Source organism: Delftia sp. NA_296.1 (genome assembly GCF_052692095.1).
In genome coordinates, this window is record NZ_JBQZGF010000015.1 from 1 (window position 1) to 56,199 (window position 56,199).

Consider the following 56,199-nt stretch of genomic DNA (forward strand, 5'->3'; position numbering starts at 1 on the left):
CTGCCGCGCGAGGTCAACGCGCTGTACACCTGCGGGCCGGCCGGCGGCGGCGGCGTGCGCACGGCGCTGCGCGCGCGGCTGGGCACGGTGTCCTGCCTGCTGGCGCAGCAGAGCGTCGCCACCGGGTGGAAGTGGGCCGAGGAAGAGATCGACAAAGGGGTCGAGAAAGAGGCCGGGAAAGAAGCCGGGGAGCACGCCGCATGAACACACTGCAGACCACGATGCCCGTCACCGTGCCGTTGTACCGCCTGGCGCACGGGCGCACGGGGGACAAGGGCAACCGCTCCAACATCAGCCTCATCGCCTGGAATGCCGCCTGCTGGCCCGTGCTGGTGGAGCAGATCACCGAAGAGCGCGTGGCCGCGCACTTCGCCGCCCGGCGCCCGGCGCGCGTGCAGCGCTTCGTGCTGCAGCGCCTGCAGGCCATGAACTGGGTGCTGGACGCGGTGCTGGACGGCGGCGTCAACGACGCGCTCAACCTCGACAGCCACGGCAAGGCGCTGTCGTACTGGCTGCTGCAGATGCAGGTCCACATACCGGCCTCGCTGCTGCCCCACCTGGCGCCGGAGTAGCCGGCAGCACCCGCCCGTCACACATTCATCACAACAAAGGAGACAGACATGAACTTTTCGCAGAACCTTCCCCGCCGCCATGTGCTCGCGCTGGCCGCCTGCGCGCTGGCAGCCGCCGCAGCACCGGCCCTGGCCCAGGACTATCCGTCCAAGCCCATCACCTTCGTCGTGCCGTTTGCGGCCGGCAGCGCCACCGACCAGCTGGCACGGGCGCTGGGCCAGGCCGTGACCACGGCGACCAAGCAGGCCGTGGTGGTCGAGAACAAGGGCGGCGCCAGCGGCATGATCGCGGCCCAGCAGGTGGCGCGCTCGGCGGCCGATGGCTACACGGTGCTGATCACCACCAACACCACGCATGCGGCCAACCAGCATCTGTACAAGAAGCTGCCCTATGACGCGGTCAAGGACTTCGCGCCCGTGGCCGGGCTGGGCAAGGGCGGCCAGGTGCTGGTGGTGCGCGCCGATGCGCCGTACAAGAACGTGGGCGACCTGCTGGCGGCGGCGAAGAAGCAGCCGGGCAAGCTGTCGTTCGGCAGCGGCAGCTCCTCCAGCCGCGTGGCCGGTGAAATGCTCAAGCAGCTGGCCGGCGTGGACCTGATGCACGTGCCCTACAAGAGCAATCCGTTGGCCATCACCGACCTGCTGGGCGGCCAGATCGACCTGATGATCACCGACACCTCCACTGGCGTGCCCCAGGTCAAGTCGGGCAAGCTGCGCGCCCTGGGCTACTCCACCACCAAACGCAGCCCGCAGCTGCCCGAGGTGCCCACGCTGGAGGAAGCCGGCGTCAAGGGCTATGACATGGGCTACTGGTTCGCGGCCTACGCGCCCGCTGGCACGCCCGAGGCCGTGGTGGCCCGTCTGAATCGCCTGCTGTCCGACGCCGTGCACAGCGCGGGCGCCAAGTCCTTCTTCGAGATGTCCGGCTCCGAGGGCTGGACCGCCACGCCCCAGGAGCTGGCCGCCTTCCAGGCGGGCGAGACCCAGAAGTGGGGCCAGGTGATCAAGGCCGCCGGCATCCAGCCCGAGTAGGCCGCTTCACGCTCTCCCGTTCCCTTTCTTTCCGAACCGTCCTAGGCCGCCGCAATGCACGGTGGCCAGGGCGGAGCCTTGCCTGTGCCATGACCCCAAGGAGACAACATGCACATCAGATCCACCCATCCACTGGCCCTTGCCCTGGCCGCATCCGGCCTGCTGACCGCCTGCGGCGGCAGTGACTCGCCCGCCCGTTCGCCGGCGCCGCGCATGCAGCTGAGCATCAGCGCCACCGAGGACTTTGCCGGCAGCTACGGCAGTGTCGGCGCCTACGAGAAAGTGACCGGCGTGCTGCGCGGCGAGCTGGACCCGGCCGATCCGAAGAACGCCGTGATCCAGGACCTGGCGCTGGCGCCCGTCAATGCGCGCGGTATGGTCGAGTACAGCACCGACTTCGTCATGCTCAAGCCCAAGGACATGTCCAAGGCCAGCGGCGTGCTGCGCTATGACGCGCCCAACCGCGGCAACATCCTGACCATGCCCAACCCCACGGCCACGCCCGGCGATGCGGTCTACCTGGAGCGCGGCTATGTGCTGCTGTACTCGGCCTGGCAGGGCGACGTGCCCAAGTCCACGCCCGCGCGCCTGACGGTCACCGTGCCCGTGGCCCGCAACAAGGACGGCAGCAGCATCACGGGCAGCTACCGCACCGAGCTGGTCCCGGCCGCCGCCGTGCCCTCCATGACCCTGCCCGGCGGCGTGTTCAACGGGACCATGATCCCCTACGAGCCCGCCAGCCTGGACAACACCCAGGCCGGCTACTCGCTCACGCGCCGCATCAACGAAACCGATGCGCGCCAGACCGTGCCTGCGGGCGACTGGAAGTTCGCCAGCTGCGATGCCGCCGCCAATCCCTTCCCCGGCACGCCTGCGGCCACCAGCGTCTGCCTGAAGGGCGGGTTCGACCCGCAGTACCTCTACGAGCTGGTCTACGTGGCCAAGGACCCTAAGGTCATGGGCGTGGGCCTGGCCGCGCTGCGCGACACGGTGAGCTTCTTCCGCGCCAAGGCGGCCGACGCCGACGGCAAGCCCAACCCGCTGGCCGGGCGCATCACGCACACCATCGGCCAGGGCACCTCGCAGTCGGGCAATGCCATGAAGACCTTCCTGCACCTGGGCTTCAACCAGGCGCTCGATGGCGGCAAGGTCTTCGACGGCATGTATGCCCATGTGGCCGCGCGCCAGACCAACATCAACACGCGCTTCGCCGTGCCCGGCGGCGGGGGCGGCCTGCGCACCGACCACACGGCCTTCGGACAGACTGCGCCGCGCGGCCTGGACAAGGACTACAGCGACGAGGTCAGCGGCCGCCAGGGCGGTGTGATGAAGCGCTGCGAAGCCAGCAATACCTGCCCCAAGTTCTTCCTGGGCCTGTCGGGCACGGAGTTCTGGCAGCTGCAGGGCTCGCCCGTGCTGACCGATGCCAACGGCCTGCGCGACATCGCCCAGCCCGCCAATGCGCGCATCTACTACTACGCCAGTACCCAGCACGGCGGCGCAGGCGGCACGGCCAGCATCGGCTATGCGCCCACGCGCAATGTCTATCCGGCCGGCACCGTGGTGCACTTCAACGACACGTTCCGCGCGCTGTTCATCGCGCTGGAGGACTGGGTGGTGCGCGGCACCGAGCCGCCAGCCAGCCAGGTGCCCAAGCTGGCCGACGGCACCCTGGTGCGGCCCGACAAGCTGGTCTTTCCCGCCATGAAGGGCCTGAGCTGGAGCGTGGGCGGCGTGCAGACCGCCATCCCCGAGTTCCGCTACCTGGCGCGCCACAACGGCTTTGCGCTGCTCGACTTCGGCCCGCAGTACGTGCCGCAGGACGAAAGCGGCATCGCCACGCTGCAGCCGCCGCGCGCCACGGGCAAGGACTACGCCATCCTCGTGCCCCAGGTCGATGCGGCCACCGGCCTCACGCGCGCAGGCATCCGCAGCGTGGAGGCGCGGGCACCGCTGGGCACCAGCATGGAGTTCAACTACGTGGCCACGCCGGGCATCGTGGACCTGTCCAACCTCACGGGCAGCTTCATCCCCTTCCACAAGACGCGCGCGGCGCGGCTGGCGGCCGGTGACGGGCGGCCTTCACTGGAGGAGCTGTATGTCGACCAGGCCGGCTACGTGAGCGCTGTCACGGCCGCGGCCCAGGACCTGGTGCGCCAGCGCCTGCTGCTGCAGCGCGACGCCGACGCGCAGATCACCGCCGCGCGTGCGGCGGCGGTGCTGCCTTGAGCCTGCGCTGAACGCAGGCCTCAGACTGCCTGGCCGCGAAAGCGCATGGCCGCCTGGCGCGAGACCTCGGCCAGCAGCTGCTCGCTGCGCTGGCGTTCGCGCAGCCAGCGGGCATCGTTGCTGCCGGCGGCCACGTCGCTGCGCAGCAGGTGCAGGGCGGGCGCGGCGCCATGGCGGGCCGCGTAGTCGGCCACGGCATCCATGGTCTTGAGGATGTGGTCGGCCAGCGGCATGTGCTCGCCCGTGGCCGGGTCCACGTACACGGCTTCCAGGCCGAAGCGGCAGGCCTGGAAGCGGTTGTAGGTGTAGACCAGGTAGTCGTCTTCCACGGGCGTGAAGGGCTGGGTGTCCATGAACCAGGCAGCCAGCGCCTGCACGTAGCCGGACAGGGCGGCTGCGCGCTCGATGGTCAGCGGCGTGTCGAACACGCGGATCTCGATGGTGCCGAACTCGGGCTTGGGCCGGATGTCCCAGTAGAAGTCCTTCATGCTCTTGACCACGCCCGTGCGCGTCATCTTGTCGAAGTACTGCTCGAACTCGCTCCAGTGCAGCACGCAGGGCGCGCGGCCCGACAGCGGAAAGGCGAACACCGAGTTCAGCCGCGCCGAGTCGAAGGCCGTGTCGTGGCCCTGCACATAGGGGCTGGAGGCAGACAGCGCAATGAAGTGCGGGATGTAGCGCGACATGCGGTGCAGCATCAGCAGGGCCGCGTCGGCGTCGGGGCAGCCGATGTGCACGTGCTGGCCGAAGATGGTGAACTGCTTGGACAGGTAGCCGTACAGCTGCGACAGCTCCTGGAAGCGCGGCTTGTCGTAGATGCGTCGCTCATGCCACTGCTGGAAGGGGTGGGTGCCGCCGCCCACCACGGCGATGTTGAGCTTGTCGGCGCTTTTGACCAGCGCATCGCGGATCTGGCTGAGCTGGCCCAGCACCTCCGAGGCCGAATGGCAGACGCTGGTGGAGATCTCGATCATGCTGTTCGTCATCTCGGGCACCACGCTGCCGGGCAGCGGGTTCTTGAGCATGAGGCGCAGCATGTCCTCGGCGTAGGGGGCCAGGTCGTAGTCGTGGGTGTTGACCAGCTGCAGTTCCAGCTCCACGCCCAGGGTCAGCGGTTCGGACGAGTTGAAGGCTTCAAGACTCACGTTCATCTCCTGCGGTATTCGTGCGGCTCAGCGGCTTCCAGGGACGGGAGCTTTCGCCGGAGCGGTAGATGGCCACGGTGGCCAGGGCGGCGCCCAGCACCTCCATCACCAAAATGGTGGGCAGGGCCACGCCTGCGATCTGCGCGCCCAGCTCGGGCGCGGCGGCCACGAACTGCGATGCAATCAGCAGCGCCACCGACGACATGGGCGCCATGGCGCAGCCCACCCAGAAGGCCTGGCGCCAGTTGGCGCCCGTGCCCACATTGCCCACGGCCACACCCATGGTCTTGGCGACCAGGCGTGCCAGGATCACGGCGCCCACCACGCCGGCCACCGGCGCGCTCCAGTCGGCCTGTGCGGCCACGGTGGAGACCAGCACGAACATCAGCATGGTCAGCAGCGAGGCCGCCGTGCCCAGCTGGCGGGGCCAGGCCCAGGGGCGCGGGTTGAACTGCTTGAGCAGGATGCCGCCCAGCAGCGCCGCCAGCGGCGCCGAGCCGCCCAGGTACGAGGCCACGGGCACGCTGGCCGAGATCAGGGTGAGAAAGAGGATGGAGGTGTTCTCGCTGGCCGGGCTCATGAAGCGCAGCGCCAGGCGCATCAGCACGGCCAGCACCAGGGCCACGGCCACCGAGACGCCCAGCACCACCAGCACCGGCATGATCGAGGCCACGAAGCCCGCCTTGGGCTGCGTCAGCATGCCCGCCTTGGCGCTGCCCAGGGCCAGCGCATACAGCGTGGACAGGGTGGCCAGCACCAGGCCGCGATCGGTCACGGCGCCTGCGGCACGCATGTCGGCCACCACGCGCGTCAGCACCAGGGGCGAGGCCGCCATGGCCACCAGGGCCAGCGGCCCGGCCACTTCGGGGGCCACGCCCAGCCAGCCCAGCACCAGGGAGACCAGCACATAGGTCAACGCGGATTCGGCCACGCTTTGCACCAGCACCATGGGGTTGTGGCGGAACCAGCGCAGCGTGATGCGCCCGCCGCATTCGAACAGCACGATGGCCACGCCCAGCTCCAGCAGGAACAATCCCGTGCCCTGCAGCGGCCAGGCGGTGTTGGCGCCAAAGCCGATCAGCCCGGCAATGCCGCCGACCAGCGAATATCCGACCACCTTGGGCAGGGCCGCATGGCGCTGGCAGGCGTAACCCACCATGGTGGCCACGGCCAGCAGCAGGGACCATTGCACCGTGGCCAACCCGGCCGATGGCCGCAGCCACGGTTCCCAGAAGCTCAGCATGTCATTCATAAGCGAGGTCCTTTGCGCGAGCCAGTGGCCCGCAAGCGAAGCTCCGCAGGGCCTTCCCTGCGGCGCGGGCAAGCCCGCGTCCCGTGCGCTTGGCACGGGGACACTTCGTTGGCGATCCACTGGCGTGACTGCCGGGCTGCAAGGCCGGGCGGGCACGCCAGCACGTGGGTTCCGCGTGGTTCCCGAGGTCCCGCAGGCTCAGGGGCGGAAGAAACTCAGCGGCGCTGTGCGCAGACGGCGGCGGATGGCCGAATAGATGCGCGAGCGGTCGACTCCGCTGACATTGTGTGCCCTCATCGCAACGCGGAATGCCAGATAAAAGCTGACAGTGACATTCAACGCGCCATTGACCGGCAGTAGGGCAACCGCCCACCAGAACATGTCGGAGTGCAGCACCTGCCAGCCCAGGGCCGCCATGGCGGCACCGATCTGGCCTGCCGACAGCGTGACGTGGCGCACCTCCAGCCCCAGGCCGAAGAAGGCCGCGAACGCGGGCACCAGGCCCAGCATCATGCCCAGCGAGACGTTGGCGGCAAAGCCCGAAATGTTCTTGCGCCAGAAATGCGCCCAGCGGTCGGCGCGCTTGGCGCCCAGCCAGCGCGTGATGCCGGGGTTGTAGCGGATCACCGAATCCAGCCGGCGCAGCACGAACCAGTTCTCCGCCCAGCCCGCGATCAGGCTGCTGGCGAACAGCAGCACGCCCGTGAAGGCCGCGAACAGCGGCGACATGCCCAGCAGGCTCAGCGAGTCGAGCACGGCAATCGCATGCGGCCCGTCGATGGGCGTGTGGCCGAACAGCTGGGCATAGCCCAGCGACAGCAGCAGCACCATGGGCAGCACCACCAGCACGTTGCCCAGCACGGCCGCCACCTGCGAGCGCACCAGGTGGGCGACCTCGTCCACGAACTCCTCGATGGCCTCGCTGGCGCGCAGGTCCTTGAGCTTGGCGGCCATGGCCGGTGCCGTCATGGCCGGCTGCTTGGTCGCCACCGTGAAGTGCAGCAGCTGAATCAGCACAAAGCTGATGGAGTAGTTGATGCCCGCCGCCAGCCCGCCCCAGAACGCCGACAGCCCCAGCGCGTAGAGCGCGAACTTCAGCAGCGTGGTGAAGGCCATCACGAAGCCGCCGCCGGCGGCCTTGGTTGCCATGGACAGGTATTCGCGGCCGGTGCGCGTGATGTAGTGCTCGCCCGTCTCGGCGCTGCGCTCGGCCACCTTGGCCGCCAGCAGCGAGGTGTTGGTGGACAGCAGCGCGCGCAGGCTGCGCCGCTCAATGCCCACGGACACCAGGTTGGCCAGCAGGTCGGCCGTCTCGGTGGCGCGGTTGTCGGCCACCAGGCAGTCCAGCAGCCGCCTGACACGCAGGATGCGCGCGCGCAGCTGGCGCAGGCGGAACACCAGGCCCACCGAAATCCCTTCGGACTCGAAATGGGTGTAGACCGATGTCACGGCCGCGCGGCAGGCATCCAGGCGCTCGCGCAGCCGGGCCTCGGCCGCATCGCGCCGGTCATTGGTGCGCAGCGCGTGCATCACCTCCACGCGCAGGCTCTCGGCGTCGTGGATCAGGGCGTGGAAGGGCTGGTCGTCGCGCGCCTGCTCGTCCATGCGCAGGCGCAGTTCGGGCGAAAAGCCCGTGGACAGGATCTGCCCCGTGCAATAGGTGATGGAGCCCAGCAGGCTGTTCTGCCAGAAGCTGCTGCCCTGGCCCTCGCTGCCGTCGGTCAGCAGCAGTGCGATGCGTTCGAGCAGCGGCGCCTCCAGCGCGTGCAGCCAGCGCGCGTCGAATTCGTCGGGCATGGCCAGCATGAACAGCTCGGAGGCATCCACCGTCTCCGGCGTGCTGGGCAGCAGCTTGTAGCGTGCGCGCTCGGACAGCTCGCTGAACATGTTGGTGCGCGGCGCAAAGCCGAAATCGGCCAGCAGCGCCGTGATGTCCACGGTGTCGATGAAGCGCAGCCACCAGGCATGCAGGCGCTGGCGCACGGCCGGATCGGCCTCCACGGCCTCCACCAGCAACTGCACGCGCTGCACCGCGCCGTCCACCGACGGCTTGGGCGCGCGCACCCACTCCAGCAGGTGGATCAGCCAGATATGGCGGTGCGCGAGGTCGGCCTCGGGGTCGAGTGCGGCCAGAAGGCCGGGCAGGTCTTGGGTGATTCGCTTCATGTAGGGGTCTTGCGGCAGGGCGGAAGACTAGCGCCTCCCCCGAGGAACGCGCTCAGTGCAGCACGCGGTTGTCAGGGTCTGGAAAGCTGTCGCCGCCAGCGCCCGACTGCAGATGAAAGCGCGGGATGGGGCACTCGAAGACTTCGCCCTCGTGGCTGATGCACAGATAGGTGCCCTGCATGCTGCCGTTGGGCGTGCGCAGCTGGCAGCCGCTGGTGTACTCGAAGGTCTCGCCGGGCTGCAGCAGCGGCTGGCGGCCGATCACCCCCAGGCCCTTGACCTCTTCGACATGGCCCAGCTCGTTGGTGATGATCCAGTGGCGCGCGATCAACTGGCCCGGCACCTGGCCGGTATTGGTCACGGTGATCGTGTAGGAGAAGGCGTACACGCCTGCCGCTGGAGCGGATTGCTCTGGCAAAAAGACGGGGCGGACCTGGACCTGGAACTCGTTCATGGGCATGGCGGCAATGGTAACTGCCCGCAATGTACCGGCTTGCGAACGTCCCCACGCGCCGCCGCCCATGGCTTTGTGCCGTCGCTGGTGCCGGCATGGGCTAGCTGCGACAATCGCAGGCCATGAGCCCCACCTACCGCATCGCCCCCTCCATCCTGTCTGCCGACTTCGCCCGTCTGGGTGACGAGGTCAAGAATGTGATCGCCTCCGGCGCCGACTGGATCCACTTCGACGTGATGGACAACCACTACGTGCCCAACCTCACGTTCGGTCCCATGATCTGCGAGGCCCTGAAGCCCCATGCGAAGACGCCCGACGGCCAGCCCGTGCCCGTCGACGTGCACCTGATGGTCACGCCCGTGGACGAACTGGCCACGGCCTTCGCCAAGGCCGGCGCCGACTACATCAGCTTCCACCCCGATGCCACGGCCCACGTGCACCGCAGCATCCAGAACATCCGTGCCCAGGGCGCCAAGCCGGGCCTGGTGTTCAACCCGGCCGCCTCGCTGGACGTGCTGGACTGGGTCATCGACGACATCGACCTCATCTTGCTGATGAGCGTGAACCCCGGCTTCGGCGGCCAGAGCTTCATCGACAGCACGCTGCGCAAGATCGAGGCCGCGCGCAAGCGCATCGAGGCCAGCGGCCGCGACATCCGCCTGGAGGTGGACGGCGGCATCAAGGAAACCAACATCCGCCGCGTGGCCGATGCCGGTGCCGACACCTTCGTGGCCGGCAGCGCCATCTTCGGCAAGCCTGACTACAAGGCCGTGATCGACGCCATGCGCGGCGCCCTGGCCGCCTGAGCTTCGGCCTGCCTCCAGCAAAAAAAGGGCCCGCGAATTGCGGGCCCTTTTCGTTGCCAACGGCGCTTTCAGCCGCCCAGCTCATGCTCTCCGGGCATGACGAAGATGCTCTTGCCCTGCGTGTCGAAACCGGGCGGCGCAAAGCGCGCCACCGGGACATGGTTGTGCTGGATGGAGCTGACCTTCCACGCGAATGTGCGGCCCTGGCTGGTGAAATTCACGGTTTCGCCGCAGGCGATATTGATGGGCGCTTTCTGCGATAGATCGACAGTACGGTAGACGCCCGCAGGCGCGGGCGATCCGTAATAGGATTTGCCGTTTGCAAAGCGTTCCGCATGGGCCGGCAATGCAGCCATGACGATTGCTGCGGTGCCCAATATGAATATGGATTTCATTGAATATGCCTCCGAAATAGGGCGGATACATGGGCGGATTCATGAAATCCGCCATGAACTGTATTCAGTCCATGGCGGAGACTGTAGAGTCATCGGCTTCTATATATACGGGCAGCCGGATGACATTTCAGCCATATTGCCGCAAATGCGTGGAAATCTTCAGAAACTGTGGCGCATGCCGAGTTCAGCGCCTGTGGAGCTGCCGCCCGCAGCCAATCCGGTGGTGCCGCCATTGAGGCTGAAATTGGCCCCGCCCTTGTTGGTCACGCGTGCAAGGGTTCCATACAGCGCCGTGCGCCGCGACAGGTTGTGCACATAGCCGATCGCATACCTGTTGGCATCGCTGCCACTGAAGGCCACCGGGCCACGGCGCGAATCGGTGCGCACATAGGAGGCGCGGATGTAGTTCGCCCCCACGGGCACGGTGAGGCCGACCTGCCAGCGGTCCTCGGAGCCCGCGATGCGGGTTCCATAGGTGCCATAGGGCAGGTCCTCGCGCTGGAAATACCCCATCAGCTTGGCAAAGCCGAAATCGTAGGAGGCGCCCGCGCCGTACTGCTTGAGCTTGGTGCCCGCAGCGTTCACATCGGTCGAGCCATAGGTGAGCGCCAGGTTCAGAGGGCCGTTGTCGTAGGTCAGGCGGCTGCCGAAATGGCGGCCGGCGCTGCTCACGGGGTCTTCGTCCAGGGCATACATCACTTCTGCCTGGAAACCGCTCCATTTGGGAGTGAAGTACTGGATGGCGTTGTCGCTGCGGTAGTAGTTCGAGAAGGTGCCGGGCAGGCGGCTGATGATGTTGGAGTTTGCCAGGCCGATCACGTTGAACGGGTCGAACTTGGTGGGATTTTGCGCGGCCGGCGTGAAATCGCGGCCCAGGCGCAGCTCGCCGAAGCCGCCCGCCAAGCTCACCGTGGAGCGGCGCTGGAAGAACTTGCCATTGGCGTTTGTCGTGCCGGTGTCGGCATAGAGGTCTGACTCCAGCCAGAACTCGGCCCTCAATCCGCCGCCCAGATCCTCGGTGCCGCGAAAGCCAAACCGGCCCGATGACAGCCCGCTGTTGTTCATGGTCATGTTGCTGGGCAGATCGCTGTTCTTCACGTAGCGCCCATTGACGTCAACGATGCCGAACAGGGTGATGGATGACTGCGCGCTGGCCGCCAGCGAAATGACGGGCAGTGCGGCCGCCAATATACGATTGAATTTCATGCCTGGTCCTTGTATTGAATGTGGATTCCATGCGCATCCATTTCCAAACGGATGCTGTTGTAAATACTAGAATTCACAGGCTGGCGCCAGGAGCCTTGAAAAGTAATCGACGGGGGGTGGCAAGCCAATCACAGGTTTTTTGGGATCAACATGTTCCGTCCGGCCAACACCAATGGATTGCAATTCCATTCATGGCAGTTATCTTTCTTCAATATGTCTTGAATGTCACTTTTCTGTTGGGTAGATGGATTCTGGAGATTGCTAGCATCCCGTGGGTTGAATCCGGTAAAGAAGAAAAAAATCAATTCGTATCGGGTTGTTGATACGGCTGTGAGCGGGTATCGCAAGATATGAGGGGGCAGAAAAATGCGGCGCGAGGATGTCAAGCTGAGGATGCTGGCCAGGCGAGGGGACACGGGCGCCAGGCTTCAGCTCGGGGAGGCGTATCTGACCGGGGGACCCGGCGTTTCCAGGAGCATCCCGGTGGGGTTGGAGTATCTGCAGGCCGCACTGCCTCAGGCCAGGCGCCAGGCCTCGGTCTGCATAGCCTTGCATCTGCCGCTAAGGGAGTTGCTGGAGCACGGGCTGCTGGAGACCCTGAGGATCGCGGCGGAGTATGAGGATGTCGGGCGCCAGAAGCTTGCCGCATGGCATCTCATCCGGGGGGAGCTTGATCTGGCTCTGGAGTGCCTTGGCAAGTGCAGCGCCGCCCTGCCAAGCCATCTGGCAAGCAGCGTGTCTGCGCACACATCCGGCGAGCTGCTGCAGGCGTTGCAGATCCTGCGCGCCATACAGCCGCTGGACGTTGCCGAAGTCATGGCCTGCGAGGCCCGCCAGGCCATGGCCAAGGGCCAGTCGCGCCGCGCCGTGCGGATGCTGGAGCTCCTGCGCGACCTGCCTCATGCCGCTCATGGCCCGGTCATGCAGCAGCTGATTGCCGACCTGGTCCACCAGGCGGAGGTGGCGGGCCATGGCCTGGGACGGTTGACCGTGGGCTGGATCGAAGCCAGCCTGGACCGGTGCGCCGCCAATGGCGACGTGCGCGCCTGCCACGTGCTTGGACGGGCGCTCTCGGGGCTGCCCTGTGCACACCTGGCTCCCGAAAACCTCGTGAATGCGCAGAACCTGCGCAAGGCCGCAGCCCTGCTGCTGCGCGCTGCCGATGGCGGCATCGTCACCGCCTGGCTGCACCTGTTCCGCATCTGCTCCGACTACCGCAGCTCGGTGGCCAATCCCACCCTGGCACGCTTTTGCCTGGAGAAGGCGGCACGTCACGGGCTGCCCGAGGCCGAGCGCCGTCTGGGCGCACTGGTGCTGCGTGATGCCACGCACATCGAACCCATGGAACAGGGTGTGGCCCTGCTCCATGCTGCAGCGGCCAAGGGGGACGTGCTGGCCGGGCTGCTGCTGCGTTCCTTGCTGCTGCCCGTGGGCGGTGACAACGAGGAGGAGGCCCTCGCGGCCATCGAGGCGGTACAGCCAGATGCCCCGCTGCTGGCCATGCGCCTGCGCCTGGCGCGCGTGTTCGGGCTCACCAAGCTGGAGGCGCTGTCGGTCAATCCCTCGACCGCCATGCGTCCCTGGGGGCTGGTGGTGGGCCACAACCCCCTGGTGGCCAAGGCCCGGCTGTGCGAGCCCCGTGCCGTGCCCGCGACCACGCCCGATGCCCAGCGCTGCCTGGAGCAGGCCGCGTCCATGTTCTCGGCACAGCAGGGGGAATCCCTGGCGCCGGAAGGCTCGCTGAGGGCCCGATCCCTGCAGATGCGGCGGCTGTTTCACCGCCTGCAGATCAGTGAAACGGTCTTTTTCGCCTCCGCCTCCTCCCGGCAGCGCGAGGCCATTCGCGTTGGCACGAAATGGGCCAGGCGGCAGCAGCAGATCCTCCGGCAGGTGCTGGCCTGAGCCTCGCCTGTGCCCGCGTGCGAAGGAAATGACATGAAGATCCTGATCGTGGATGCCCACCCGCCGTCGGCGCAGTACCTGTGCCAGGGCCTGTGCCAGGACGGATTCAACGTCGATGTCGTGCATGACGGTCTGCAGGGCCGCAACCTGGCACTGAGCCGCGCCTACAGCCTGCTCGTGCTGGATCTGGACCTGCCTGGCCAGAGCGGGCGTGCGGTCCTGCAGGACCTGCTCCAGGCGGGCGGCACGCCCACCATCGTGGTCACCGCAAACGACAGTCTGGAGGACCAGGTGTTCTGCCTGCAGAACGGCGCCGATGACTACCTGGTCAAACCCGTCAGGTTGCCGGTGTTCCTGGCCCGTGCACGGCTGCGGATGCGAGGCTCTGCCGGCCAGGAGGGCCTGCGCCTGACATTGGCGGACCTGGTGCTGGACCTGTCGAAAAAGCGGGTCGAGCGTGCCGGCCGGCGGCTGGACCTGACTCGCCAGGAATTCGCCGTGCTGTGGCTGCTGCTGCAGCGCCAGGGCGATGTGGTCACGCGCGCCGAACTGGTGCAGCAGGTCTGGAGCCTGCCCGTCGATGCCCTGAACAACGTGGTGGATGTGGCGGTGTGCAGGCTGCGCAGCAAGCTCGATGATCCCTATGCGGTCAAGCTGCTGCACACGGTGCGCGGCATGGGCTATTTGCTGGCGTTGCGCGACGGGGATCCGGCCAAGCAGCCCTGATCTGCACTGCCCTGCTCTGCCCTGGAGCGCCCGCCGCCACAACGCAGGGCGTTCAGCCCAGCCATTGGCGGATGCGCCCCGCCAGCGCGTGGGCGCTGATGCCGTAGCGCTCATGCAGCGTGGGAAGGGCACCCGCGTCGAGGAAGGCGTCCGGCAGGCCCGCCAGCCGAAAGCGCGCGGGCCGCACATCGCGCTCCAGCAGGGCGCCGGCCACGGCCTCGCCCAGGCCGCCCACCACCGAATGGTTCTCCGCCACCACCACCAGGCGCGGCCCGCTGGCCACGGCCTGCACGATGGCCTGCACATCCAGCGGCTTGATGGTGGCGCAGTGCAGCACGGCCGCGCCCACGTTGTCCGTGGCCAGCAGCTGGGCGGCCTCCAGCGCGCGCATGGTCATGAAGCCGCTGGAGATGATGAGCACCTCGCGGCCCTCGCGCAGCATCTTCGCCTTGCCCAGCTCGAAACGGTAGTCGTACTCGTCCAGCACCAGCGGCACGTTGCCGCGCAGCAGTCGCATGTAGACGGGGCCGCGGTGCGCCGCGATCTGGGGCACGGCCTGGGTGATGTCCAGCGCATCGCAGGGATCGACGATGGTCAGCCCCGGCACGGCCCGCATCATGGCCAGATCGTCCGTGGCCTGGTGGCTGGGGCCGTAGCCCGTGGTCAGGCCGGGCAGGGCGCAGCAGATCTTGACGTCCAGGTTCTCCTCGGCAATCACCTGGTGGATGAAGTCATAGGCCCGCCGCGTGCCGAAGACGGCATAGGTGGTGGCAAAGGGCGTCAGCCCCTCCTTGGCCATGCCGCCGGCGGCGGCCATGAGCAACTGCTCGGCCATGCCCATCTGGAAGAAGCGCTCGGGGTGGGCCTGGGCAAACAGGTGCAGGTCGGTGTACTTGGCCAGGTCGGCCGTCATGCCCACCACATCGGGCCGGCTGGCGGCCAGCTCCACCAGGGCCTTGCCGAAGGGCGCGGCCTGCACGCGCTGGCCCTCGGCGGCGATGGAGGCGATCATGGCCGAGGTGGTCGGCCGGGGCTTGGGGGCGGCAAGAGGCATGTTCATGGCAGGGCGGGCTCCAGGGGTTGCGATGCGTCCAGGATGGCGATGGCCTGCTGCCACTCGGGCGGATCGACGCGGATGAAATGGTTCTTCTCGCGCTGCTCCAGGAAGGGCACGCCCTTGCCCATCAGCGTGTCGCAGAGGATGACGCGGGGCCGGTCCTCGGCCAGCGCCCGTGCCGCGTCGAAGGCCTGGACGACCTGGGTCAGATCGTTGCCGTCCACGCGCTGCACATGCCAGCCGAAGGCGGCCCATTTGTCGGCCAGCGGCTCGAAGCCCAGCATGCGCGTGGAGGGGCCGTCGGCCTGCTGGTTGTTCACGTCCACCAGGCAGATCAGCCGGCCCAGCCCGTGGTGGGCGGCGGACAGCGCGGCCTCCCAGGTCGAGCCCTCGTCCAGCTCGCCGTCGGACATGGAGTTGTAGACAAAGGCATCGCTGCCCTTGTGGCGCAGCGCCAGCGCCATGCCCACGGCGATCGGCAGGCCCTGGCCCAGCGAGCCGCCCGAAATCTCCATGCCCGGCGTATAGCTGGCCATGCCCGACATGGGCAGGCGGCTGTCATCGCTGCCATAGGTCTGGAGTTCCTCGTCGGACAGGATGCCCGCCTCGGCCAGGGCCGCGTAGAAGGCGATGGCGTAGTGGCCGTGCGAGAGCAGGAAGCGGTCGCGGCCCTCCCACCCGGGCTCATCGGGCCGCAGCCGCAGCGCGTCGCCATAGGCCACGGCCAGCACATCGGCCCAGCCCAGGGCCTGGCCTATGTAGCCCTGGCCCTGCACCTCGCCCATTTGCAGGGCGCGGCGGCGTATGCGCCAGGCACAGGCCGCGAGCCGGTCCAGGCGCTGTTGCAGTGGTTCTTGGTTCATGCATCGTCTCCTCGGGATGGAAGGGCGCGCGGCTCAGCGCAGGATGCTGGCCGGCACATAGGACACCAGCGCCAGCACCGCCAGCGCCACCAGGTAGAAGGGAATCAGCTCGCGCACGGTCTGGCCCACCTTGACCCGGGCCAGCGAACTCGTGATGAACAGCGTCGTGCCCACGGGCGGCGTGTACAGCCCCAGGGCCAGGTTCACGACCATCATGATTCCCAGCTGGGTCATGTCCATGCCGATGCTCTGGGCCAGCGGCACGAACACCGGCGTGAGCAGCAGCACGGCGGCCGGCAGGTCGATGAACATGCCGATGAAGAGCATCAGCAGGTTCATCAGCACGATCACCAGCCAGGCCGAATGCACATGCGACTGCACCCACTGCACGATGCCGTCGGGCATGCGGTCGAAGGTCAGCAGCCAGCCGATGGCCGACGAGGCCATGATCACCAGCAGCACCACGCCCGTGGCCAGGCCCGCATGCACCACCGCATCGTTGAGGCGGCGCCAGCCCAGGTCGCGGTAGATGGCGGCCGACACCAGGCCCGCATACAGCGTGGACAGCACGGCCACCTCGGTGGGCGTGGCGATGCCGAAGCGCAGGAACACGATGATCAGCACCGGCAGCAGCAGGGCCGGGCTGGCGTACAGCAGGTGGCGCCGGAAGGCGGGCCAGGCAAAGGGCGTGGTGTCGCGCGGAAAGCCGCGCCTGCGGCCCACCCACCAGCACACGCCCATGAAGCCCACGCACATCAGCAGCCCCGGCACGATGCCCGCCACGAACAGCGCCGCAATCGAGGCATTGGCGCTGAGCGCGAACAGGATCATGGGAATCGACGGCGGGATCAGGATGTCGATGGTGGCCGCCGCCGCCAGCGTGGCCGCCGAGAACGCGGGCGGATAGCCCAGCCGCCTGTGCCACGGGATCATCAGCGAGCCGATGGCCGAGGCATCGGCCACGGCCGAGCCCGACACCCCGCCGAACAGCGTGGACGACATCACCCCCACCTGGGCCGGCCCGCCGTGAAAGCGCCCTATCAGCGCCGACAGCACGCCCACCAGGGCCTCGCCCAGGCGCCCGCCCATCATCAGCGAGCCGGTGAGCATGAAGAACGGGATGGCGATCAGCGGAAAGCTCTGCACCTGGGCCACCATCTGCTGCACCAGCAGGTCCAGCGGCACGCGGTCCGAGGTGGCCGCCGCCGCCATGGCGCCCATGAGCAGCGCGTGCGCAATGGGCATGGCGATCACGGCGCCCGCCATGAAGACGAAAAGCATGATGAAGGACATGGACCTGCCCCCTTCACCAGTGCACGGCGGCCACGGGCCGCGCGGGTTCGGCATCGGCACTTGGGGCATCGGCCGCATCTGCAGCCCCTGCGGATGCCCGGCCCCCGCCCGCCACGCAGGCGCGCCAGGCCGACTGCAGGGCCAGCAAGGCCAGCAGCGCCATGCCCACCATCACGCAGCCATAGGTCAGCGAGCCGGGAATGCCCAGGATCTGGCTGCGCTCGTCATGCACGATCTCCAGCATGTTCAGCGTGGACCAGGCCAGCGTGGCGTACAGGGCGGCCACGGCCAGCCAGCCCAGCACGGCCGTGGCGCGCTGCACGCGGGCCGGCAGGGCCTCGACCAGAAAGCTGGTGGTGATGTGGGCACCATGGGCGGCGGCCAGCACCACGCCCGACATCACCAGCCAGGGAAACAGCAGCTCGGGCACCTCGTTGGCCCATTGCAGGCTGGCGCCGCTGGCATAGCGCAGGGCGGTGTTGCACACCAGGATCACGAAGATCACCAGGGTGCTGGTCCACAGCACGGCGCGGCACAGGCCCGTGACCAGGCGTTCGACGATGTTCATGGATGGCTCCCTGCGCTTCACTGCGCGCCTGCGGCCTTGACGACCTTGGCGATATAGGGGCCCGCAGGGCTGGCCAGCCACTTGTCCTGCACCTTGGCCGTGGCCTGGGCGAAGGCCCGCGCGTCGATGGTGCTGACCTCCAAGCCCTTGGCGCGGATGTCGTCCAGCAGCTTGTCGTCGGCCTCGCGCGCCAGCTGGCGCTGGTAGGCCGTTGCCTCCTGCGCGGCCTCGGCCAGCAGCGTGCGGTCGGCGGCCGGCAGCCGGTCCCAGCTGCGCTTGCCCATGATCAGCGGCGTCATCTGGAACATGTGGCCCGTCAGCGTCAGGTGCTTTTGCACCTCGTACAGCTTGCTGGCGTGGAAGTTGGCCAGCGGGTTCTCCTGACCATCGACCACGCCCTGCTGCAGGGCCACGTACAGCTCGGCGAACTTGATCTGCTGGGCCTCGGCGCCCAGGGCCTGGACGATGTCCACCAGCACCGCGTCGGGCGGCGTGCGCATCTTCAGGCCCTTGAGATCGTCCACGCTGCGCAGGGGGCGCTTGCTGTTGGTCATGTGGCGTATGCCGTTGTCCCAGTAGCCCAGCACCACCATGCCCTTGGCGGCCGATTTGTCGGCCAGCTCCCGGCCCAGCGGCCCGTCCAGCACCTGAAAGGCACGGGCCGGCGTGGCGAAGAGAAACGGCATGCCATAGGCCGCGTACTCGGGCACGGCCGCTGCCACCGCGCCCTGGGAATTGGCCGACAGGTCCAGCGCGCCCGTGCGCAGGGCCGTCACCATGGCCGCGTCGTCGCCCAGCTGGGCCGAGGGCGCGACCTGCACCTCGATACGGCCCGCGCTGCGTGCCTTCACGAGTTCGGCGAATTTCAGCGAGGCCAGGTGGCGCGGATTGTCGGGGGCCGCGCCGTGGCCCAGCGTGAGCTTCACGGCCTGGGCGCCGGCCAGTGCCGGCAGCAGCAGGGCGCAGGCTGCCAAGGCCCTTGCGGCCAGGGCAGCGCGTTGGAAATGCTTGTTCTGCATGGTCTTGTCTCCTTTGCTTTTTGGGGGGCCATGCGCGCCATGGCCAGGCCGGTGGGTGCGGGTGATGCAGTCAGTGGATGAGCATCCCGCCGTTCACATCGAGCGTGATGCCCGTGCAATAGCCAGCCAGGTCGCTGGCCAGGAACACGCAGGCGCCGGCCACATCGTCGGCGCGGCCCAGGCGTGCCAGCGGAATCGTGGCGGAGATCTCGCGCTTGCGTTCGGGGCCGAGCTTGCCCTGGGTGATGTCCGTCTCGATCAGGCCAGGCGTGACGCAGTTGATGCGTATGCCATCGCCGCCGAACTCGCGCGCCATGGCGCGGGCCAGGCCCAGCACGCCGGCCTTGGCGGCCGAGTAGTGCGGACCGCCGAAGATGCCGCCGCCGCGCTGGGCCGAGACGGAAGAAATGCAGACGATGGCGCCCGCTTGCTGCCTGCGCATGGCCGGCAGCACGGCCTGGGACATGTACAGCGTGCCGCGCAGGCTCACGTCGAGCACGCGGTCGTAGTCGGCCCCGCCGATCTCCAGCGTGCCCACGGCCTGCGTGATGCCCGCGTTGTTGACCAGCGCGTCGATGCGCCCGAAGGCGCGCAGCACGGCGGCGGCCGCCGCCTCGCACGAGGGCTTGTCCGTCACGTCGGCCACCAGCCCCAGGTGCCCGTCGCCCAGGCGCGCGGCCGCGCCGGCCGGATCGGCCCGCTCCAGGTCGAGGATGGCCACGCGGGCCCCCTGGGCGGCCATCTGGCGCGCCGTGGCAAAACCGAGTCCGTTGATCCCTGCGCCGCCGGTGATGATGGCGACCCTGTCCTTGAGCAGCATGTGCCTGTCTCCGCTGTAGTGGTGGTGGATGCAGCCATCTTGGGCTGTCACGAGCATGAAGACAAACGATGTTTCATCAGCCTAAGATGACGGTTCTTCAGCTCACGTACGGGGTCTCCCGGGGTCTTCCGGTGTTCCCCGGTGACCGCTCGTGAGCTGCCCGCGTCCTCGAGGAACTTGCCATGGCGTCCATTCCCAGCAGTGCCCACCTGCAGGCCTTCGAGGCCGTGGCGCGCCGGCGCAGCTTCGCGCTGGCGGCCTCCGAGCTGCACCTGACGGCCTCGGCCGTCAGCCACCAGGTGGCCAAGCTGGAGGCGCAGCTGGGCGTGCGCCTGTTCGAGCGCAGCGCGCATGGCGTGCGCCTGAGCCGCCCGGGGCAGGCCTACCTGGAGCGCGTGGGCGGCGCGCTGGCGGCCATCGTCTCGGCCACCGAGGACCTGCGCCACAGCATGAGCAACAGCCTCTACGTGCACTGCGCGCCCAGCATCGCCAGCCTCTGGCTCATGCCCCGGCTGCGGGACTTTGCGCGGGCCTGCCCGCACATTGCGCTGAACCTGTCGGCTGCGCATTCGCACAGCGACTTCGCGCTGGGCCAGGCCGATATCGACATCCGCTACGGCATTGCGCAGTGGCCGGAGCTGGAGGTGGAGCCCCTGTTCGAGGAGCACATCCTGCCGCTGGCCAGCCCCGCCTTCGTGGCCGAGCATGGGCTGCAGCGCGTGCAGCAGTTGCTGCATGTGCCGCTGATCCAGAGCAACGTCAGCATCGTCCAGTGGTCGGACTGGTTCCAGTCGTTCTCGCAGCTGCGCGCGCCAGAGCGCTTTGCCGTGCGTTTCGACCGCGCCCAGATGTCGCTGGACGCGGCCACGCAGGGCCTGGGCGTGGCGCTGGAAAGCGCCATGAATGCGGGCGGCCACATTGCCGACGGCCGGCTGGTGGCCCCCTTCGGCGTGGACCGGGCCCTGCGCGTCAAGGCCCACTTTGCCGTCTACCCCGCGCGCAACGCCCGGCGGCCCGCCGTGGCGGCCTTCCTGGCCTGGCTGCATGCCGAGGCTGCCCGCACCGAGCAGCAGCCCTGCCGCCAGAGCCCGGACTGAGTTGGCCGCCAGCCCCGGAAAATGGCAGAACGGATATTCCTGCATCCATTGCGAAAAACCTGCGATGCAATTTCTCTATGAATGAGCCAGTGTGCGGCAAATGGTTTTATTGCCCCTGTTTTCGGTGAATGACGACGTGATTGCCAGCAGGGATTGGCAATAATTCGGGACAGCCATACACACAGGGAGTGCCACGCTGAAATGGCCAAATCAGCAAGACGCCGATTTATCGGACTGATCACGGTGAGCTACGGATTGTTCGCATTCGGCTGGATCCTTCTGTCCGACAAGCTGTTGTTCGCATTGGCAGGGAGTGCGGATATCGGCTGGCTTTCCGTCGTCAAAGGGCTGTTCTTTGTGCTGGCCACGGACTTCCTGCTGTTCTTCGCGCTGTGCTCGGTGCCGGCCGCGCACAGCGGCGGCGGCGCCGCCATCACCCAGGAAATGGGGCCGCGCCGTTTTCCGGTCTGGGCCTCCTATCTGTTTGCCCTGGCCATGAGCCTGGCCGTGCTGGCCGCCAGCAGCACGCTGGCCAGCCATTTCGGTGAACGCTCGCTGCTGCTGCTGTTCATGCTGCCCGTGCTGGTCAGTGCGCTGATCGGCGGCCTGGGGCCGGGCCTGCTGGCCACGGCCTTTGCCGCCTACAGCCTGGACCAGACCGACGGCGTCGCCGTGCGCGACTGGGCGCAGTGGGGGGTGGTGGCCGTCAACGGCCTGGCCGTGAGCGTGCTGGCCGAGACGCTGCAGCGCTCGCTGCGCAAGGCCAACATGCAGCGACAACTGCTCGACTCGGTGATCTCGGGCACCTCGGACGCCGTCTTCGTGAAGGACCTGCGCGGGCGCTACCTGCTGGTCAACCGGGCCGCCGCCAGCCTGGTGGGCCGCCAGGCCGAGGACATCGTGGGCAAGGACGACTTCGCGCTCTTTCCCTTCGGCATCGCCAGCGCCATCCGCAGGAAGGACCAGGCTGTGCTGCGCCAGGAGGTGGCCACGCATGAGGAGCAGCTGACGGTGGAGCCGGGCAGGACGCTGGACCTCCTGGTCACCAAGGGCCCGGTGCGCAACACCGCAGGCCACATCGCGGGCCTGTTCGGCATCTCCCGGGACATCACCGAGCGCAAGCGCTTCGAGCGCGAACTGGCCCAGGCCGCCGTGGTGTTCGACAGCAGCCACCAGGGCATCATGGTGGTCGATCCGGGGCGGCGCATCACGCGCGTCAACCCGGCCTTCACCCGCATCACCGGCTATGCGCCCGAGGACGTGATCGGCAAGACGCCGCGCGTGCTGTCCTCGGGCCTGCACGGCCCGGAGTTCTACCGGCAGATCTGGGCCTGCATCGCGCGCGACGGCTTCTGGCACGGCGAGATCTGGAACCGCCGCAAGACGGGCGAGATCTTCGCCGAGATGCTGTCCATCTCCGCCGCGCAGGGCGCCGGTGGCGAGATCGAGCACTACATCGGCGTCTTCACCGACATCAGCCACATCAAGGCGCACGAGGCCGAGCTCGAGCGCGTCACCCACTATGACCTGCTCACCGGCCTGCCCAACCGCCGCCTGCTGATCGACCGGCTCAACCAGGCCATGCTGCGCACGGCGCGCGAGGGTCGCTCCCTGGCCGTGTGCTTCCTGGACCTGGACGGCTTCAAGGAAATCAACGACCTGCACGGCGCGGCCGCAGGCGATGCGCTGCTGGTGGGCGTGGCCGCCCACCTCAAGAGCGTGCTGCGCTCCGAGGACACGCTGGCCCGGCTCGGCGGCGACGAGTTCGTGCTGCTGCTGTCGCACATCGGCTCGGCCGAGCACTGCTCCACCATCCTCGACCGGGTGCTGGAGGCGGCCAGCCGTCCCGTGCCCGTGCAGGACCGGGTGCTGTCCGTGACCGCCAGCGTGGGTGTCAGCCTCTACCCCGACGACCAGGCCGACCCTGACCTGCTGCTGCGCCATGCCGACCAGGCCATGTGCGTGGCCAAGCAGGCCGGGCGCAACCGCTACCAGCTGTTCGATCCGGAAAACGACCGCAAGGCCCATGCGCGCCGCCTGCAGCTGGGCTGGCTGCGCCAGGCGCTGGAGAAGGGTGAATTCCTGCTGCACTACCAGCCCAAGGTGGAGCTGGGTGGCGGCAGGCTGGTGGGTGCCGAGGCCCTGCTGCGCTGGCACGACCCGCGCCAGGGCCTGCGCGCGCCGGGCGAGTTCCTGCCCTTCATCGCGGGCAGCGACCTGGAGCGGCCGCTGGGCGACTGGGTCATCGGCGAGGCCGTGGCCCAGGCGGCGCGCTGGTTCGGCCAGGGCCTGGACCTGTGCGTGAGCATCAACGTCAGCGCCAACCAGCTGCTGGACGGCGGTTTCCACGCCAAGATGGCCCAGGTGCTGGCCCGCCACCCGGACCTGCCGCCGCACCTGATCGAGCTGGAAATCCTGGAAAGCGCCGCCATTGCCGACATGGAGCAGGCCATCCAGGTGATGGGCCAGTGCCGGCAGCTGGGCATACGCTTTGCGCTGGACGACTTCGGCACCGGCTACTCCTCGCTCACCTACCTGCGCAAGCTGCCCGTGCAGTCGCTCAAGATCGACCAGAGCTTTGTGCGCGACATGCTCGCCGACCCGGACGACCTGGGCATCGTCGAAGGCGTCATCCAGCTGGCCAGCACCTTCCAGCTCGAATCGGTGGCCGAAGGCGTGGAAACGCCCAAGCATGCGCGCCGCCTGCGCGACATGGGCTGCCACGTGGCCCAGGGCTACGGCATCGCCCGGCCCATGCCCGCCGACCAGCTGCCCGCCTGGGCCGCGCGCTGGCAGGCCGGTGACAACTGGCTGGCGCATGACACGCATGGCACGCATGACACGGACGGAGCGAAAGGCACGAATGGCCACCATGTGCCGTCCGACGCCTGAGCTTCACGACAATCTTCCCTAGGCTGGGCCTTTCCACAGTGCATCGAGATCGGTGAAGCCCCATTTCGCAGGGTCTTCCCGGCTGACGATCTTCTCCGTGCACCCAGGCCGGGCCAGGTCAACGGTCTCCGGTGCCATCCGCATGCCGCTGGCCGTGGAATAGAACACCTTGACCTGCGGACAGGTCAGGGACTGGCGGCCAGGGTCGATGACCACCCCCAGCCTGCCCGTGGTTAGCCGCACCAGGGAGCCCACCGGATAGATGCCTATGCTTTTGACGAAGGCCTGGAAAACGGTCTTGTCGAAGTGGCCGGCACTCCATTCGGCCATCTTGTGCACCGCCTCCGCAGGATCCCAGCCGCGCTTGTAGGGGCGGTCCGAGGTGATGGCGTCGTAGACATCGCAGACCGCGCCCATCTTCGCGAACAGGCTGATGTCCTCGCCGCGCAGCCTGTGGGGATAGCCCGTGCCATCCACCTTCTCGTGGTGGTGAAGGCAGACGTCCAGCACGACCGGGTCATCGACGCCACCGGCCTTGAGCAACTCCAGGCCTCGCGCCGGATGCTCACGCATCTCGATGAACTCCTGGTCCGTCAGGCGCCCCGGCTTGTTCAGGATGGAGGTGGCGACAGCCATCTTTCCGATATCGTGCAGCAGGCCCGCATAGCCCGCCTCGCGCACCTGCTGCGGTGGCAGGTCGAGTTGGCGTGCCAGCACGATCATCAGGGCGCAGACCGCCACCGAGTGCATGTAGGTGTAGTCGTCGCTGGTCTTGAGCCTGGCGATGCTGACCATGGCGCTCGGATTGCGGATGATCGAATCGGACACCTCGGCGACCACGTAGCGGGCCTCGTCCTGGTTGATCTCCCTGCCCATGCGCACCTCGCGGAACATGGCGGTGATAGCCTGCCTGGACTGGTGGCAGATGCGGGCGGCCCGCTTCACCTCCTCCTCGAAGGCAACGGGCCGCAGCTCGCACTCCAACTCGGCCAGCTGCGAGATCTCGGACAGTTGGGCGTCGATCACGGTGTCCACCTGCTCGCGGGTGAAAGACGGCCCGCCTTGCGCAACATCCAGGCCCTTGGCGGTATCGATCCACACTTCCTGGATGGGGGACTGCAGGATCCTCGCCAGGTCGGCAGGGTCTTGCAGCTTGAAGCGGCTGCGCCAGAACGGGTGTTCCATCCAGCTGCCGCAGAGGCTTTCCAGAAACATGCCCAGCCGCAACTGGCGCACGCTGATGCGCTTGATCATGAACTCGGACCCCACAACGGCTCACATGTATGCACCATCTTGCCGCCTTTTGCCTGCTTCGGTATGAAACCAGGTCAGAAGGCCGCCCATTCCTCATCCTTGATCTGCGGCTGCGCACGGGCGGGCGACAGGCGTGGCGGCCTGGAGGGCTGCGCTTGCCTGGGGGCCATGGCCTGGGCGGTCGCGGCGCGCAGCCCGCCAGGCTGGCTTGCGCCATGCTCGGGATGCATCTTGAAGGTGGAGACGATCTGCGCCAGGGCGGCGGCCTGCTGTTCCAGGCTGCCTGCAGCGGCCGAGCTTTGCTCGACAAGCGCCGCGTTTTGCTGCGTCATCTGGTCGAGCTGGCTCACCGCCTCGCCGACCTGACGGATGCCCACCGCCTGCTCGGCCGATGCGCTGGAGATCTCGCTGATCATGGTGTCCACGCTGCGTACCTGCTCCACGATGCGGCCCATCTGCTCGCCGGCCCGTGTGGCCACCTCGGTGCCCTGCTCGACCTTTTGCAGGTTGGCGCCGATCAGCTCCTTGATCTCTTTGGCCGCCGTGCCCGAGCGCTGGGCCAGCGCGCGCACCTCGCTGGCGACCACGGCGAAGCCCCGGCCCTGCTCGCCGGCCCGCGCGGCCTCCACGGCTGCGTTGAGCGCCAGGATATTGGTCTGGAAGGCAATGGAGTCGATGACGTTCGTGATCTCGGCAATCTTGCATGAGGCCTCCGAGATGTCCTGCATGGTATGCACCACCAGGGCCACGGACTTGCCCCCTTCGACAGCGGAGGCCGAGGCAGCCGAGGCCACCTTGTTGGCCTGCTGGGCCGTGTCTGCATTCGTGCGCACCGTGGCCGTGAGTTCCTCCATCGAGGCAGCCGTTTCCTCAAGGTTGCTGGCCTGCTGCTCGGTGCGCTGGCTCAGGTCCAGGCTGCCAGAGGCGATCTCGCTCGATCCCGTGGCAATGGAGTCGCTGCTCTGGCGTACACGGCCCATGATTTCACGCAGCTTGTCGTTCATGCTGCTCATGGCGGAGAGCAACTGGGCTGGCTCGTCCCTGCCCTGTACCACGATGGTGGCCGTGAGGTCGCCGTGCGCCACGGTGTCCACCACCGAGACCGCCATGCGCAGGGGCTCGGTGATCGAGCGCGTGATCGCCCAGGCCAGCACGGCGCCCAAGACCACTGCCAGGGCGGCCAGGCCGCCGAGCAGGTACAGCGCCAGGTGGTAGTCCTTCTCGGCCTGCTCGGTGGCCTTGCGCCCGCCTTCCTGGTTCAGCGCGATGTCCTGGCCGATGACGTCCATGAGCTGGGCGAATGCCTGAGCGGTCGCTCCCTTGGCCAGGGCGCGCGCCTGGGCTGCCTGCTCGGGACCCCCACTGGACAGCTCCACCATCTTGCGGTCAGCGGCGCGGGCCGCGTTCCACAGCACCAGCATCCTGTCATACAGCTGCCGCTCCTCTGATGAGGACACCAGCTTTTCATAGACGGCCAGCTCCGACTCCAGGGTTTTTTGGGCCTGCAGCAGCAGGTCCTCCTGGGCGCGCTTCCTTTGCGCGTCCTCCTCGATCACGTGGCGCAGCCCCGCGCGGCGTGCCGCGTTGGCCGTGGCCCGGATCGAGGCCAGCACATTGGTGGAAGGCAGCCAGTTGGTGCCCAGATCGTTGGCATTGAACTGGACCCGGGCGATCTGCAGGGAGCCGATGGCCGCCACCGTGCTCAGCAGCAGCAGGAGCAGGGTGAAGGCAACGATGAGCCGTGTGCGGATGGACAGAAGGCGGAAGAACATGGTGGGGGGCTCCCGGGATGCGGTTGGTAATTTTGATCAATATGATTTATTTGATAATTTACCAAGCTTGCCACCATCTTGAGTGATTGAATTTATCAATTCAGTTTCACTGGGCCATTGCTCCGGGATGCGCTGCGCCCGAGCCATCACGCGGTCCTCTACCTCTCTGGATGAGCCGTCGCCACAGTGCAGCAGCGCTTGGTGACGCGTTCCGCCTGGCCCGCGCGGCGAGGCATCAACCCCACCAAAAATGTAACAACCAGTTGTGCTGCTTTTTGCTCTCTGTTAAATTTTTATCAAATTCATCAAATAAATTTGATTGGAGTGATAAAGATGCCGCATGCACTGAAGACCGACACCACCAAGCAATGGCTCTCCTTCCGCGTGGACGATGAGGAGTTCGGCATTGACCTGCTGCAAGTGCAGGAGATCCGGTCCTACGAGTCGCCCATGCGCATTGCCAACGGCCCCGCCTACTTCAACGGCGTGCTGGAACTGCGCGGAGAGGTCATTCCCGTCATCGATCTGCGGCTCAGGCTGGGCCTTGCGCCCAAGCCGTACGACGCCTGCACCGTGACCATCATGCTGCGCCTGCCCGGCGGAGTGACGGGCATGGTGGTGGAGGGGGTCACCGACGTGGTGACGCTCATGCCGCAGGACCTGCGCGCCGTGCCCGCCATGGGCGGGGGCCTCGTCAATGACTGCCTTCTCGCCCTGGGCGTGCTCAATGAGCGCTCGCTGCTGCTGATCGATGCCGACAAGCTCCTGGCGACGGCCACGGCAGCCCTGCCGGACTGCGCTTCGAGCTGAGCCATGTGCTCCGGCACGCCCCTTTTCCCCGCCCGTACACCGCAATTTGCCCATCCCACTGGAGACGCGTCATGAATCCTCGCTTCTGGACTGTCAAGACCAAACTTTCCGCGGCCTTCACTTGCCTGGCGCTTGTCACCATGGTGGTGTCCCTGCTGGCCCTTCAGGCGTTGAGCGAGGCAAATCAGAATCTTGTCCGCTTCGTCGAAGGCGTCAACGCCCGTGCACACCTGGCAGAGAGGGTTCGCACAGCCGTGGACCGCCGGGCGATCGCGGCGCGCAACCTGGTGCTGGTGACCTCGCCTGCAGACCTGGCGGCGGAGAAGGATGCCGTGACCTCCGCGCACACCGACGTCAACACCTCGCTGGCCGAACTCCAGGCCAAAATGGCTTCGAAGGATGTTGCGGCCGATGCACGTGATCTGGTTGCCAAAATTGCGGGCGTGGAGCAACGGTATGGACCGGTCGCTACCGACATCGTGTCCCTGGCTCTGCAAAACCAGAAGGAGGCAGCGATCCGCAAGATGAACGAAGAGTGCCGGCCCTTGTTGGCGCAGCTGATCGAGGCCACCCGCCAGTACAGTGAACTGACCCGGCTGCGTTCACAGCAGATGATCGAGGAGGCCGCGCAGGCCTACGCGCACCGCAGAAACATACTGATCGCCGCCAGCGTCATGGCCTTTGTCCTGGCTGTGCTGATGGGGCAACTGATAGCACGCGGCCTGACGCGCGCCCTGGGTGCGGAGCCGGCACAACTGGGCGATGTCGCGCAACAGATTGCCCAGGGCAATCTCAGCCCTGAATTGCTTCGCCACCAAGCCCCTGAAGGCAGCGTCCAGGCATCGCTCAATGCCATGCTCAAGAGTCTGGTCTCTGTCGTCCATGAAGTTCGCAACAATGCCGACGGGGTCGCCGGCGGCAGCACGGAAATCGCCAATGGCAATGCCGACTTGAGCCAGCGCACCGAACAGCAGGCCAGTGCCTTGCAGGAGACTGCAGCGTCGATGGAGCAGCTGTCGACCACCGTCAAGCAAAACGCGGACAACGCCAGGCAGGTCAATCAACTCGCCTTGGGAGCAAGCCAGGTGGCCACCAAGGGCGGCGGCTCCGTGCAGGAGGTCGTCAATGCGATGCAGGACATCAGCGAAAGCTCGCGCCAGATCGGCGAAATCGTGGGCGTGATCGACGGCATCGCGTTCCAGACCAACATCCTGGCGCTCAACGCCGCGGTCGAGGCGGCCCGCGCGGGCGAGCAAGGAAAAGGCTTTGCCGTGGTGGCCGGTGAGGTGCGCAACCTGGCGCAGCGCAGCGCGCAGGCAGCCCGGGAAATCAAGCAGCTCATCGCCACCAGCGCCACACGCGTCAAACAGGGTACCGAGCTGGCTGACCAAGCCGGAGCCACCATGGCGGAAGTGCTGCATTCCATCCAGCGCGTGACAGATCTCATGGGTGAGATCAGCAGCGCCAGTGATGAGCAAAGCGCGGGGGTAGCGCAGGTCGGCAAGGCCGTCAGCCAGATGGACCAGGTAACGCAGCAAAATGCGGCGCTGGTGGAGGAAAGTGCGGCGGCAGCGGCCAGCCTCAGAACGCAGGCACAGCAGCTGGTGCAGGCCGTGTCGATCTTCCAGCTGGGAGGCCATGCGGCGCAGCTTTCCCCGACCCCGCCGCTCCCGCAACCGACGGTGCGGGCGCGCAAGCCGGCACCCGCGACAGCGGCACTCCCCGCACGCCAGGCGGCCCGCGCCGTGCAGCCTGTGCAGCCCGTGCACAAGCAAGCGCAGGAGCAGGACGACTGGGTGTCGTTCTGATCAACCTCCCCCTTGCGTGCCGCCCTGGCGTGCGGCCCTGGCATTCGTCAGACCGCATCGCGGTACACCGGGATACGGGGCCACGGCCATGCAGGAGCTGCCAGGGGACGCAAGGCCCTAGTCCCAGGGCCCGCGCAAGTTCTGATATTTTCAACGCTGTTCCTGCGCAGGCAGCCCCCGGCTTTCGACACCCCCATTTCATGATTTCAAACTTCATTCCGTTGAACCCACAGCAGCTGGACGCCGCCATCGTTGATCTCGACGGCACCATGGTCAACACCCTGGGCGACTTCGCCGAAGCCCTCAACCGCATGCTGGCGGACCTGCAACTGCCGGCCATCGCCCCGCAGGCCATCGAGAACATGGTGGGCAAGGGCTCGGAGCACCTGATCCGCTCGGTGCTGGCCCATGTGGGCGCGGCCGATGTGGATGCCATCTACGGCCAGGCCTGGCAGCGCTACGAGCACCACTACCTGCAGCTCAACGGCCAGTTCGCCGAGGTCTATCCGGGCGTGCTCGAAGGCCTGCAGGCCCTGCGCGCGCGCGGCCTGCGGCTGGCCTGCCTGACCAACAAGCCGCTGTCCTTCGCACAGCCGCTGCTGGCACAAAAAGGCCTGGCGCCGCTGTTCGAGCAGGTCTTCGGCGGCGATTCCTTCGAGCGCAAGAAGCCCGACCCTCTGCCCCTGCTCAAGACCTGCGAGGCCCTGGGCACCTCCCCCGCGCGCACGCTGATGCTGGGCGACTCCAGCAACGACGCCCAGGCCGCGCGCGCCGCGGGCTGCCCCGTGGTGCTGGTCAGCTACGGCTACAACCACGGCCAGCCCGTGCGCCAGGTCGATGCCGACGGCTTTGTCGATGCGCTGACCGAGCTGGCCTGATTCGCACAGTTCCAGGTTTTTTGGAAAAAGAATGGGATTTGGCGATGGTTAACGCACTTTGACGGTGCGATTTATGTTTTTGCTAGAGTCGTCTGCTTTGCCATCCTGGCCGCGATCCGGCCACAGACAAGGAGGAAGCACGCGACATGCACGGACTGCACCTGACCGCCGATCTCTACCAATGCCAGGGCGACGCGCGCCACATGCTCGACGCCGACGCCATTGCCACCCTGTGCCGCGCACAGACCGCGCAGGCCGGCCTGACCCTGGTGGAGGACCGCTGGGTCAAGTTCCCGGACTACCAGGGCCAGCCCGGCGGCGTCACCGGCACCGTGCTGCTGGCTGAATCGCACCTGGCCATCCACACCTGGCCCGAGACCGGCTGCGTCACCGTCGATGTCTACGTCTGCAACTTCTCCGCCGACAACTCGGGCAAGGCCCGCGCGCTGATGGAGGGCGTGATCGCCGCCTACGCGCCGGGCCGCGTCGTGCGCCAGCAGCTCATGCGCGGCGACATCGGCCCCGGCGCCAAGGACGAGGCGGCGGCCGATGAGGGCGATTGGGCGCTGGAGGCGCTCACGCCCCATGCGCGCTTTGGCTGGCGCGCCACGCGGCGCGAAACCGTGCAGACGCCCCATCAGGAGCTGGAGCTGCTGCACACGCCGCAGTTCGGCAAGGTGCTGCGACTGGATGGCCGCTTCATGACCTCCGAACGCGAGGAATTCTTCTACCACGAGGCCCTGGTCCACCCCGCGGCCCTGGCCCACCCGGCGCCGCGCAAGGCGCTGATCCTGGGCGGCGGTGATGGCGGCGCGGCCGAGGAGCTGCTCAAGCACCCGTCCATGGAGCAGGTGGTGGTGGCCGAGCTGGACGAGGCCGTGGTCCAGGCCGCACGCACGCACCTGCAGCAGGTGCACCGCGGCGTGTTCGATGACCCGCGCCTGCAGCTGCGCATAGGCGACGGCATGGCCATGGTGGAGCGCACCGAAGAACGCTTCGACCTCGCCCTCATGGACCTCACCGACCCCGACACGCCTGCCAGCGCGCTGTACTCCGACCAGGCCCTGGCGCGCATGAAGCGCGTGCTGGCGCCGGGCGGCGCCCTGGTGCTGCACCTGGGCAGCCCCGTCTTCCATGGCGGGCAGGTGGCGCGGCTGGTGGCCAGCCTGCGCGAGCGCTTTGCCATCGTGCGCTGCTACGGCCTCTACATCCCCCTGTACGGCGCCTACTGGGGCCTGGCCGTGGCCTCCGACACGCTGGATGCGGCGGCGCTGCCCCCCGCCCAGCTGCGCCAGCGCCTGGCCGAGCGCCGCCTGCCCGACCTGCGCTACTACAACGCCGAAGTGCACCCCGCACTGTTCGCGCTGCCCAACTATTACCGCGACCTGGTGCAGCCCGCGCCCCTGGCGGCGCTGCCCCCGCGCGCGGTCCGCGTCGCCTGAGCCCAGCCCGTTCTGGCAACGGGCCGAGCCCGGCCCGCCCTGGCCGGGCTGCGGTGCCAACTGCGCGCCCGGCAGGGCAAATTTGACACAGTGCTGCAATCTGGTGGCAAGTCTGCTGTAATGAAAAACGGCGGGAAGGCCCGTGCGCCCGCCATTTTTCCGGCTTCCTGGTAAGTATTCCGGGATATTGCGTGCTTGCAAAAACCATATCAACAGATAAAGCGCCAGACGCCCTGTATCAAAATGACTGCTTCCCTTTCAAAAACAAGAATATCCGCGTCCAAATACCATGATGATTCCTTGCTGCGGCTTTGGAATTGGGCTTTGTTGGCGGGACTGGTATTGAGCTTTCCCTTGAGTTTTGTATTGCCGCAAAGCCTGAGCTGGGAAAATGGATTCCTGGAGAATATCCAGGCCGTGACCCTGCTGCTGGGCATGGTGGCGGCCCTGGTTGCGGCGCGTCGGCAAAAGGGCTCCTTTGCAGCGCCACTGTGGTGGATCGCCTCCCTGTTCTGGCTGGCCTTTCTGGGGCGTGAACTGGCCTGGGGCGCGGCTTTCCTGCCCAGCCTGGAGGCTGGCAAGTGGGGGCCGGTGATCAGCTCCCAGGTGCTGTGGTACCGGCCCGCCGTCAAATGGGTGGTGGGTGCCATGCTGCTGCTGTGCTGCTATTGGTTTGTGCGCCACGGTGTCTGGAACAAGGTCATCAAGCGCCTGGTGCGCGAGAACGCGCTGCCGATATTCAGTCTGGCGATATTTGTCGCGGCCATGGTGATATCCACCAATGCGGAAGGTCATGGCTTCATTGTCCTGCAGCAATGGTTTGATTATCAGGTGATTGTGCTGGAGGAGCTGGTGGAGACCTTTGGCTATATGGCACTGTGGCTGGCACAGTGGGCGCTGGTCAGGTATGTTGCTGGCTGGCAGGAAGATATTTGAGCCAATATTGATCAAACCGGCCGCCTGCATATTTCCGGTGTAATGGGGCAGATTCAGGGGCCGGTAAGTCGCCAGTAAGACGCAATCGGGGAGCATGGCCGTTTTCCCCGAAGGTTTGCCGCTCTCGCGGCGGACCGACGGAGCCTGAAACGACAGAACGTGCCATCGCAATGCAAGCCTCCATCTACCAGGACGTGATAGGTATCCAGGCGGCGGGCCAGGCGTATTCCCTGGGTTCGCGCTTCCAAGAATGCAGCCAGCACCGTGCAGTGCGGCTGGAGACGATCTTCGAGCTGCTCATCCTCAAGTTCCGCGAGGACCTGCTGCAGGCGCTGGCCGAGGAGCCGCCAGGCCCTGCGCGCCACCTGCGCGCCTACGTGCGCTGCGTCTGCGAGCATGCCCTGTCCCGCCAGCGCGGCCAGAAGACGGCCGCACAGTTGCTGACCCGCGCAAGATTCCAGAACATATGGTTTGATTTCGTGGACGCGGCCTGCGCCGACGATCTGGTGTCCGAGGACATTGCCCTGCAATGCCGCGCCATGGTCGAGGACCTGTGGGTCATCCATGTGCTGGTCGAGCCCATGGCGCCGCAGCGCATCACCGGGATCAGGGAGCATCTGCTGTCCCTGTGCGGCAACGACGGAAACCATGAATCGCATCGCATTAATTGAGGACCATGCCAGGCTGGCCACGCTGGTCAGCCGCTCGCTGGCCAACTCCGGCATAGAGACCGACGTCTTCCACCAGATCTCCACGGCCTGGCTGGCCCTGCAGGACATCGACTACGGCGTGATCGTCATCGACCGCGGCCTGCCCGATGGCGACGGCCTGCAACTGGTGCAGCGCCTGCGCGCCGCAGGCCGCTCCACGCCCTGCCTGATGCTCACCGCCCGCGACGCGCTCAGCGACCGCGTGGGCGGCCTGGAAGCCGGTGCCGACGACTACCTGACCAAGCCCTTTCCCATGGAAGAGCTGATCGCCCGCGTGCGCGCCCTGCTGCGCCGCCCGGCCCTGGTGCAGGAGCTGGCGCCGCAGCTGGGCGACATCAGCATAAGCCCGCAGCAGGCCTGCATGCACTGCGCGGGCTCGGCCATCGCGCTGCCGCCGGCGGAGCTGCAGATCATGCTCAGCCTGGTGCGCAAGGCCGGTGCCACGGTGCGCCGCTCCACGCTGGAGGCGGCGGCCTGGGGCATGAGCAGCGTGGTCACGCCCAACGCCCTCGATGTGGCCCTGCACCGGCTGCGCCGCAAGCTGGCCGCGGCCGGCTCGTGCATGGAAATCGTCAACATCCGGGGTCAGGGCTATGCGCTTCGCGAACCTTTGCTGGCCCGGTAGCCTGCGCTCGCGGCTGCTGGCCGTCTATGGGTTGAGCATGGTGTTCAGCGCGCTGCTGGTCGGCGCGCTGGTGATCCTCGTCGCCAAGCCCTTCGACAGCTACGCGCTGCAGCGCGGCATGGGGCATGCGGCCGAAAAGCTGGCCGAGTGGGTGAGCTTCGATGCCAAGGGCGTGCCCCAGGGGTTCAGCGAGCGTGAACTCAAGGCCTGGATGCTGACCAGCCTGGGCGAGGAAATGCAGCTGCGCATCACCGACGCCCGCGGCCGCGTGGTCTTCGCCCCCAACGGCGAAATGCAGCCGCTGACGCAGACCGGCCAGGGCTTCGACCCCGAGCTCAAGGCCTTTGCCTACGAGCGCGGCGGCGTGGTCATGCGCGCGGGCACGGCCACGCTGGTCCACGACGGCACGACGTGGCACGTGCAGATAGCCGTCAGCGACCGCATGGTGGACTGGCTGCGCGAATCGGTGGGTCTGCCCGCGCTGTGGCGGGGCATGGTGGCCATCGGCGTGGTCTTCCTGGTCGTGTTCCTGTTCTCCACGCACCGCACGCTGCAGCGCATGCTCAGGCCGCTGGGCGTGGCCGCGCAGGATGCCCAGCGCATCACCCCGCAGACGCTGGGCACGCGCCTGCAGCCCAAGGACCTGCCGCGCGAGTTCGCGCCTCTGGTCGAGGCCTTCAACCACGTGCTTGACCGGCTGCAGGCCGGCTTCAGGAACCAGCAGGAATTCCTGTCCATGGCCGCGCATGAGCTCAAGACGCCGCTGGCCCTGATGCGCGTGCAGATCGAGCTGGAGCCCGAGGACCGGCGCAGCCCCGAGCTGCTCAAGGACGTGGACCACATGGCGCGCCAGGTCCAGCAGCTGCTGCACCTGGCCGAGGTCTGCGAACACCAGCGCTACCGCATGGAAGACATTGCGCCGGCCGACATCATTGGCGAGGTCTGCGACTTCATGGCCCGCGCCTCCGAAAAATGCGGCGTGCACATCCACTGCGAGGTCAAGGACGGCTCGCCTGCCTGGCGTGCCGACCGGGGCGCGCTGTTCGTGCTGCTCAAGAACCTGATCGAGAACGCCGTGCAGCACAGCCCGCAGGGCGCCACCGTCACCGTGAAGGCCTGCGGCATGGGCTTTTCGGTGCTGGACCAGGGCCGTGGCGTGCCGCCCGAGGACCTGCCGCGCATCTTCGAGCGCTTTTGGCGCAGCAGCGAGCGGCGCGACCTGGGCGCAGGCCTGGGCCTGCCCATCTGCCTGGAGATTGCGCGCGCCCATGGCTGGACGCTCACGGCCCTGCCCGGTGCCACGGGGCTGGAGATCCAGGCGCGCTTTGCCGGGCCCGTGCAGGAGCCCGCGCAGCCGTTCAACCGCCCAGCAATGCCTTCTTGAGCTGGTCGTCGGCCGGGTGCGGACCCAGCCAGATGCCCAGCAGCGCCTGGAAGAACTCGGGCTCCTGGAAGGGCGCGCCCTGGGCCTGGCCCTTGACGAAGACCTGGGCACCCTGGCCCGGCACCCAGTCCACCGAGAAGTTCTCGCCCGGCAGCAGCTTCTTGTGCTGCGTGAAGATGTCGCTCATGCGCAGCACGCCGGGCACCAGGCGCGAGAAGCGGGCGCGCTCCATGTTGTCCTCGATGCCGCGCGCGAACAGCTTGCCCAGCTCGGCCGAATCGATCTCGCGCAGCATGGTCACGCTCACGCGCTTGGGGCCGGGCAGGGCCGCGATCTCCTGCAGGCTGGCGGCCGGTTTTTCCAGGTACAGGCCCGCCGTGTAGACCTTGAAGATGGCCTTGTAGCGAATGCCCGCGCCATTGAGCTGCAGCGTCTGGCCGCCCACCCCGGCCTGGGCGGGATAGGCCACGCCCGCGACGGTGCGCGGCGGCTCCTGGGCAGTGGCGGCCAGCGGCATCGCCAGCGCCATGGCCAGGGCGGCTGTCTTCATCCAGCGGGGCAAGGCGGTCATGGTGTCTCCTAGGCGGGGCCCGTGGCCCGGTTGCGGTTTGTTACGTCCGGGCGACATGTTGTGGGGATCGGGTGGGGGTGGCAACAGGGTTTTCGCGGGCCGATGGAGGGTGGCTATCATCCTGCTCGGTCCGCTTTCTTGTCGTGGGTGTATGCCCACGTTCCTGCGGTTATGGACGGGATGGGGCTACCCGCAAGGGCGTCCGCACGGCTTTGCACGTGTTCTTAACATCCCGTCCACCTTGTCTGTGCGTTGCACCGCTGGCTCTCTTTGCAAGCCCCGGTCGGGGCGTTTCTTTTCGAGGCCGGGTTTCGGCCCGGCGGCCGACTCACTTTCTTGTCTCGCTACAAGAAAGTGAGCAAAGAAAAGCGCCCGGATGTCCGCGACCCCTTCGCTTCGCTGCGGGGCAACCTGCGCCGTGGCGGTTGCGGGGTTCGCCGTGAAACTCACTTCGCGCTGCGCGCTACGTTCAAACAATCACGGCGAGTCAGATGACGAAGCAGTCCTGTCCTTCGGCAGGACTGCAACCCCGCAACCACCACGGCGCAGGCGCTGACATACGGGGAGTTGGCCCGGGCCTTCGCTGCGCTCGGCCGGGTGGGCGAGAAGCCTTGGGCGTTTCAGCCCAGGACGTTCTTCAGCAGCGTCTTTTCCTGATCCGTGAGGGCGGCGATGCATTCGTCGCCCAGGGCCTGCAGCAGCCGGGTGCTGTCGGCGTTGGCGATGTCCAGGCCCAGGCGCTTTTGCTGGGCTGCGGGCTGCGTGAAGTTCAGGCGCAGGTAGCTGCTGGTGCCCAGTTCCTGGCGGGCCGCCTTGACGGCCTGGACCTCCTGGGCGGCCATGACCAGGTCCAGCAGGGGCTTGACCAGGGTCAGCCCGCGCCGGGGCATGGCCACGGGGTCCTGGCCCTGCTGGGGGTTGGCGGTGCCTATGCTGATCATCACGATGTCGGCCGCCGGCCCCCAGAGCTGGCGTGCGGCCTGCAGGGCCAGCAGGTCGGGCGCGTTGGCGGCGAGTCCGCCGTCCACGAAGACATGGCCTGCCGAGGCGTGCGCGGGAAAGTAGGTGGGGGCGGCCGATGAGGCCAGCATGGCGTCCATCAGCGTCAGGCCCAGCCGGTCCCTGTCGGGCAGGGCGCCGCTGGCCAGCAGGTGCAGCTGCGATGAATTCCAGTTCACGGCGGGCAGCAGCAGCGGCACCTGCAGTTGCCCCAGGGCGGACTGCTCCGCTTGCGGCATGGCCTCCTTGATCGCTGCGCGCAGCGGGGCGCTGTCATAGAGCGCCTTGCCCATGGCCTGGCGCAGGCCGGGCAGCCATTTGGAGGGAAAGATGGCGGGGCCGTGGTCCAGCAGCAGTTGCTTGATGCGCGCGGGCTGGTAGCCGCTGGCCAGGGCGGTGGCGATGATTGCGCCGATGGAGGTGCCGGCGAACAGGTCCACTTTCTCCAGCAGGTCGCCGTTGCCGAATTCGCGGTGGATGCGCTCCAGCACATGGGCGCTGAACAGGCCGCGATAGCCGCCGCCCGACAGGCTCAGGACGACCCGGCGCCGGCGCAGGCCCTGGCGCACCGCGCTGGACAGGGGCGGTACGTCGAAGTCCATCACAGCGCGTGCACGGCAACGCCCCGGGCGGCGGCCTGCGTCAGGTAGAGGTTGGCGGGCTCGGTGTAGCAGACCTTGAGCAGGTCGGCCGTGGCGATGAGCAGCCGCAGGTCCTGCGCCAGGGGCGCCGTGCCCCGCGGGCCCTGGCTGTCCAGCGGCGCGAAGTTGCGCCATTCGATGAAGCGCTCCAGCACCTTGTTGTCCACGCTGGTCAGCATGGAGGCGCCTTCGGCGCGCAGGTTGGCATACAGCGCATCGAGCAGGGAGAACCACTCGTTGCGGTCGCGCAGGTCATGGAATGCCTCGGCCACGGCCGCCTTGGCGATGGCCATGGACAGGTCGCTGACGATGCAGTCCAGCGGCCGGATGGTGGAGAACCACTGCAGGGTTGCAGGCTCCTGGTTCGCCATCCACAGCAGGCAGCGGGGGCCCAGCAGGTAGCGGCTCATGGCGCGCGCCGGGCGGGTACGTCGATATCGCCGCGCGCCCCGGACATCTGCGCAGCGGACAGATCCACGGCCTGGCGCGGCAGTGGCAGCGATCTGCAGATGTCGGCCACCGTGCGGGGGGCGCGCTCGTTGGCGGACAGGGCCACCATGTGCTCCTCGCTGACGATCACGTAGCGCTTGCGGCCCTGGGAGATGAGGGCCACCCCGTCGTGATCGGCCTGTTTGAGCACCGCGCCGTACTGCGCCTTGAAGACCGAGATCGGCATCGGCGTGGTGTTGCGCGGCATGGCCGAGCCGACCTGATGGCTCAGGTCCCGCAGGGCGCGGTTCAGCGGGTCGCGTTCGCCCTCGGGCAAGGCAGCGTCGGTGCGGGCGGAGAAATGGGACGGCATGGTCGACCTTTCTGGTCAGGTTGTGCTGCCATTGTTGGTCAGGCTGACCAGGGTGTCAATTGTGGCCATGGCAGGCCCCTGCGGCGCCCCCGCAAGGCGCCGGTCCGCACTTGTACCCAGCCGCGTCTGCGCTACACTTGCCCGCTATGTTCATTCATCGCATGTTCATTGCAGGTTGTGGAGACCGGGGAGCCTGGCCCTGGCGCAAGCCTGTCCAACTGAACAGCTGAAGCACCCGGGGCGCGACCCGGCGTGCACCCGAGGCCCTACGGGCCAATCGAATGAATCGGCGCAATCCATACGCAGCCCGCACCCACATCAGGTCTGCCAGCGCCACGCAATCCGGAGTCTTTCCCCGTGATCACCGAACTCGAATTCAAGAGCCTTGCTGCGCAGGGCTACAACCGCATCCCTCTGATGGTCGAGGCGTTTGCGGACCTCGAAACCCCCCTGTCCCTCTACCTCAAGCTGGCCCATGCGGGCGGTGACGGCAAGCACAGCTTTTTGCTGGAGTCCGTGGTGGGCGGCGAGCGCTTCGGGCGCTACAGCTTCATCGGCCTGCCTGCACGCACGCTGCTGCGCGCCAGCGGCTTCGGCGATGCGGCATGCACCGAGGTGGTGACCGATGGCCAGGTGGTGGAGACGGCCAAGGGCAATCCGCTGGACTTCATCGCTGCCTACCAAAAGCGCTTCAAGGTGGCGCTGCGCCCGGGGCTGCCGCGTTTTTGCGGCGGGCTGGCCGGCTACTTCGGCTATGACGCCGTGCGCTACATCGAGAAGAAGCTGGAAGATTCCTGCCCGCCCGATACGCTCAACTGCCCCGACATCCTGCTGCTGCAGTGCGAGGAAGTGGCGGTGATCGACAACCTGTCGGGCAAGCTGTACCTGATCGTCTATGCCAACCCCGGCGAGAGCGAGGCCTATACGCGCGCCAAGAAGCGGCTGCGGCAGTTGAAGGATCTGCTGCGCTACTCGGTCAGCGCGCCGCAGATCAAGGCGGGGGAGAGCCACCCGGCCCAGCGCAGCTTTGCCAAGGAAGACTACCTGGCGGCCGTGGAGAAGGCCAAGGAGCTGATCGCCGCGGGCGACTTCATGCAGGTGCAGGTGGGCCAGCGCATCCACAAGCGCTTCACGGCCAGCCCCTTGAGCCTGTACCGCGCGCTGCGATCGCTCAATCCCAGCCCCTACATGTACTACTACCACCTGGGCGATTTCCATGTGGTGGGCGCCAGCCCCGAGATCCTGGTGCGCCAGGAGAACACGGACGAGGGCCAGAAGGTCACCATCCGCCCGCTGGCCGGCACGCGCCCGCGCGGCGCCACGCCCGAGGCCGACAAGGCCACCGAAAAGGAACTGGTGGCCGACCCCAAGGAGCGCGCCGAGCACGTGATGCTGATCGACCTGGCGCGCAACGACATCGGCCGCATCGCCAAGACGGGCAGCGTGAAGGTGACGGAGGCCTTTGCCGTGGAGCGCTACAGCCACGTGATGCACATCGTCAGCAACGTGGAGGGCATTCTGCGCGACGGCATGGACAACATGGACGTGTTCAAGGCCACCTTCCCGGCCGGCACGCTGACGGGCGCGCCCAAGGTGCATGCCATGGAGGTCATCGACCAGCTTGAGCCCACCAAGCGCGGCATCTACGGCGGCGCCTGCGGCTACCTGAGCTTTGCGGGCGACATGGACCTGGCGATTGCCATCCGCACGGGCGTGATCAAGGACGGCACGCTCTACGTGCAGGCTGCCGCCGGCGTGGTGGCCGATTCCGTGCCCGAGATGGAATGGAAAGAGACCGAGCACAAGGCGCGCGCACTGATGCGCGCGGCCGAGCTGGTGGAGGAAGGACTGGAATGAGCACGGACCGCGCCAAGCAGGCCATCGACCTGGTGCAGCACTGCACCGACATGCTGGATGTGCGCCGCAATGTGGATGCGCTGGACGATGTGCTGGTGCCGCTGCTGGTCACGCGCATGGGCTACATGCAGCAGGCCGCGCGCATCAAGGCCGATGCGGCCCAGGTGCGCGACGAGGGCCGCATCGAGGCCATCGTGCGCCGCGTGCGCGAGCGCACGGCCGCCGAGGGCGGCCAGCCCGACATGATGGAGACGGTGTACCGCCACCTCATGGAGGAATGCATTGCCTACGAGCACCGCGAGTTCGCGCGGCTGCGCGAGGGCGGTGCGCAGGACGATCGTTCCTAGGGCCTGTTCACACTCATGCGGGGATCGCGTTGCCCGGCAGCCAGCGCAGCGCATGGCGCGCTGCCACCCATTCCTCGTTGGTGGGCTCCACGCCCACGGTGACGGCGCTGCCAGAGGCCGAGATCACGGCCGCATCGCGCGCATTGGCCTCGGCGTCCAGCCGCAGGCCCAGAAAGCCCAGGCCCTCGCACACGCGCCGCCGTATCTCGGCGCTGTGCTCGCCCACGCCTGCGGTGAACACCAGCAGGTCCAGGCCGCCCAGCACGGCGACCAGGGCGCCGATCTCGCGCACGATGCGCCGCACGTACAGGGCCAGCGCATCGCGCGCACGCTCGGCCTGGGCATCGTCGCCTGACTCCAGCGGCAGCAGCACGCGCGGCTCGGACGAGGTGCCCGAGACGCCCAGCAGGCCGGACTCGTGGTACAGGATGCGGCCCACTTCCTGCAGGCTGAGCTTTTCGATTTCCATCAGGTAGATCACGGCGCCGGGGTCCAGCGCGCCGGTGCGCGTGCCCATCATCAGGCCGTCCAGCGCCGAGAAGCCCATGGTGGTCGCCACGCTTTGCAGGCCCTGCATGGCGCACAGGCTGGCGCCGCTGCCCAGGTGGGCCACCAGGGTGCGCCCGCGTGCCAGGTCGCCATGGCGCTCGGGCAGGGCGGTGGCCATGTATTCGTAGGACAGGCCGTGGAAGCCGTAGCGGCGCAGCCCGCGTTCCCAGGCCGCATGCGGCAGGGGCAGCAGTTGCTCGACCTTGGGCAGCGTGTGGTGGAAGGCGGTGTCGAAGCAGGCCACCTGCACCAGCTCGGGCCGCTCGCGCAGCAGGATGTCCATGGCCTCCAGCGCAAAGGGCTGGTGCAGCGGCGCCAGCGGGATGAAGGCCTTGAGGTCGGCCAGCACGCCGGCATCGACGCGCACGGGCTCGAAGTAGCGGCTGCCGCCGTGCACCACGCGGTGGGCGACGGCGGCCACGCGGGCGCCGTCCAGCTGCGCCAGGCGCGCGGTTATGCGCTCGCGGATCAGCTGCAGCGCGGCGCGGTAGGGGTGGGCGGCATCCAGGGCAATGGCAAAGGGCGGCACGCCGCTCTCGCCGAAGTCGGGCGCGGGCCCGCCTATGCCCTGGACCTTGCCGTTCCACAGCGGCTTGCGCGGCAGCGGGCGCTGGGCACCGTCGAAGACGGCGAACTTGATGCTGGATGAGCCGCAGTTGAGCACCACGACCAGCTCGCGGGCGGGGGAGGATGCGGTGTGGGCAGGGATCATGGCGGCGAGTTCCGGTAGCGGTGGGCCAGCAGCAGGGCGATGGCGCAGGAGGCAATGCGCGAGGCGCGGCTGTCGGCGCGGCTGGTCAGGATCACGGGCACCTTGGCGCCCATGACGATGCCGGCGCTGGCCGCCTCGCCCATGTACATGAGCTGCTTGGCCAGCATGTTGCCGCTTTCCAGGTCGGGCACGACCAGGATGTCGGCCTGGCCCGCCACGGGCGAATCGATGCCCTTGGTGCGCGCGGCGGCCATGGACACGGCGTTGTCGAAGGCCAGCGGCCCGTCGAGCACGCCGCCTTCGATCTGGCCCCGGTCGGCCATCTTGCACAGCGCGGCGGCGTCCAGCGTGGCCGGCATGTGCGGGCTCACGGTCTCCACGGCGGCCAGGATGGCGACCTTGGGCTCGGGCACGCCGATGGCATGGGCCAGGGCGATGGCGTTGCGCACGATGTCGGCCTTTTGCTGCAGGTCGGGCGCGAGGTTGATGGCCGCGTCGGTGACGATGAAGGGGCGCGGGTAGTGCGGCGTCTGCAGCACGAAGCAGTGGCTGACGCGGCGCTTGGTGCGCAGGCCGGCGGCGGCGGCCACCACCTCGGCCATGAGTTCGTCCGTGTGCAGGCTGCCTTTCATGATGGCCTCGACCTCGCCGCAGGCGGCCAGCTCGGCGCCGCGCGTGGCGGCGGCGTGGCTGTGCGGCACGTCCTCGATGCGCAGGCCGCCCAGGTCCAGCCCGTACTCGGCCGCCACGGCCTCCAGCCGCGCACGCGGGGCCACCAGCACGGGGTCGATCAGGCCTTCGCGGCGCGCGTCCAGCGCTGCCGAGAGGCTGGGCTCGTCACAGGGATGGACCACGGCCACGCGGATGGGCGGCAGGCCGGCCACGTGGGCCAGCAGGCGCTGCAGGCCGTCGCGTCCACCGGCTTCCAGGCGGATCTCGGGCAGGCTGGTGCGCTGGCGCTCGATGTGGCGCGCAGGCGCATGCACGGTGGCCTGGCCCTCGATCACGGCGGCGCCATGCTGGTTGGTGCAGGCCACGGCCAGCGTGACCTGGCGCTGCTCGGCCTGCTTGGCCAGCACCTCCACGCGCACGGTCAGCCGGTCGCCTGCGGCCAGCGGCGCCAGAAAGCGCAGCGTCTGGCCGACCAGGGTGGTGCCGGGGCCGGGCAGGCGCGTGCCCAGCACCGAGGCCAGCAGCATGCCGCCCCACATGCCGTGGGCGATCAGGGCCGTGTCGTCCTCGTCGGCACCGGCAACCGTGCCAGAACCGGCGGCACCGGCGCCAGCGCCGTCGGCCACGGCCGCGCCCGACAGGGCGGCGAACAGGCGCAGGTCCTGGGTGCTCAGCGTGCGTTCCAGGCTGGCGCTGTCGCCCACGTCCAGCTCGTCGAAGCTGTGGTTGCGCAGCAGGGCCAGGTCTTCGGGCGGCAGGGCCGCATCGGAATCGGGGGAGAGGTTCATCGCTTTTTCCGGGGGCTGGTGTGTGCGCGGCTGGCCTGGGCGCGTGCGGAGCGCTTGGCGGCAGGCGCGGATTCGGGAACAGGTGCGGGCTCGGGCGCCTGTTCAGGAGCTGCAGCAGGAGCGGCCACGGGAGCCGCAACAGGAGCGGTCAGAAGCACCGTCACAGGTTCAGGCTCGGCCACCGAGGCTGGCGCGATGGCCGGGGGCCGCTCGGCCTGCTCTTTCGCCTGCCTGGACTCGGCGGCCTCCAGCGCCTGCACGAAATGCCCCATGGCCTGCAGCAGGCGCTGGTGCTCGGCATCGCTGAGGTTGCCGCCCTGGTTGGCCAGTTCGTCCACCGTGGTCATGCCCCAGCGGATGTCGGCGGCGGGCGAGGCGGCCAGCAACCGGGGGATGGCGGCCATGGCGGCGTCGGGCTCGCGCTGCATCAGCAGGGCCTGGCGGCGCACGATGCGGCGGAACTGCGCCATGTCGGGCGGCACGCCGCCCAGGTGGTCCTGCAGCAGCCGCCAGGCGTGGCGGAAGTGGCGCTCATCGGCCTCGCCGCGTGCGCGCAGCACGTGGAACAGTGCGCGGATGACGGCCTCGTACAGCCCGCCCTGGGCCACGCTTTCGTGCAGCCGCGCCAGCTCCTGGCGCATGTACTGGCAGTGCTCGGGCGATTCGCCGGGGTGCGGGCGCGGCGGGCCGTCGTCCTGGCGGCTCTGGCCGGCCAGGGCCTGGACCAGGGGCGAGCCATAGATGGCGTGGAACAGCCGCGCCTGCATGGCATCGCGCTGGTCGCGGTAGGTGTCCAGCAGCTGCACCACGGCCTGCGACATGGCCTGCTGCGCCTTCAGGAAGGGGTTGTCGGGCTCGACGGGGTGGCGGTCCTCGCGCGCATGCTCGGCGGCCTGGGCCACGACGGGTGCCAGCGGGTGCGAGTCCGACCAGCATTCATAGCCCACGCGCAGCGGGTGCATGGCCTGCAGCCAGCGCGCAGACAGCGGCGTGGACAGCGCCTGCACCCAGGGCTGCACGGTGTTGCGGTACAGGGCCAGGTTGATTTCGGAGACGCGCGCGGCAGCGGCGAAATGGCGCTCGCTTTCGGGGTCTGGCCGGACGATGGAGCGCACCTCGGCCAGGTCGCTGCGGCGGATCTTCATCAGGTAGGCGTCGTCGGTCAGGTCCTGTGCCGGCACACCGGCTGGGCGGTCGGCGATCTCGGCGCGGTAGATGCCGGCGGGCAGCAGGTCGATGATGTCGATGTGCGCCGCGAACTCGCGGTGCTCCTTGCGGCCCACGGCGCCCGAGACAAAGATGCCCAGGTGGCCGATGCTGTCATGCGTGGCGAAGACGATGGTCTGGTCGTGGGCGGCGATGTCCTCGTCGTCGCGGTACAGGTCGGTGATCCAGCCCAGGGCCTGGCCCGGCGGCGTGATGTTGTCGCCATGCGAGCAGAACACCACGATGGGCGAGCGGATGTTGCGCAGGTCGATGCGCACGCCGTCCGAGGTCGTCAGCTCGGCCGTGGCCAGCCGGTTGCCGATGAACAGGTTGTCCACGATGTACTGCATCTCGCGGCCTTCCAGGAAGACATAGCCGCCCCAGTACTTCTCGAAGCCCAGATAGCGCGGCCCCTCGGTGTCCACGTCGGCATAGACCTGGTACTGCTTTTCCCACAGCGTGTTGGCGGGGTTGAGGTTCTCGAAGTTCTGCACCAGCCATGCGCCGTCGAAGCGGCCCGCGCCCAGGTCGCTGGTCAGCGCCGTCATCCAGCTGCCGCCCATGAGGCCGCCGCCGTAGCGCATGGGGTTGTCGCCGGCCCAGTACGACAGCGGCGCACCGGCCACGATGATGGGGCCGAACAGCTCGGGCCAGACGGCCGCCGTCATGAGGATCTGCCAGCCGGCCTGGCAGTTGCCGATGACGGCGGGCTTGCCTCGGCTCTCGGGGTGCAGCTCGGCGACCTTGCGCACGAATTGGGCCTCGGCGCGCATCACGTCCTCGACGGTCTGGCCGGGCACGGGGTCGGGCAGGAAGCCCACGAAGTAGCAGGGATGGCCGGCCTTGAGCGCGGCGCCGATCTCGCTGTCGGGCTTGAAGCCGCCGATGCCGGGGCCGTGGCCCGCGCGCGGATCGACGACGATGAAGGGGCGCTTGGCCGGGTCGATGACCGTGCCCTCCATGGGCGCGATGCGTGCCAGGCCGTAGTTGACGGGGCGCGGCAGGTCCAGGCCCGACATCACGATCTCGGCCCGGAAGCTCAGCACATTGGGCACTTCCTCGGCCAGATGCTCGCGGTACTGGTTGCCACGCTGGCGCCGGATGTCGGCATACAGCAGCGAACGCTGCCAGGCATCGGTGGCGTATTGCGCGGCTGCCTGCGACAGCTTCATCGGATCGCCCCACATCCCTCCCACGTCCACGGTGCCGTGGCTCTGCAGGTTCTCGTTCATCTGGCCCACTCCTTTACCGGCATGTCATGCCCTGCTCTTAGATTGCGTGTGATTGCTTGTGGCTGGGTGCGGATGGCCGCCCCGCGCCCATGAGGCCCCGAGCCTGCGGGACCGCGTGGCGGCTTCCTTGGGGGCCGTCAGCCCTGGGCTGTGGTGTCGCGGGCCGTTTCGGCGGCGGCTGCCGCAATGGGCTGCTGCGCCGCATGGGCGGGCTGGGCCACGGACTGCACGGCCGAGGTCCAGCGGGCGAGCAGGTCGCTCCACGGCACGGCGGTGTCGGCTGCGCCCTGGGTGCTGTTGCCCAGCGTGGCTGCCACCTGTTGCTGCCAGTCGTGCACGGCCTGCTGCACGCCCTGGGCCAGGGTCATCTGGCTGGCCATGGCGGTCTGGGCCAGGGCCTGGGCATGGCCCATGCGCAGGTGGGCGTGGCGCCAGAAGGCCTGGGCGGGCAGGGTGGCCAGCTCCTGCCAGCTGCTGGTCTGCTGCACGCCCTCGATCTCGCTGCCGGTCTCGGCGATGCGCTCGGGGCCGTTGCGTGCGGCATGCTCCAGCCACTGTTGGCCGCTTTCCTGCAGCAGCCGGCTCAGGTGCAGCTGCAGTTCAAGCTGTGCCTTGAGCAGATGGAGGGGAATGGTCTGTGCGCTCATATGAAACTCCTTGCTGGTTGAGATGGAAAGATGCCTTGGCGGCGGGAACGAAATCAGGCCATCTGGCTGATGGTCTTGCGAAAACGGGTGAGCGTGAGGGCGAACAGCACGGAGCCGATCGCGGCCAGCGCGAGGAAGGGCTTCCAGACCACGTCCAGCCCCGCTCCGCGGTAGAGGATGGCCTGCGACAGCTCGACAAAGTGGGTGGTCGGCGCGGCCAGCATGATGTTCTGCACCAGCTCAGGCATGCTTTCGCGCGGCGTCATGGCGCCCGACAGCAGCTGCAGCGGCAGCAGCACGAGCACCAGCAGCATGCCGAACTGTGGCATGTTGCGCGCCAGCGTGGCAAGGAAGATCCCCAGCGACGTTGTGGCGAACAGGCACAGCGCGGCCCCCGCCAGGAACAGCGGCAGCGAGCCTTCGATGGGAACGCCCAGGGCGCCGCGCACCACGAGGTTGAGCGAGGCAAAGGCGGTGACCAGCACGACCAGTCCCATGGACCATATCTTGGCCAGCATGATCTCGGTCGGTGTCACCGGCATGACCAGCAGGTGCTCCACCGTGCCGTGCTCGCGCTCGCGGATCAAGGCCGCGCCCGTGAGGATGATGGACAGCATGGTCACGTTGTTGATGATCTGCATCAACCCGCCGAACCAGACCTTGTCCAGCGCGGGATTGAAGCGCGCGCGCACCACCAGGTCCACGGGCAGGGCAGTGGCGCCCCGAAAGCGCCGCACGAACTCGCTGACCTCGGCCGTGACGATCTGCTGCACATAGCTGTTGCCCGTGAAGGCCTGGCTCATGCGCGTGGCATCCACGTTCAGCTGCAGCTCGGGGGCGCGGCCCGCCAGCACGTCGCGCTGGAAGTTGGGCGGGATGTTGAGCACGAAGGTGTAGGTGCCCGAGTCCATGCCCGGGTCCATCTGCGTGCGGTCGATCATGGCCGGTGGCGCGAACTGCGGCGGATAGAAGGCGCCCGCGATGCGCTGCGACAGCGGCGAGCCGTCCTCGTCCACGATGGCGATGGGCGCGTTGTGCAGGCTCTCGGGCATGGCCGTGGCCGCCGTGTAGATGGAGACCGTGAACACATAGGCGATGAGCACCAGCAGCACGGGGTCGCGCCACAGGCTCCACAGCTCCTTGACGCCCAGCCGGTAGATGTTGGAGAAAAGGCGGGTGCGCATGTCAGCTCTCCTGCTTTCTGGTCAGTGCAATGGCCAGGCCCAGGATCACCGGCACGGACAGCAGCAGCGGCCCGAACGAGCCGGCCAGCTCCCGAAATCCCAGCGCCTTGCTGAACACGCCGCGGCTGATGGCGATCATGTGGCTGGCCGGATAGACCTCGCCGATGATGCGGCCCGCCCCCTCCAGCGAGGACACGGGATCGACCAGGCCCGCGAACTGCGTGGTGGGGATCAGCGTGCCGATCAGCACCAGGAACATCGAGGCGATCTGGCTGCGCGTCAGCGTGGAGGCCAGCAGGCCGAAGCCCGTGGAGGCGCCGCTGAAGATCAGCGCCGCCAGGGCCAGCGTGGCAAAGCTGCCCGTCACGGGAACGCCGAACAGGGTGACGGCCATCAGGCACATCAGCAGGAAGTTCAGCATGGCCAGCACCACATAGGGCAGTTGCTTGCCCAGCAGGAATTCGGTGCGCGTGACCGGCGTGACGTAGAGGTTGGTGATGGAGCCGCTTTCCTTCTCGCGCACCACGGCCAGCGCCGTCAGCATGGCCGGCAAAAGCAGCAGCAGCAGGGGCATGACGGCCGGCACCATGGCCGGCAGGCTGCGCACGTCGGGGTTGTAGCGAAAGCGCGTCTGGATGTCGATGAGGCCGGCCGGCGTCACACCCAGGCGCTCGCGCGCCTGCTCGGTCAGCCAGTGCTGGTGGATGCCCTGCAGGTAGCCGCGCACGGTCTCGGCGCGCGTGGGCATGGCGCCGTCGAACCAGGCGCCCACCTGCACGGAGCCGCCGCGCAGCACATCGCGCGCAAAGCCCGGGGGGATCTCGATGGCCAGGGTCAGCTCGCCGCTGCGCATGCGGCGGTCCAGTGCGTCGTAGTCGGTCAGCGGCGGCTGCTCGATGAAGTAGCGCGAGCCCGACAGGCTCATCGCATAGCTGCGGCTGATGGTGGTCTGGTCGCGGTCCAGCACGGCAAAGCGCAGGTCCTCCACGTCCAGGCTGATGCCGTAGCCCATCACGAACATCAGGATCAGCGAGCCCACCAGGGCCAGCGTGGCACGCACCGGGTCGCGCTGCAGCTCCAGCGCTTCGCGCCAGACATAGCTGAGCATGCGCTGGGCGCTGAAATGGCGGCGGCGCGCAGTGTGCGTTTCCACGGCAGCGGGGGCGGCCGGTGCGGCCTGCTGTTCCTCGGCCGGGGCCTCGCCGCCACCGGCCTCGACCAGGTAGCCGATGAAGGCTTCCTCCAGCGTGGCCGCGCCGCGCTTGGCCACCAGGCGCGCGGGCGTGTCGCTGTCCAGCACCTTGCCCGCATGCATCATGGACATGCGGTCGCAGCGCTCGGCCTCGTTCATGAAGTGGGTGGAGATGAAGATGGTCACGCGGTCGCGCCGCGACAGCTCCACCAGCAGGCGCCAGAAGCCGTCGCGCGCCACGGGGTCCACGCCCGAGGTGGGCTCGTCCAGGATGAGCAGCTCGGGCTTGTGCACCATGGCCACGGCCAGTGACAGGCGCTGGCGCATGCCCAGCGGCAGGGCGGCCGGCAGGCTGTGCTGCGCGGCCTGCAGGTCAAAGCGCTGCAGCATCTCGGCCACGCGCGCGGGAATGTCCGCCTCGGGCACGCCGAACAGGCGCGCATGCAGCACCAGGTTCTGGTGCACGGTCAGCTCGCCGTACAGCGAGAACGCCTGGGTCATGTAGCCCACGCGGCGGCGCGTGTCGATGTCGCGCGGGTCCACGGGCTGGCCGAACAGCCAGGCCTGGCCCTCGCTGGCCGGCAGCAGGCCGGTCAGCATCTTCATGGTGGTGCTCTTGCCGCAGCCGTTGGAGCCCAGGAAGCCGAAGATCTCGCCACGGCGGATGCGGAAGGACACATGGTCCACGGCGACGAAGTCGCCAAAGCGCATGGTCAGGTCCCTGGCCTCGATGGCGATGTCGTCCTCGCCGCCCTCGGGCAGGGGGGCGATGGTCACGGGCGCATGGCCGCGCTTTTTCTCTTCGGGCAGCAGGGCGATGAAGGCCTCTTCCAGCGAGCGGCTGTCCGTGCGCTCCAGCAGCTCGGCCGGCGTGCCCGTGGCCAGCACGCGGCCCTCGTCCATGGCCACCAGCCAGTCGAAGCGCTGGGCCTCGTCCATGTAGGCCGTGGCCACCAGCACGCTCATGCCGGGGCGCTGGCGGCGGATGCGCGCGATCAGGTCCCAGAACTGGGCGCGCGCCAGCGGGTCGACGCCCGTGGTGGGCTCGTCCAGGATCAGCAGGTCGGGGTCGTGGATCAGCGCGCAGCACAGGCCCAGCTTCTGCTTCATGCCGCCCGACAGCTTGCCGGCCGGCCGCTCCAGGAATTTGCGCAGGCCCGTGGCCTGGGTGAGATCGTCGATGCGCCGGCGCCGCTCGGCCGCGTCATGGCCGAACAGGCGCGCGAAGAACTGCAGGTTCTCCTCCACCGACAGCGTGGGATAGAGGTTGCGCCCCAGGCCCTGCGGCATGTAGGCCACGCGCGGGCAGACGGCCTCGCGGTGCCGGCGCTGGGCCATGTCGCCGCCCAGCACCTCGACGCTGCCTTCCTGAATCTTGCGCGCCCCGGAGATCAGCGCCATGAGGCTGGACTTGCCCACGCCGTCCGGCCCGATCAGGCCGACCATGCGGCCTTCGGGAATGTCCAGGTCGATGCCCGCCAGCGCCTCGACCTGGCCATAGCGCTGGTGCACGCCCTTCAGGCGCACGACCCAGCCGCTGGCATGGGGCGTCGTGCTCTCGCTCATTGCGCGGGCTGGGCTGGCAGCTTGATGGCCAGGTTGGCGGGCCACTCATGGCTGGCATCGGTGCGCAGCCAGGCCATGCCGGGCACGCCGGTCTTGACCTGTTCCAGATGGCGGCGCAGCAGCTCCGGCGGGATCTGGGCGCGCACGCGGAACATCAGCTTCTGGCGCTCGCTGGCGGTCTCCACGGTCTTGGGCGTGAACTGGGCCTGGCTGGCGACGAAGGAGACGCGGGCCGGGATCACGTACTCGGGCGCGGCGTCCAGCACCAGGCGCACCTCGCTGCCCAGGGCAATGCGGCCGGCGGCGGTCTCGGGCACGAAGAAGGTCATGTAGACATCGGACAGGTCCAGCAGGTTGAGCACGCGCCCGCCTGCGCCCAGCACCTCGCCGGGCTGGGCCACGCGCAGCTGCACGCGGCCGTCGCGCGGGGCCTTGAGCACGCCGTCGTCGATGTCGGCCTGCACGCGCGCCACCGTGGCCGTGGCGGCCTGCACCTGGGAGCGCACGCCCACCACCTGGGCCTCGGCCGCCTTCACGGCGGCCTGGGCAGCGGCGGCCTGGGCTCGCGTGGCGGCCAGCGCCGCCTCGCTGCCGCGCACGCGGGCGCGGTCGTCATCGAGCTCCTGCACCGAGGAGGCACCCTCGCGCGCCAGCGTTTCCGAGCGCTTGAAGCGGCGCTGCGCGGCGTCCACCTCGGTCTCGCGCTGCACGATCAGGGCCTGGGCGGCGGCCAGATCGCTGCGGCGCAGGGTGACCTGGGCCTCGGCCGCGGCCACGCTGTGCTCGGCCTGCTGGCGCATGGCGTCGGCTTCCTGGCGCTGGGCGCGCAGGGTGTCGATCTGCATGCGCGCCACGGGCTGGCCGGCCTGCACGAAGTCGCCCTCGCGCACCAGGATTTCCTCCACGCGGCCGGGCAGCTTGGTGGAGATGTCGATCTCGGTGGCCTCGACACGGCCGTTGCTGCCGACGAAGCCCTCTCCCGGGCCCTTGGGCGTGAAGGTCTTCCAGGCCCACCAGGCCACGAGGGCCAGGACCGCCACGGCGGCGATCGGCACGATCTTGTTCTTCAGAGAGGTGTTCTTGTCCATGGGCGGGTCCGGAGGCTTCAGGAATTCGGGGGATCGGCAGGCGTGGCCGGCAGGGTGGCGGGCAGCGCGGCAGGTTCGGCGCCGCTGCCGCCGCCCAGGGCGGCATACAGGCCCACCTGGCTGGACAGCAGGGCGCGCCGCGCCTGCACCAGTTGCTGGCGTGCGGCCAGCAGGTCGCGCTGGGCGTCCAGCACCTCCAGGTAGGCGGCCGAGCCGTTGTCGTAGCGCAGCTGCGCCAGCCGCGCGCGCTCGGCCTGGGCCTGCACGGCGGTGCGCTGCACGGTGATCTGCTCGGACAGCCAGCGGCGCGCGGCCAGGCCATCGGCCACCTCGCGGAAGGCGGTCTGGATGGCTTTCTCGTACTGGGCCACGGCCATGTCGCTGCGGATCTCGCCCAGCTCCAGGTTGGCGCGGCGCCGGCCGCCGTCGAAGATGGGCAGGGACACCGTGGGCACGAAGGCCCAGACGCGGCTGCCGCCGTCGAACAGGCCGTCGAGTTCGGCGCTGGCCGTGCCCCAGCGGGCCGTGAGCGCAATGCGCGGGAAGAAGGCGGCGCGCGCCGCGCCGATCTGGGCCCGGGCCGCGCGCAGCTGGTGCTCGGCCGCGGCAATGTCGGGCCGCGCCGTGAGCAGTTCCGAGGGCAGGCCCGGCCGCAGCTCGGCCAGCACCAGGGCGTCGTCAAAGGGTGCGGCGGCGGGCAGCGGGCCCGGGTGGGCGCCGACCAGCTGCGCCAGTGCGTGCAGCTGCTGCGCGCGTGCCAGCTCCAGCTGGGCCAGCAGGGCCTGCGCCTGGGTCAGCAGGGTCTGGACCTGGGCCAGCTGCAGGCGCGAGCTGGCGCCCACGGCCTCGCGGCGCGTGAAGATGCGAAAGGATTCCTGGCGTGTGGCCAGCGTCTCGCGCGCAATGGCCACGCGCTCGTCCAGCTCGCGCAGGCCCAGATAGCCGTCGGCCACCTGGGCGATCAGCGCGGTCTGCACGGCGTGGCGGCCCGCATCGCTGGCCAGCCAGGCCTGCAGGGCCGCGTCCTTGAGGCTGCGCACGCGACCCCACAGGTCCAGCTCCCAGCTGCTGAAGCCGACCTCGGCGCGGTACTCGCCGTTGACCACGGAGCGGCCCGAGAGGTTGAGATCGCCAGGCACGCGCGCCCGCGCGGCCTGGCCGCCCACGCCAATGGCCGGGAACAGCTCGGAGCGCTGGATCTGGAAGGCCGCGCGCGCCTCTTCGGCGCGCAGCGCGGCCACGCGCAGGTCGCGGTTGTGCTCCAGCGCGGTGGCGATCAGCTGGCGCAGCACGGGGTCGGTGAAGTAGTCGCGCCAGGGCAGGCCGGCGGCGGCGACACCCTGGGCGCCCGCCTGCAGATGGGCAGGCCAGGCCTCGGGCGTGGGCAGGGGCGGCGGCTCGTGCGGCGGCGCCAGGGAGGCACATCCTGCCAGGGCGGCGGCCAGTGCGGCTGCCAGCGCGGCGGCGGCGGTTCGGGGGAATGGGAGGGTCATCTGCAGTGCTGCGGGGTGCCGGTGCGGCAGCCGCTAGTTGAGGATGTGGTGGCCGCCATCGACATACAGCGTGCAGCCCGTGATGGCGCGCGCCCCGTCCGAGGCCAGGAAGGCGCACAGCGGCCCCACGTCGTCGGGCTGCAATTCGCCGGCAATGGGCGAGCGGCGCACGCTGTCGGCCACGAGTTCATCGAACGCGGCAATGCCCGAGGCCGCGCGCGTGGCGATGGGCCCGGGCGAGACGGCATTGACGCGGATGCGCGAGGGGCCGAGCTCGGCCGCCAGGTAGCGCGTGGTGGACTCCAGCGCGGCCTTGACCGGGCCCATGATTCCGTAGTGCGGCATGACCTCGCTGGCGCCCAGGTAGCTCAGCGTCATGAGGCTGCCGCCGCTGGCGGCCATCAGCGGCTCGGCCAGGTGGGCCATGCGGATGAAGGAGTGGCAGGAGATGTCCATGGCCAGCGCAAAGCCCTCGCGGGAGCTGTCCACCACGCGGCCCTGCAGGTCCTTGCGCGGGGCGTAGGCCACGGCGTGCAGCACGAAGTCCAGCCGGCCCCAGCGCACGGCGGCGGCATCGAACAGTGCGCGCATCTGCTCGTCGTCGCCCACGTCCAGCGGCATGCGCAGCTCGGCACCGATCTCGTCGAGCAGGGGCTCCACATGCACACGGGCCTTGTCGTTCTGCCAGGTCGCGCCGATCTCGGCGCCCGCCGCATGCATGGCCCGGGCACAGGCCCAGGCAATGCTGTCGCGGTTGGCGATGCCGACGATCAGGCCCTTTTTGCCAGCCAATAGCGTCATCTCGAATGCTCCAGATCAGAAGGTCTGCCGGGAAACAGGCCGCCTTGGGGCGGCTTCGTCAGGAATCACGGGGCATGGCGCGGCATTGCCGACATATGCGCCACGGCGAATGTTTGTATTTCCTGTGACTACGAAGCTTTTGATAGCTTGTTTTGATGCATGCAAATCAAAGGTTTGCATGCCAATATCGTCTCCTGGTCTTTTTCATTCTATCTATGTTGCACTGCAGCGACCGATTTTGGCGATGCCGTTTCGTTATATCGATGCAGTTCACTCCATAGTCTTGACTCAGGTCAAAGAGGGCGGCGTCACTGAGAGGATGTCGCTTGCCGCCAGTCGCTGCGTCCAGTAGAGCAATGGCGTCTTTTCTGCGCCAACAGCCAAACATTCCCTGTATTGGCCGGATTTCAATGAATACAAGGTTTTCACACCATATTGGTGCACGGGGGGTAAAGAAAATCGGAAATCTGCCGATGGTCCATGAACAGAGAAAATCCCCTGCCTGCAAAGGCCTGGGCCGCCACATTCAGTCAAGACAAGACCGAAGGAAGACGATCAATCCATGACCAGCATTTCATCCACCGGCGCCAGCTTTGCCGCCAGCGCAGCGGGCATGCGGCCCACGGTGTCCGTGAGGTCGTCAGCGACCACGGCAGCTGCTGCACCCGCTGCACCCGCCGACCCGGGCACGCAGGTCACGCTGGGCCAGTCCACAGGGTCCAGCGTCATCTATGCCAAACCGCAGCCCGTGGAACTGGGCCAGTTCAGGCTGACCCGGGCCTGGGCCTCGCAAGACAGGGACGACATCAGCACCCTGATGGCGCGCAACCTGGGCCTGGGCCCGTCGGCCAGCCTGGCCGACCGCTGGCGCGGCCTGGGCGGCGCCCTGCTGTCGCGCTTTGCGGCCACGCCGTCGGACTACCAACAGACGGTTGCGGAGTACCAGGCGCCCACGGCGGCCGACTCCGTCGCAGGCAGCGCGGATGCGCAGGCCCTGGACAAGTCCGCACTGAGCGATGTGTCCGTGGGCGCTGCCACCGTGAGCCTGAAGATCCGCACGCAATCGGGCCAGACCGTGGAGCTGCGGATTGCCACGAACGACGGCAGCGAAGCGGGCAGCAGCAGCGGGCTGCGGGTCGAGGTCAAGAGTTCCGGCACCTTGAGCAAGGCCGAGAGCGCGGCCATTGCCCAGCTGGCCGACGGGCTGGACGAAGCGCTGGAAGGCCTGGGAAAGCCGGGCAAGCCCCAGCTGGAACTGGGCAAGCTGATGGACTTCGACCGCAGCGTACTGTCCGGCCTGGACCTGGACATCAAGAACCCCAAGCCTTCGCAGCCCCTGTCCTCGTTCAGCCTGCATGTGGGCGCCGATGGCCGATCGGTGGCGATGAAGGGCGCGGCGGGCGAGCTGGCCGTCAACCTGGAGTCCGATGCCCCCGTGGGCGCCAGCGCTTCGCAGCGCCAGTCCGCGCTGGACCAGCATCTGAAGCGCTTTGATGCCGCCGCGCAGCGCGGCCGTGCGGATGCGGCGCTGGTGGACATGTTCAAGAGTGCCTTCAGTCAGCTGCACAACGCGCAGGCGCCGGCCGCGCCGGGCGCCATCGTCGCGCTCTCCGGGCTGGAGCGTTCCGTGCAGTCCCTGCAAAGCGGCCTGGCCGATTTCCAGGCCAGCTTCAGCGGTGACTTCGAGAACACCAACGAATTCGGCGCCGTGACCGAAATCGGCCGCGCCGAGTACCAGGTGGGCCAGAAGACCACCCGGCAGTCCCGCGGCAGGGAGGGCGAGTCGATCGCCCAGGTGGTGACCGAGTCCCTGAACGCCGAGTCCAAAAAGGCGCGCAACCGCAGCATGCTGGATTTGCAGTCGGGCAACTATGACCTGACCAAGGTACAGGACAGCCGCACCATCACCACGCTGATCGAGACAGCCGGCAAGCAGGTCACCGGCGCGCTGCGCAAGACGCAAGAGCGCCAGATGCAGACGTGGGACCAGCTGGTGGAGCACCGCACCCAGCAGCACCGCGAAACGCCCGGTGGGCGCAGCTTCACTGAGCAACTCGCGCTGAGATAGTCGCGCTGAGATAGTCGCGCTGAGATAGTCGCGCTGATGTAGTCGCGGCGCGGGCCGGGCCGTGTGTCGTCGTTGTGTCACAAAACTTCCGTATAAGAAGTTTTTTTGAACAAGACATGACAACGGCCCGCGCGTTCATGACCGAATTTCATCTTGCCGTCATCCAGGGCGGAGCCTCTCAATGAACGCGCGCCGTGCTTTGGCGGCGGGGCTGGCGGCGCTGCTGCTGGCGGCCGTGGGCGGCGGCGTCTGGTACTCGCGCACGGCCCTGGTGCAGGACCGCCAGGCGCAGCTGACGCAGCAGCAGTCCGTGACGGCACGCGGCCTGATCGGCTCCGAGAAGGAAGCCTTCTTCCAGGACGAGCGCGTGCGCGACGTGCTGGCGCGCCACGGCGTGACGGTGACGGTGCAAAAGGCCGGCTCGCGCAGCATTGCCAACAGCTACGACCCCAAGCAGTACGACTTCGGCTTTCCCTCGGGGGCGCCGGCTGCGGCCCAGCTCAAGGCGGCGGCCAGGGCCGGCACGGTCTACACGCCGTTCTACACGCCCATCGTGTTCGCCAGCTGGCGGCCCATTGCCGAGATCCTGATCGCCAACGGCGTTGCGCAAAAGCAGGGCGACTTCTTTTACGTGACCGATCTTCCCGCCCTGCTGGCCATGGCCGGCAAGG

49 protein-coding genes and 1 pseudogene (1 of these 50 only partly in view) are annotated in these 56,199 nt (G+C 68.1%); 22 read left to right on the top strand and 28 right to left on the bottom strand.

Annotated elements, in window-relative coordinates; all coding sequences use genetic code 11:
• From ACUTR7_RS27055 to ACUTR7_RS27070, 4 genes and pseudogenes are all read left to right on the top strand, one after another.
• Window positions 1-204, top strand: a pseudogene (locus tag ACUTR7_RS27055) (acyclic terpene utilization AtuA family protein); the annotation flags it as partial.
• Entirely contained in the window at window positions 201-572 is a 372-nt protein-coding gene (locus ACUTR7_RS27060; RefSeq protein WP_016450609.1) for an AtuA-related protein, read from the top strand. The pseudogene ACUTR7_RS27055 and the gene ACUTR7_RS27060, both read left to right, overlap by 4 nt.
• A gap of 48 nt (window positions 573-620) precedes the next feature.
• Window positions 621-1,604 (top strand): Bug family tripartite tricarboxylate transporter substrate binding protein, encoded by a 984-nt coding sequence (locus ACUTR7_RS27065; RefSeq protein WP_071954026.1) that lies wholly within the window; start codon window positions 621-623, stop codon window positions 1,602-1,604.
• Between the two features lie 108 nt (window positions 1,605-1,712).
• Complete coding sequence (locus ACUTR7_RS27070) at window positions 1,713-3,833, top strand: alpha/beta hydrolase domain-containing protein (RefSeq protein ID WP_445610237.1); 2,121 nt, start codon at window positions 1,713-1,715, stop codon at window positions 3,831-3,833.
• A gap of 20 nt (window positions 3,834-3,853) precedes the next feature.
• Here the strand turns inward: ACUTR7_RS27070 and ACUTR7_RS27075 are convergent, their stop codons facing one another.
• The 4 genes from ACUTR7_RS27075 to apaG form a co-directional block, all read right to left on the bottom strand.
• A complete protein-coding gene (locus tag ACUTR7_RS27075; protein ID WP_013804717.1) occupies window positions 3,854-4,978 on the bottom strand; it encodes a YbdK family carboxylate-amine ligase in 1,125 nt (374 codons plus the stop codon).
• Window positions 4,968-6,230 carry a cation:proton antiporter gene (locus ACUTR7_RS27080; RefSeq protein ID WP_043820084.1) on the bottom strand — a complete coding sequence of 421 codons (1,263 nt, stop codon included), beginning with the start codon at window positions 6,228-6,230 and terminating at the stop codon, window positions 4,968-4,970. Before ACUTR7_RS27080 ends, ACUTR7_RS27075 begins: the two co-directional genes overlap by 11 nt.
• Window positions 6,231-6,428: 198 nt before the next feature.
• Entirely contained in the window at window positions 6,429-8,396 is a 1,968-nt protein-coding gene (locus tag ACUTR7_RS27085; RefSeq protein ID WP_012202652.1) for a site-specific recombinase, read from the bottom strand.
• A gap of 52 nt (window positions 8,397-8,448) precedes the next feature.
• On the bottom strand, window positions 8,449-8,856 hold the full coding sequence (gene apaG, locus ACUTR7_RS27090) for a Co2+/Mg2+ efflux protein ApaG (protein ID WP_445610238.1): 408 nt from the start codon (window positions 8,854-8,856) through the stop codon (window positions 8,449-8,451).
• Between the two features lie 116 nt (window positions 8,857-8,972).
• Here apaG and rpe point away from each other — a divergent pair, with 116 nt between their 5' ends.
• Window positions 8,973-9,656 (top strand): ribulose-phosphate 3-epimerase, encoded by a 684-nt coding sequence (gene rpe / locus ACUTR7_RS27095; protein ID WP_016450603.1) that lies wholly within the window; start codon window positions 8,973-8,975, stop codon window positions 9,654-9,656.
• 68 nt (window positions 9,657-9,724) lie between these two features.
• On the opposite strand, the gene ACUTR7_RS27100 is transcribed toward rpe, so the two are convergent.
• Both ACUTR7_RS27100 and ACUTR7_RS27105 read right to left on the bottom strand, forming a co-directional pair.
• Window positions 9,725-10,012 (bottom strand): CzcE family metal-binding protein, encoded by a 288-nt coding sequence (locus ACUTR7_RS27100; RefSeq protein WP_224986389.1) that lies wholly within the window; start codon window positions 10,010-10,012, stop codon window positions 9,725-9,727.
• 198 nt (window positions 10,013-10,210) lie between these two features.
• The gene (locus tag ACUTR7_RS27105; protein ID WP_445610239.1) at window positions 10,211-11,257 is read right to left on the bottom strand and encodes a porin; all 1,047 of its coding nucleotides are present in this window, start codon (window positions 11,255-11,257) and stop codon (window positions 10,211-10,213) included.
• 29 nt (window positions 11,258-11,286) lie between these two features.
• On the opposite strand from ACUTR7_RS27105, the gene ACUTR7_RS27110 reads away from it, so the two are divergent.
• The 3 genes from ACUTR7_RS27110 to ACUTR7_RS27120 all read left to right on the top strand — a co-directional run bounded on the left by ACUTR7_RS27110 (window position 11,287) and on the right by ACUTR7_RS27120 (window position 13,885).
• Window positions 11,287-11,580 carry a hypothetical protein gene (locus ACUTR7_RS27110; protein WP_445610240.1) on the top strand — a complete coding sequence of 98 codons (294 nt, stop codon included), beginning with the start codon at window positions 11,287-11,289 and terminating at the stop codon, window positions 11,578-11,580.
• Window positions 11,581-11,992: 412 nt separating this feature from the next.
• Window positions 11,993-13,159 (top strand): hypothetical protein, encoded by a 1,167-nt coding sequence (locus ACUTR7_RS27115; protein ID WP_445610241.1) that lies wholly within the window; start codon window positions 11,993-11,995, stop codon window positions 13,157-13,159.
• A gap of 33 nt (window positions 13,160-13,192) precedes the next feature.
• Window positions 13,193-13,885, top strand: a complete 693-nt coding sequence (locus tag ACUTR7_RS27120; RefSeq protein WP_088165713.1) for a winged helix-turn-helix domain-containing protein — start codon at window positions 13,193-13,195, stop codon at window positions 13,883-13,885.
• Between the two features lie 52 nt (window positions 13,886-13,937).
• On the opposite strand, the gene ACUTR7_RS27125 is transcribed toward ACUTR7_RS27120, so the two are convergent.
• From ACUTR7_RS27125 to ACUTR7_RS27150, 6 genes are all read right to left on the bottom strand, one after another.
• Complete coding sequence (locus ACUTR7_RS27125; RefSeq protein ID WP_445610242.1) at window positions 13,938-14,945, bottom strand: transketolase family protein; 1,008 nt, start codon at window positions 14,943-14,945, stop codon at window positions 13,938-13,940.
• The gene (locus ACUTR7_RS27130) at window positions 14,942-15,805 is read right to left on the bottom strand and encodes a transketolase (RefSeq protein ID WP_445610243.1); all 864 of its coding nucleotides are present in this window, start codon (window positions 15,803-15,805) and stop codon (window positions 14,942-14,944) included. Before ACUTR7_RS27130 ends, ACUTR7_RS27125 begins: the two co-directional genes overlap by 4 nt.
• A 33-nt stretch (window positions 15,806-15,838) precedes the next feature.
• On the bottom strand, window positions 15,839-17,098 hold the full coding sequence (locus tag ACUTR7_RS27135) for a TRAP transporter large permease (protein WP_445610244.1): 1,260 nt from the start codon (window positions 17,096-17,098) through the stop codon (window positions 15,839-15,841).
• Between the two features lie 13 nt (window positions 17,099-17,111).
• Window positions 17,112-17,666 (bottom strand): TRAP transporter small permease, encoded by a 555-nt coding sequence (locus ACUTR7_RS27140; RefSeq protein ID WP_445610245.1) that lies wholly within the window; start codon window positions 17,664-17,666, stop codon window positions 17,112-17,114.
• Between the two features lie 17 nt (window positions 17,667-17,683).
• Window positions 17,684-18,685 (bottom strand): TRAP transporter substrate-binding protein, encoded by a 1,002-nt coding sequence (locus ACUTR7_RS27145; RefSeq protein ID WP_445610246.1) that lies wholly within the window; start codon window positions 18,683-18,685, stop codon window positions 17,684-17,686.
• A 70-nt stretch (window positions 18,686-18,755) separates the two neighbouring features.
• On the bottom strand, window positions 18,756-19,505 hold the full coding sequence (locus ACUTR7_RS27150; protein WP_013804706.1) for an SDR family NAD(P)-dependent oxidoreductase: 750 nt from the start codon (window positions 19,503-19,505) through the stop codon (window positions 18,756-18,758).
• A gap of 182 nt (window positions 19,506-19,687) precedes the next feature.
• Here ACUTR7_RS27150 and ACUTR7_RS27155 point away from each other — a divergent pair, with 182 nt between their 5' ends.
• Window positions 19,688-20,602, top strand: a complete 915-nt coding sequence (locus ACUTR7_RS27155) for a LysR substrate-binding domain-containing protein (protein WP_034389598.1) — start codon at window positions 19,688-19,690, stop codon at window positions 20,600-20,602.
• A gap of 243 nt (window positions 20,603-20,845) precedes the next feature.
• A complete protein-coding gene (locus ACUTR7_RS27160; RefSeq protein WP_445610247.1) occupies window positions 20,846-23,494 on the top strand; it encodes a putative bifunctional diguanylate cyclase/phosphodiesterase in 2,649 nt (882 codons plus the stop codon).
• Window positions 23,495-23,512: 18 nt separating this feature from the next.
• Here ACUTR7_RS27160 and ACUTR7_RS27165 read toward each other — a convergent pair whose 3' ends face one another.
• Both ACUTR7_RS27165 and ACUTR7_RS27170 read right to left on the bottom strand, forming a co-directional pair.
• Window positions 23,513-24,748: an HD-GYP domain-containing protein gene (locus ACUTR7_RS27165; protein ID WP_445610248.1), complete on the bottom strand. Its 1,236-nt coding sequence runs from the start codon at window positions 24,746-24,748 to the stop codon at window positions 23,513-23,515.
• Between the two features lie 74 nt (window positions 24,749-24,822).
• The gene (locus tag ACUTR7_RS27170; protein WP_445610249.1) at window positions 24,823-26,520 is read right to left on the bottom strand and encodes a methyl-accepting chemotaxis protein; all 1,698 of its coding nucleotides are present in this window, start codon (window positions 26,518-26,520) and stop codon (window positions 24,823-24,825) included.
• A gap of 333 nt (window positions 26,521-26,853) precedes the next feature.
• Between ACUTR7_RS27170 and ACUTR7_RS27175 the strand changes: the two genes are divergently transcribed.
• The 8 genes from ACUTR7_RS27175 (at window position 26,854) to ACUTR7_RS27210 (ending at window position 35,113) form a co-directional block, all read left to right on the top strand.
• On the top strand, window positions 26,854-27,330 hold the full coding sequence (locus ACUTR7_RS27175) for a chemotaxis protein CheW (protein WP_065347166.1): 477 nt from the start codon (window positions 26,854-26,856) through the stop codon (window positions 27,328-27,330).
• 71 nt (window positions 27,331-27,401) lie between these two features.
• Window positions 27,402-29,138, top strand: coding sequence for a methyl-accepting chemotaxis protein (locus ACUTR7_RS27180; protein ID WP_071954043.1), 1,737 nt, complete (start codon window positions 27,402-27,404; stop codon window positions 29,136-29,138).
• A 200-nt stretch (window positions 29,139-29,338) separates the two neighbouring features.
• Window positions 29,339-30,016, top strand: coding sequence for a phosphoglycolate phosphatase (locus ACUTR7_RS27185; protein WP_043820118.1), 678 nt, complete (start codon window positions 29,339-29,341; stop codon window positions 30,014-30,016).
• Between the two features lie 146 nt (window positions 30,017-30,162).
• Window positions 30,163-31,458 (top strand): polyamine aminopropyltransferase, encoded by a 1,296-nt coding sequence (gene speE / locus ACUTR7_RS27190; protein ID WP_445610250.1) that lies wholly within the window; start codon window positions 30,163-30,165, stop codon window positions 31,456-31,458.
• A 243-nt stretch (window positions 31,459-31,701) separates the two neighbouring features.
• Entirely contained in the window at window positions 31,702-32,394 is a 693-nt protein-coding gene (locus ACUTR7_RS27195) for a hypothetical protein (RefSeq protein WP_043820122.1), read from the top strand.
• Window positions 32,395-32,564: 170 nt separating this feature from the next.
• On the top strand, window positions 32,565-33,065 hold the full coding sequence (locus tag ACUTR7_RS27200; protein ID WP_034389620.1) for a hypothetical protein: 501 nt from the start codon (window positions 32,565-32,567) through the stop codon (window positions 33,063-33,065).
• Window positions 33,043-33,729, top strand: coding sequence for a response regulator transcription factor (locus ACUTR7_RS27205; protein ID WP_013804692.1), 687 nt, complete (start codon window positions 33,043-33,045; stop codon window positions 33,727-33,729). The genes ACUTR7_RS27200 and ACUTR7_RS27205 overlap by 23 nt, the downstream gene beginning before the upstream one ends.
• Window positions 33,698-35,113, top strand: coding sequence for a sensor histidine kinase (locus ACUTR7_RS27210; protein ID WP_445610251.1), 1,416 nt, complete (start codon window positions 33,698-33,700; stop codon window positions 35,111-35,113). Before ACUTR7_RS27205 ends, ACUTR7_RS27210 begins: the two co-directional genes overlap by 32 nt.
• Here ACUTR7_RS27210 and ACUTR7_RS27215 read toward each other — a convergent pair.
• The 4 genes from ACUTR7_RS27215 to ACUTR7_RS27230 form a co-directional block, all read right to left on the bottom strand.
• Entirely contained in the window at window positions 35,088-35,684 is a 597-nt protein-coding gene (locus ACUTR7_RS27215; protein WP_013804690.1) for a chalcone isomerase family protein, read from the bottom strand. The genes ACUTR7_RS27210 and ACUTR7_RS27215 overlap by 26 nt on opposite strands.
• A 620-nt stretch (window positions 35,685-36,304) precedes the next feature.
• The gene (locus ACUTR7_RS27220; protein WP_445610252.1) at window positions 36,305-37,285 is read right to left on the bottom strand and encodes a CBASS cGAMP-activated phospholipase; all 981 of its coding nucleotides are present in this window, start codon (window positions 37,283-37,285) and stop codon (window positions 36,305-36,307) included.
• The gene (locus tag ACUTR7_RS27225) at window positions 37,285-37,734 is read right to left on the bottom strand and encodes a hypothetical protein (RefSeq protein ID WP_096914598.1); all 450 of its coding nucleotides are present in this window, start codon (window positions 37,732-37,734) and stop codon (window positions 37,285-37,287) included. Before ACUTR7_RS27225 ends, ACUTR7_RS27220 begins: the two co-directional genes overlap by 1 nt.
• A complete protein-coding gene (locus ACUTR7_RS27230) occupies window positions 37,731-38,126 on the bottom strand; it encodes a hypothetical protein (protein WP_013804688.1) in 396 nt (131 codons plus the stop codon). The genes ACUTR7_RS27225 and ACUTR7_RS27230 overlap by 4 nt, the downstream gene beginning before the upstream one ends.
• A 357-nt stretch (window positions 38,127-38,483) precedes the next feature.
• Between ACUTR7_RS27230 and trpE the strand changes: the two genes are divergently transcribed.
• Both trpE and ACUTR7_RS27240 read left to right on the top strand, forming a co-directional pair.
• A complete protein-coding gene (gene trpE, locus ACUTR7_RS27235; RefSeq protein WP_013804687.1) occupies window positions 38,484-39,983 on the top strand; it encodes an anthranilate synthase component I in 1,500 nt (499 codons plus the stop codon).
• Window positions 39,980-40,330, top strand: coding sequence for a chorismate mutase (locus ACUTR7_RS27240; RefSeq protein WP_445610253.1), 351 nt, complete (start codon window positions 39,980-39,982; stop codon window positions 40,328-40,330). The genes trpE and ACUTR7_RS27240 overlap by 4 nt, the downstream gene beginning before the upstream one ends.
• A 13-nt stretch (window positions 40,331-40,343) precedes the next feature.
• On the opposite strand, the gene ACUTR7_RS27245 is transcribed toward ACUTR7_RS27240, so the two are convergent.
• The 10 genes from ACUTR7_RS27245 to ACUTR7_RS27290 form a co-directional block, all read right to left on the bottom strand.
• A complete protein-coding gene (locus ACUTR7_RS27245) occupies window positions 40,344-41,591 on the bottom strand; it encodes an acetate/propionate family kinase (RefSeq protein WP_445610254.1) in 1,248 nt (415 codons plus the stop codon).
• Window positions 41,588-43,051, bottom strand: coding sequence for a bifunctional enoyl-CoA hydratase/phosphate acetyltransferase (locus ACUTR7_RS27250; protein WP_445610255.1), 1,464 nt, complete (start codon window positions 43,049-43,051; stop codon window positions 41,588-41,590). Before ACUTR7_RS27250 ends, ACUTR7_RS27245 begins: the two co-directional genes overlap by 4 nt.
• Window positions 43,048-45,489: a DUF3141 domain-containing protein gene (locus tag ACUTR7_RS27255; protein ID WP_445610256.1), complete on the bottom strand. Its 2,442-nt coding sequence runs from the start codon at window positions 45,487-45,489 to the stop codon at window positions 43,048-43,050. The genes ACUTR7_RS27250 and ACUTR7_RS27255 overlap by 4 nt, the downstream gene beginning before the upstream one ends.
• 137 nt (window positions 45,490-45,626) lie before the next feature.
• Window positions 45,627-46,136: a hypothetical protein gene (locus ACUTR7_RS27260; protein WP_034389636.1), complete on the bottom strand. Its 510-nt coding sequence runs from the start codon at window positions 46,134-46,136 to the stop codon at window positions 45,627-45,629.
• A gap of 53 nt (window positions 46,137-46,189) precedes the next feature.
• Window positions 46,190-47,320, bottom strand: a complete 1,131-nt coding sequence (locus tag ACUTR7_RS27265; RefSeq protein WP_012202690.1) for an ABC transporter permease — start codon at window positions 47,318-47,320, stop codon at window positions 46,190-46,192.
• 1 nt (window position 47,321) lies between these two features.
• Entirely contained in the window at window positions 47,322-50,078 is a 2,757-nt protein-coding gene (rbbA, locus tag ACUTR7_RS27270) for a ribosome-associated ATPase/putative transporter RbbA (protein WP_445610257.1), read from the bottom strand.
• Window positions 50,075-51,166, bottom strand: coding sequence for an HlyD family secretion protein (locus ACUTR7_RS27275; RefSeq protein WP_012202692.1), 1,092 nt, complete (start codon window positions 51,164-51,166; stop codon window positions 50,075-50,077). The genes rbbA and ACUTR7_RS27275 overlap by 4 nt, the downstream gene beginning before the upstream one ends.
• 17 nt (window positions 51,167-51,183) lie before the next feature.
• Window positions 51,184-52,659, bottom strand: a complete 1,476-nt coding sequence (locus ACUTR7_RS27280) for an efflux transporter outer membrane subunit (protein ID WP_445610258.1) — start codon at window positions 52,657-52,659, stop codon at window positions 51,184-51,186.
• Window positions 52,660-52,692: 33 nt separating this feature from the next.
• Window positions 52,693-53,460 (bottom strand): enoyl-ACP reductase FabI, encoded by a 768-nt coding sequence (gene fabI / locus ACUTR7_RS27285; protein WP_013804678.1) that lies wholly within the window; start codon window positions 53,458-53,460, stop codon window positions 52,693-52,695.
• Between the two features lie 15 nt (window positions 53,461-53,475).
• Window positions 53,476-53,640, bottom strand: a complete 165-nt coding sequence (locus ACUTR7_RS27290; RefSeq protein ID WP_155294163.1) for a hypothetical protein — start codon at window positions 53,638-53,640, stop codon at window positions 53,476-53,478.
• Between the two features lie 382 nt (window positions 53,641-54,022).
• Here ACUTR7_RS27290 and ACUTR7_RS27295 point away from each other — a divergent pair, with 382 nt between their 5' ends.
• Window positions 54,023-55,528, top strand: coding sequence for a hypothetical protein (locus ACUTR7_RS27295; protein ID WP_445610259.1), 1,506 nt, complete (start codon window positions 54,023-54,025; stop codon window positions 55,526-55,528).
• 181 nt (window positions 55,529-55,709) lie between these two features.
• A protein-coding gene (locus ACUTR7_RS27300) for a hypothetical protein (RefSeq protein WP_043820148.1) crosses the window boundary here: on the top strand, window positions 55,710-56,199 show its 5' portion. The gene runs 623 nt beyond the window's last position; the window shows 490 of its 1,113 coding nt (coding positions 1-490); its start codon is at window positions 55,710-55,712; its stop codon lies off the right edge, out of view.

What these genes read in the sequence shown, in the direction of transcription:
- ACUTR7_RS27060 (WP_016450609.1), top strand. Translation starts at nt 201, where the DNA reads ATGAACACACTGCAGACCACGATGCCCGTCACCGTGCCGTTGTACCGC.
- ACUTR7_RS27065 (WP_071954026.1), top strand. Translation starts at nt 621, where the DNA reads ATGAACTTTTCGCAGAACCTTCCCCGCCGCCATGTGCTCGCGCTGGCC.
- ACUTR7_RS27070 (WP_445610237.1), top strand. Translation starts at nt 1,713, where the DNA reads ATGCACATCAGATCCACCCATCCACTGGCCCTTGCCCTGGCCGCATCC.
- ACUTR7_RS27080 (WP_043820084.1), bottom strand. Translation starts at nt 6,230, where the DNA reads ATGAATGACATGCTGAGCTTCTGGGAACCGTGGCTGCGGCCATCGGCC.
- ACUTR7_RS27085 (WP_012202652.1), bottom strand. Translation starts at nt 8,396, where the DNA reads ATGAAGCGAATCACCCAAGACCTGCCCGGCCTTCTGGCCGCACTCGAC.
- apaG (WP_445610238.1), bottom strand. Translation starts at nt 8,856, where the DNA reads ATGCCCATGAACGAGTTCCAGGTCCAGGTCCGCCCCGTCTTTTTGCCA.
- rpe (WP_016450603.1), top strand. Translation starts at nt 8,973, where the DNA reads ATGAGCCCCACCTACCGCATCGCCCCCTCCATCCTGTCTGCCGACTTC.
- ACUTR7_RS27100 (WP_224986389.1), bottom strand. Translation starts at nt 10,012, where the DNA reads ATGGCTGCATTGCCGGCCCATGCGGAACGCTTTGCAAACGGCAAATCC.
- ACUTR7_RS27105 (WP_445610239.1), bottom strand. Translation starts at nt 11,257, where the DNA reads ATGAAATTCAATCGTATATTGGCGGCCGCACTGCCCGTCATTTCGCTG.
- ACUTR7_RS27110 (WP_445610240.1), top strand. Translation starts at nt 11,287, where the DNA reads ATGCGCATCCATTTCCAAACGGATGCTGTTGTAAATACTAGAATTCAC.
- ACUTR7_RS27120 (WP_088165713.1), top strand. Translation starts at nt 13,193, where the DNA reads ATGAAGATCCTGATCGTGGATGCCCACCCGCCGTCGGCGCAGTACCTG.
- ACUTR7_RS27125 (WP_445610242.1), bottom strand. Translation starts at nt 14,945, where the DNA reads ATGAACATGCCTCTTGCCGCCCCCAAGCCCCGGCCGACCACCTCGGCC.
- ACUTR7_RS27130 (WP_445610243.1), bottom strand. Translation starts at nt 15,805, where the DNA reads ATGAACCAAGAACCACTGCAACAGCGCCTGGACCGGCTCGCGGCCTGT.
- ACUTR7_RS27135 (WP_445610244.1), bottom strand. Translation starts at nt 17,098, where the DNA reads ATGTCCTTCATCATGCTTTTCGTCTTCATGGCGGGCGCCGTGATCGCC.
- ACUTR7_RS27140 (WP_445610245.1), bottom strand. Translation starts at nt 17,666, where the DNA reads ATGAACATCGTCGAACGCCTGGTCACGGGCCTGTGCCGCGCCGTGCTG.
- ACUTR7_RS27145 (WP_445610246.1), bottom strand. Translation starts at nt 18,685, where the DNA reads ATGCAGAACAAGCATTTCCAACGCGCTGCCCTGGCCGCAAGGGCCTTG.
- ACUTR7_RS27150 (WP_013804706.1), bottom strand. Translation starts at nt 19,505, where the DNA reads ATGCTGCTCAAGGACAGGGTCGCCATCATCACCGGCGGCGCAGGGATC.
- ACUTR7_RS27155 (WP_034389598.1), top strand. Translation starts at nt 19,688, where the DNA reads ATGGCGTCCATTCCCAGCAGTGCCCACCTGCAGGCCTTCGAGGCCGTG.
- ACUTR7_RS27165 (WP_445610248.1), bottom strand. Translation starts at nt 24,748, where the DNA reads ATGATCAAGCGCATCAGCGTGCGCCAGTTGCGGCTGGGCATGTTTCTG.
- ACUTR7_RS27170 (WP_445610249.1), bottom strand. Translation starts at nt 26,520, where the DNA reads ATGTTCTTCCGCCTTCTGTCCATCCGCACACGGCTCATCGTTGCCTTC.
- ACUTR7_RS27175 (WP_065347166.1), top strand. Translation starts at nt 26,854, where the DNA reads ATGCCGCATGCACTGAAGACCGACACCACCAAGCAATGGCTCTCCTTC.
- ACUTR7_RS27180 (WP_071954043.1), top strand. Translation starts at nt 27,402, where the DNA reads ATGAATCCTCGCTTCTGGACTGTCAAGACCAAACTTTCCGCGGCCTTC.
- ACUTR7_RS27185 (WP_043820118.1), top strand. Translation starts at nt 29,339, where the DNA reads ATGATTTCAAACTTCATTCCGTTGAACCCACAGCAGCTGGACGCCGCC.
- speE (WP_445610250.1), top strand. Translation starts at nt 30,163, where the DNA reads ATGCACGGACTGCACCTGACCGCCGATCTCTACCAATGCCAGGGCGAC.
- ACUTR7_RS27195 (WP_043820122.1), top strand. Translation starts at nt 31,702, where the DNA reads ATGACTGCTTCCCTTTCAAAAACAAGAATATCCGCGTCCAAATACCAT.
- ACUTR7_RS27200 (WP_034389620.1), top strand. Translation starts at nt 32,565, where the DNA reads ATGCAAGCCTCCATCTACCAGGACGTGATAGGTATCCAGGCGGCGGGC.
- ACUTR7_RS27205 (WP_013804692.1), top strand. Translation starts at nt 33,043, where the DNA reads ATGAATCGCATCGCATTAATTGAGGACCATGCCAGGCTGGCCACGCTG.
- ACUTR7_RS27210 (WP_445610251.1), top strand. Translation starts at nt 33,698, where the DNA reads ATGCGCTTCGCGAACCTTTGCTGGCCCGGTAGCCTGCGCTCGCGGCTG.
- ACUTR7_RS27215 (WP_013804690.1), bottom strand. Translation starts at nt 35,684, where the DNA reads ATGACCGCCTTGCCCCGCTGGATGAAGACAGCCGCCCTGGCCATGGCG.
- ACUTR7_RS27220 (WP_445610252.1), bottom strand. Translation starts at nt 37,285, where the DNA reads ATGGACTTCGACGTACCGCCCCTGTCCAGCGCGGTGCGCCAGGGCCTG.
- ACUTR7_RS27225 (WP_096914598.1), bottom strand. Translation starts at nt 37,734, where the DNA reads ATGAGCCGCTACCTGCTGGGCCCCCGCTGCCTGCTGTGGATGGCGAAC.
- ACUTR7_RS27230 (WP_013804688.1), bottom strand. Translation starts at nt 38,126, where the DNA reads ATGCCGTCCCATTTCTCCGCCCGCACCGACGCTGCCTTGCCCGAGGGC.
- ACUTR7_RS27240 (WP_445610253.1), top strand. Translation starts at nt 39,980, where the DNA reads ATGAGCACGGACCGCGCCAAGCAGGCCATCGACCTGGTGCAGCACTGC.
- ACUTR7_RS27245 (WP_445610254.1), bottom strand. Translation starts at nt 41,591, where the DNA reads ATGATCCCTGCCCACACCGCATCCTCCCCCGCCCGCGAGCTGGTCGTG.
- ACUTR7_RS27250 (WP_445610255.1), bottom strand. Translation starts at nt 43,051, where the DNA reads ATGAACCTCTCCCCCGATTCCGATGCGGCCCTGCCGCCCGAAGACCTG.
- ACUTR7_RS27255 (WP_445610256.1), bottom strand. Translation starts at nt 45,489, where the DNA reads ATGAACGAGAACCTGCAGAGCCACGGCACCGTGGACGTGGGAGGGATG.
- ACUTR7_RS27260 (WP_034389636.1), bottom strand. Translation starts at nt 46,136, where the DNA reads ATGAGCGCACAGACCATTCCCCTCCATCTGCTCAAGGCACAGCTTGAA.
- ACUTR7_RS27265 (WP_012202690.1), bottom strand. Translation starts at nt 47,320, where the DNA reads ATGCGCACCCGCCTTTTCTCCAACATCTACCGGCTGGGCGTCAAGGAG.
- rbbA (WP_445610257.1), bottom strand. Translation starts at nt 50,078, where the DNA reads ATGAGCGAGAGCACGACGCCCCATGCCAGCGGCTGGGTCGTGCGCCTG.
- ACUTR7_RS27275 (WP_012202692.1), bottom strand. Translation starts at nt 51,166, where the DNA reads ATGGACAAGAACACCTCTCTGAAGAACAAGATCGTGCCGATCGCCGCC.
- ACUTR7_RS27280 (WP_445610258.1), bottom strand. Translation starts at nt 52,659, where the DNA reads ATGACCCTCCCATTCCCCCGAACCGCCGCCGCCGCGCTGGCAGCCGCA.
- fabI (WP_013804678.1), bottom strand. Translation starts at nt 53,460, where the DNA reads ATGACGCTATTGGCTGGCAAAAAGGGCCTGATCGTCGGCATCGCCAAC.
- ACUTR7_RS27290 (WP_155294163.1), bottom strand. Translation starts at nt 53,640, where the DNA reads ATGCAAACCTTTGATTTGCATGCATCAAAACAAGCTATCAAAAGCTTC.
- ACUTR7_RS27295 (WP_445610259.1), top strand. Translation starts at nt 54,023, where the DNA reads ATGACCAGCATTTCATCCACCGGCGCCAGCTTTGCCGCCAGCGCAGCG.